Consider the following 51,176-nt stretch of genomic DNA (forward strand, 5'->3'; position numbering starts at 1 on the left):
TTTGTGGGATAGGTAATTGATTTGCCGAATCACAATTAATACACAGATTAAAAAAGCCTGGGCCATCACAAATTGGAAAATGGTCAGTGCTTTACGTATCCATGCACTTCTGGAAAGATTGGTGTTTTTCCCCAGCTGATTTTTGAGGGCCAATACTGGTGCATATCCCGTCAATACCCAAGCAGGATAAAAACCTGCCAGTAGCGTGACCAAAAGAAGCTGCACCAATAGGAACATTATAATCAATTTTTTATCCAATAAATCCAGGTTTAAGTTATTAGGAATAAATCCTTCGAAGACTTGTAGAAAAAGAGGTAACAGTAGAACAGCCAGTACAGTGGCTGCAAGCGTGATCAGAAAAGTTTCCAACAGAAATTGTTTAATTAAAGTCGATTTTGAACTTCCCAGTGTCTTGCGGATGCCCACTTCTTTTGCCCGTTCGATGGATTGCGCGGTAGATAAATTGATAAAGTTAACCGCGCCTAAGGCCAAAAGGAAAAATGCCAGCAGGATCAGGTTTCGTAGTGTTTCAGGCTTAGTAGCTTCATAATTGAAAGTCGTATTAAAATGGACATCCGATAGCGGTTGTAACAGCAGGTGATCAGTAATTTTCTCGCCATTTTTAAATTTATACTTTTTTAATAGGTTTGCAATATTACTTTCTACCACGTTTGGTCGGGTACCGGGTTTGGTTTTGATCAAAACTTGATGGGAGTCAGAGATGCTGTTCCAGGCTTCCCAATTAAACATCTCCTTTAAACTATTGTTCTGGGGAATTGTTTTTTCGGAGATAAAACTGTCAAAATTGAAGTCAGAGTTCTGTTTTGCATTTTCGACCACGCCGACAACCTGGAGCGGAATACTGTCTGCATAAACGATGGTTTTGCCAATGACATTGGCTGGAGACTCATTTCCATAAAATTTTTCCAGTGTTTTTTCTGTCAGCACGATATGGCCTGCTGTATTGAGGCTAAGTGGATTTCCGGATAGCCATTTGCGTGGCAAAATATTGAAATATTGGCTATTGGTCAGTACAATGCGTTGCTCTTTTGGAAAAACTTGAGCTGTGTTGCTAGGAGTCGTGATTTTCAGTTTTTGAACATGACTTCGATAAACGGGAGCTATGGCGTCGATGTTTGGTAGCTCTTCTTCCATAGTTCGTACTAATGGCATGTATACCCCCGCGTTTTTAATTTCACCGTCACTAACAATACGGTAAACCTGTTCCCTGTTTGGAACATGTTTATCGAAACTATAGTCGTATTGAATCATCAAAAAGATGACTAATGTCGCTGTGATGCCAATGGCTAAGCTCATGACATTGATACATGTAATCAACTTGTGCTTTTTCAAAAAACGATAAGCTGTTTTTAGTGAGTTTCCAATCATTGTCGTTTAATTTTATTTGATTCAACCAGATGAAGATCTATTCGTCCCTTAGACTATTTACCGGATTCAATAGCGCGGCTTTAAATGTCTGAAATCCTATAGTGATAAATGCGACCAGTGTTACTATTAATATCGCAATCAGGTATGCCCACCAAGGCATCTCAATATGATATACAAAATCATTTAACCAATTATTAAAGAGATAATAAGCGATTGGTCCAGCAATAAGAAAAGCAAGCAAAATCAGTTTGATATAATTTGATGAAAGTAGATGAATAATACCCGGAACACTGGCTCCCAGAACTTTGCGGATACCGATTTCTTTGCTTCGGGCTTCGGTGGTATAGGCTGCTAATCCCAACAGACCGAGACAGGCTATAAAAAGTGTAAGAAATGAAAACATGCTCATGATATTGGATGAGCGGATTTCATTTTCATATTGGCGTTGGACATGTTGATCTAAAAACGAAAAATCAAAAGCAGCTTCGGGAGCGACAGTCGTATATATCTTCTTTATTTGGTCGATATATCCTTGAACATCTGTGGTTTTATAACGGATCAACAAGTTGCGTGGTGATTCTGAGGGATCATTCATGGTGTAGTAGCTGTAACCTCCGATTTCGGATTTAAGGTTTGTATAATTAAAATCCTGAACGACACCGGTGATGATTGAGTTGGTTGGACTCATCTCAGTGATAATATGCTTTCCAATGGCTTCTTGCGGTGATTTATAGCCTAAATATTTCAGTACTTTCTCGTTGATCAGTACATAACAGGTGGAGTCAGGACGTCCCCATATGTCAGGTAAATCTGTTCCGGCAAGTAGTTTTAATCCAAGTGTATTTACTGTATTTCCATAAGTAACACAGCTCAGGGTCGGTAAACCCTGTTTATCCGTGACGAGCTTATAAGTTGTCTTTCCGCTTTCGTTACTTCCGGGTACGGACTGTGCGAATGTGGTGGACAGCGTATTTGATAAGCTTTGGACCTGTTGATTGAGCGTGTTGAGCTTTTCCAGACTCCGGAAAGAACGGATGGGGACCGAGACCACATGTTCCGGTTGATAGCCCAGGTCTTTATTTCGAATAAAATTCATCTGGGTGAGCATCACGGAGATGCCGATGATCAATATAATCGAAATGGTAAATTGGCATACCACCAATATTTGTCTGATCAGGACTGTTTTCCCTTGTTTGTTGTAGCCTTTATTCATTAATGCGATCGATTTTATTTTCGATAAGAATAAGGCTGGATAGCTGCCTGCGGCAAACGTAATCATAAACCAGGATAAGGCCAATATCCCGAGCATATCCCAGTTCAGGAGTTGTTGAATAGTAATGTTTGTATTGCCGATTGAATTAAATAGCGGGATCAAAAGAATGGCCAAGACCACGCCTAATGTCATTGCAAATAGACTAATCGTTGCGGTCTCCACAAAAAAACGGACAATCAGTTGGCTTCTAGTAGCTCCAAGTACCTTGTTTACACCCACTTCTTTGGCATTTTTCTGTGATTTTGCGGTCGCTAGATTCATGTAATTGATACAGGCAATGGCGATGACAAGAAAAGCAAGGACGGATAGTGTTCGGATGGTGTCAATGTTTCCTATACGTTTGGTGACGCCCTCTCCGAGATTCGATGAGTAGAGATGCACCTTTAACAGGGGTTGCAGGAAAAACTGGGTGTAATACCGGTGGTCTTTTTCAACATACTTGTCAATCAGCTTTGTCGCTTGTTGAGCGACCATAGCCGGATCGCTTCCTTTTTTTAATAATATATACGTTTCATAACTGGCATTACTCCAATAGACATTTTGCCCCATCCAGGAATCCATAATATTCATGACCATATTACAGTCCAGGGTGCTATTGGCGGGAAGATCTTTGAATACGCCGGTTACCTGTACGGTATCTCTTTGGTTGATGGAGATAAGTTTCCCTAATGCTTCGTTGCTTCCAAACATTTTTTCCTTTGTTGATTGGGAGAGGACAATACTTTTCTTGTTTGAAAACGCAGTATGAACATTCCCTTCTATAAATTGGAAATCAAAGATGGAGAACAATGTTGAATCGGCTAGATACAATTGCTTCTCACTAAAATTATCCATTCCGGCACGGATAGAAGCCGTAGCTCCAAAGCCATCTTTTACAAGTCGTACCATATTATCAACTTGCGCAATATCAGATTTGAGGGCAGGCCCAACCGCATTGGGCAGGTTAATCATTTTCTCCCGATTGTATTCTGCCGAAAGCTGCATGTGCAGACGATAGATATTATCAGCTTTTGAATACATGGTATCAAAACTCAGTTCCTGACGGATAAAAGCAAATAGCAGAAGAGATACACAGATGCCAATCGCCAATCCGCTAATATTAAGGATGCTGAAAAATCGGTTGGCCCGAATACTTCGCCAAGCTGTTTTTGTGTAGTTCTTGATCATGATCGTATCTATTTGTTTCGTGCTGATATATTAAGTTTATTCTTGCTTGTATACTATTTATTCGTCCCTTAGACTATCTACCGGATTTGCTTTAGCGGCTTTAAATGTTTGATAGCTAACGGTGATCAGGGCAATGAATACAGCTGACAATCCGGCAAAAGCAAACATCCACCATTTTGGTTCGATATGGTAGGCAAAATTATCCAGCCACTTGTTCATTGCCATCCATGATAATGGTGTAGCGATACAGATCGCGATGACTAATAATCTGATAAAGTCAGAAGAAAGCAGCAGCACTAAATTGTATATGGAAGCACCAAGCACTTTGCGCACCCCGATTTCTTTGGTACGCTGTTGAGCCGTATAGGTCACCAATCCCAGTAAACCTAAGCAAGCAATAAAAAGAGCGAGGCTTGAAAAGGCTGTAAAGAGTCTTCTGAAGTTATAATCGGCTTCGTATTGACGGTTAAAATTATCGTCTAGGAAACTATATAGAAAGGGACGGTGAGGGACGAGTTCAGTCCATAATTTGCCAATTCGGTCGATTGTTTGCTGATTGATATTTTTTAGATTCACGGCCAGATAACGGCTGCTACTTGGTTCAAGTCGTAGTGCCAATGGCTCAATTTTGCGATGCAGGGATAGGTAATTGAAATCTTTTACAACGCCGATGACCGTGCCTTCTTTGCCCCACTGTCTAAATTGTTTTCCGATGATATCCTGTGGATTTGAATAGCCCCATAATTTGGCTGCTGATTCATTAATCACCAGTGAATGGGCGCTATCTGCTGGGAAATCGCGTGAGTAAGCTCTCCCCGCAGCCATCTTGATGCCCATATTGGGGATAAAGTCTATATCTATTTCATAGAGTGAGGGAGCGAAATTGGTCATTTTGCCGTCCGTTGACATAATCTCTGTTCCGGCATTTGGAAAAAATGTTCCCGGAACAGTGCGCGAAGCTGTCACCGACTGTACATCTTTATCTTTTGCGAGCGTATTTTTGATCGCCTCTAGGTTATTGTTGACTTTTTCATCGAAATTATAGTCTATGATTAGACGTTGTGCTTTTTGAAATCCAAGGTCTTGCTGTTGCAGTTGATTCAATTGGGAGAATACAATCACAGTACCTGCAATTAATGCAATAGAAAGACAGAATTGAAAGACGACGAGCCCCCGACGTAACAAAGTTCCGCCCTTACTGTTGCCAAACGTCCCCTTCAGAACTTTAATCGGTTTAAAATTTGCCAGGATCAATGCGGGGTAGCTGGCAGCTAATAGCCCGGTTATAAGTGTTACCAAAAAGAAAATCGTCCAGGTCGTGCCATTAAGGAGGGATGAATAACCAAACTGTTTACCGGAAAAAGCTTCCATAAAAGGGAGAAAGGCAATGACCAAAGCGATAGCCAATATACCGCCGATAAATACGAGTACCAGCGACTCAGACATAAACTGGAGAATCAGATTGCTTTTATTGGCACCAATGGCTTTTCGGACACCGACTTCCTTGGCACGCTCCATGGATCTGGACGTAGCAAGATTCATAAAATTGACACAGGCGATCAGCAGGATAAATCCACCTATGATCGCGAAAATATATAAATTTTGAAAGCTACCCGTTGTTCCCGGTTGGCGATCAGCAGTGGAGTGCATGTAGGCCTGAAGCATGGGCTCGAGGTGAAAACTGTATTTTGAATTGGCGTTTACTTGTACGGGGACATTTCGTTTGAGAAAGCCAGGTATCTTCTGATTGAATTTTGTAGGATCAAATTTTTTCGATGTCAAAAAGTAGGTGTAAAAATCTACATAGTCCCAGCCTTCTTTTTCGAAGACATCAGGTCTTGCTTTCCGGAAGGTACTCATAGATAACAGCGCATCGAAGGTAAAATGTGAGTTGGCAGGAACATCTTCCATTACAGCTGTTACGGTATACAGACCTGCATCAGCCCGACCTGCTGCTAATCCCCCTTCAATGGTTTTGCCAATGGGATTCTGGTCACCGAAATATTTTTTAGCTGTGCTTTCTGTCAATACAACAGAATATGCATTTTTTAATGCTGTATGTGGATCTCCGCCAAGGACTTTCCAGCTGAATACATCGAATGCCGTAGAATCCATGAAAAATACATTCTCTTCCTGGAATCTATTTTCTCCTTGTTTGAGTAGGATGGAGGTTTGGCCGGAGAACTGAACGATCTTCTCTATCTCCGGGAAGTCGGCTTTCAGGGCTTCTCCAACTGGAGCATTCCCCCAGATCTGATGTTGTTCTGTGCTGCCGACTTCTTTATAGTCATGTACGACGCGGAAAATACGGTCTTTGTTGATATGATATTTATCGTAAGAAAGTTCATTCTGTACATAAATAACAATTAATAAACAGCAAGCCAAGCCAATGGCGAGACCTACAATATTTATGGTGGCATAACCTCTATTCTTTAGAATATTGCGCCAGGCTATTTTAATATAATTTTGTATCATGATCGCTGTTTTTTATGAAAGTTTGGGGTTATCCTTTCTATCTTTTTCCGAGATATTATAACCTCCCGACATATCATTATTTTATTTATTCGTCTTTTAAACTATGTATCGGGTTGGCCAATGCTGCTTTGGCTGCTTGCAGGCTAATCGTAAATAAGGCAATGCTCAGTGATAATATACTACCTAGAATAAAGGTGAATACATTGAGATTAATTTTATACGCAAACGTCTGCAACCAGCTTATTGAAAGATAGTAGGCTATGGGTGCGGCAATGAGAATAGCAATAAATACGAGTATAACGAATTCTCGGCTTAATAACTTGACAATACCAAATACAGAGGCTCCCAGGACTTTGCGGATGCCAATTTCTTTGATTCTTATTTGGGCAGAATAGGTACTTAAAGCAAAAAGACCCAAAGCAGAAATGAAGATGGCAACTCCAGCGAAAAGGTTAAAAAGAAATGCTGTCCGATTTTCAGATTTATAGATTTTGTCAAATTGATCATCTATGAAATTATAACTGAATGGTCTTTCAGACGGAGTTGTATTATATATTTTTTCGATTGTCTTGATGGCTTCAGGAATATGATCTGCGTTTGATTTGATATACAATGTCCCTTTAAATTGACGTGTCCACAATACAATCGGTCCTACTTTTTCTTTCACGGATTTAAAGTTGAAATCCTTTAAGACACCGATTACTTTGCCCGGAACTTCATGTAGGCTCATTTGAGCGCCAATATATGGCGGTTTAAGTCCCATTTGTTTTGCTAAGGTTTCATTGATGATATAGCTGGACGAATCCGATGGAAGTCCTGTGAAGTTGGTGCCGGCGACAAATTTCATTCCCATGAGTGGAATAAAGTTTTGGTCGATGGTCGCACGCCCTACTATAGCTTGATTCTCTTTCGTTTTATTGGGCCAGTTAATGTCGCCAGTAGCATTGCCATAATCCATTATGGAATAAAATCCAGACAGTGAGGCCGCAGCTATGGATGTAGACTGTCTGAGTTCGGATATAATAGCGTCTGCATGTTTGATATGTTCATCTGAGAGCGGAACTGTAAATACTTGGTCTTTAGCATAACCTAAATCCATCTTACGCATATAGGAGAGCTGATTTCTGATGACAATCGTACAGATGATCAATATAATGGAAATGCTAAACTGGATAATGACCAATGCTCTCCTAAGTCTGTTTGTTCCGTCTTGCTGTGTTGACTGTCCTTTTAGCGATTGTACCGGTTGGAATGAAGCAAGATAGATCGCAGGATATATGCTCGAAAGGGCGAGTGTACCTAATAAAGTGCAAGTAAGGTAGATACAGATTTCGGGATTGCTAAGTGTAAAGGCCAAAGATTTTCCGGCCAACTCATTGTAACTTGGAATTAACAGTAAGATCAATAAAATAGCAAGGATAAGCGCTACGCTGAAGATGATAACAGATTCTATTACAAACTGAAAAAAAAGCTGCTTTTTGCTTGCTCCAATTACTTTTCGAATGCCGATCGTTTTAATTCTTTCCAATGAACGTGCCGTACTTAGATTAATATAGTTTACAGCTCCGATGATGAGCAGGAGAATTGCGATCACCGAAAAGATCTGTACAGTACGACGTGCGGTTTGGTTTCCTTCTGGACTAATGAGATGGATATCTTTTAAAGCAGCCAATCTATATTGTATGGTAACTTCTGTTTTCTGTGCTTTTTTATAGTAATCACTTATTTTTGCGGCAACCTGTGCTGGGTCTACATTTTTATTTATTTGAATGTAGTTGCTGAAATAAAAATTTCCCAAGTCTTCATCAATTGTTTTCCATTCACCATTCCCTCCGTTTTCAGTAAATCGTTTGGCATAAAAGGTGAGTGGAATAACTGCATCAAACCTGATGCTTGAGTTCTGTGGAATATCTTGTAGTATGGCACGGACGATAAAGGTGGTATTATTTTTTCGGATACTTTTGCCGATCGGACTTTCTTCGCCAAAGAGTTTTTTAGCAAGGTTTTGGGTAATTAGAATTGCCGCGAGATCCTGTTGAAAATTTTCGATGGATCCAGCATGTAAGGGAAAATTAAAAAGAGAGAAAAAGTTTTGATCTACATAGACCAGATCTATATCCGAATAAGTTTGCTTTTTTTTGTCATCCACTAATGTAGCACTCTCTTCTAGATTTACACGACTTGCATTTTTTACTTCAGGCAACTGTTGTGCAAACTTGAATAAGGGCGCCGGGGAGGTCGGCCAAACTTGTTCTTTATCATTGTTTTGTAGTATAGAATTGACCGTATAGATCTGTTCATAATCCTTATGAAAGGTATCAAAACTCTTTTCATCCTGCACCCACAAAATAATAAGCGTAGAGATTGCCAAACAAATTGCCAAGCCTACCATATTGATGATGCTGTAGAATTTCTTTTTGTTCAATTCCCGAACGGCCGTTATAATATAGTTTTTAATCATGCGGATTAGTTTTGAAATTTTAGACCCTATATTTTTGGTTATATCTGTTTGCTCTTTTTACTAAATAGAGATTGCAATGGGCTCATTATTGAGACCCATCACTTTCTCTGATCACTATTGAGCCTCTTTTATTCATCTCTTAAACTGTTGACTGGATTGGCACGTGCGGCCCGTAATGATTGAAAACTTAATGTCAAAAATGCTATCCCTATCGTGAGTATCGCAGGTATAAAAAACAACCACCATTGTATCTCAATTTTAAATGTAATATCCTGCAACCATTTGTGTATGACCCACCATGCAATTGGTGTTGATACCAAAATTGAAATAATAATCAGTTTGAGGTAATCTTTAGACAGTAGGCCAATGATGCCCGTAACGGAACTTCCCAATACTTTGCGGATTCCAATTTCTTTAGTACGTTGTACAGTTGTTATCGTGACTAAGCCGACGAGGCCAAGGCAGCTCAGCAATAAGGTGATTGCTGTTGCCAGATTGATAATCTTGGACAATCGCATATCCGTTTCGTAAAGTGATTTGATCTCTTGGTCATAAAAGCGATAGCTGAATTTTGCATGTGGATAAATGCTTTTCCATTCTTTTTCGAGGTTTGCCAAGGCAGTCGACCATTTTTTAGGATCATGGTCCAGACGGACATTGATGTGTCCCAGCGGACCTCTATTGGTTGAAACCTCCATCACAATAGGGTTAAACTGTTGATGAAGATCTTTGCTGTGGAAATTGGCTATAACACCTACAATTTTTACATTTTTGTCCCTGGAAATAACAGCTTGTCCGATTGCTTCGTCAACATTTTTATATCCCAGTTCGGTCATGGCTTTTTCGTTGATTATGATCCCCGAACTCGTATCAGACATCATTAATTTGCGGCCGGCAAGAAGTTTTATATCGTAGAGGTCAATGTAATCCTGATCAACATACTTGTATTGCATGATTCTATTTTTGATTTCCTCTTCGCCATATTTACGGATTCTATTTCCCCAATAACTATCATCCATAGGAAAATGTCCCAAGGAGACACGGGCGATTTCCGGATATTTGGATAAGGCCTGCTTAAATACAAATGGATCTGTTGTTGCTTTATCAGCAGCCCGATTGGGAATTGATACGGTGACAATAGCATCTTTAGTAAATCCCAGATCGCTCTTGAGCATATGTTTGATCTGAATGGTGATCACGAAAGTGCCAATAAGGAAAACCTGAGCGATAATAAACTGAAAAATAATCAGTCCTTTGCGGAGGTATACGCCTTTGTTTGAGTTATTGGATAAACTCTTTATTTTCATGACTTCGATCAATTTTACTTTGTTGATCAATATCGATGGATATACTCCAGCGAAGCATGTGATTAAGACAAGTAACCCAATGATGAACAACAACAGATTGAACTGATCGTTGTAGTTGTTGATGTCCGAAGGGATAAAATCGCTGAACAGTATTTCCATCATTCTTGTAAAAGGCCAGGAAAGCAAGAGTGCGAATAGTGCGACCAAAAAAGTCTCTGTTAAAAAGCTTCGGGTCAAATAGACTTCCCGCTCCCCCAGTGTTTTCCGTATACCAATGGATCGTGCGCGCATAGGCACCATCGCGGTACTTAGATTGATATAATTGATCGCAGCTAATACAAGTAGAAATGCGGCTATTCCGATAAGTCCATAGAGTACCTTGATGTTGCTGTGATTTTGTATAATTGGGTTAAAATGCAACTCAGTTAATGGTGAAAAACGGGTAGTTTGCTTATAGTTCTCTTTTTTATATTCTTCGCCATTCATCTGCACTAATTTTTGATCGATGGTATTGGCGAGATTTTTAAGATGATCGACAGATTTGACTTTGACAAATAACTGATAATAGTTCATCAGCATCAACCAATTGTTTAAATTCGGGTCCTGATTAGGTATTTTGATAAATTCCTTACCAATAAAAGTACTTGGATAACTTAAGTCTTCTACAATGCCAGATACAGTAAACTGTGTCGTATCATAAGAAATGGTCTTGCCTATAATATCCTGACTTTGCAGTTTTGGGAAATAGGCCTTCGCACGCGATTCGGTAAGAACGACTTCATTTTGGAGCTTGAAAAGCTGATGCGGACTTCCGGCAAGCCATTTATAGGGGACCATTTTAAAATAGTCGGCAGTCGTTGCAAAAATTTTTTCCTGTTCGGTAAACTCTGTGGGTGTTTCACTTTTGGAAGCTGGTGTTACGACTTCAAAATAACGATTATAATAAGGTACAACCAATTCGACATCTTCTGAGTTCTCTTTCAGGTAATAAGGAAGGGGAAATGGTACTGCGTCAAAATCTCCGCTTTCTTTTTCGCTTTGTGTATGCGAGAATACTTTGTATATCTGCTCTTTGTCTGGATGTTGTCGGTCAAAACTAAATTCATAATTGACAATACGAAAGATAAGCCAACAGGCGCTTATACCTATGGCTAGTCCCAATACATTTAGCAAAGTAAAAAGACGATGTCGCCAGAGTTGTCTAAATATCAATTTCATATTACTCATTACAATTCAGTTTTATTGGGTTTATTTTTTATAAAGTGCTTCTTTATTCATCTCTTAAACTATCTACTGGATTTGCACGGGCAGCACTGACGGATTGATAGCTCATGGCTAAAAATGCTACGCCAATAGTTACTATCGCCGGAAGGATAAACATCCACCAGCTGAGCTCTATTTTAAAAGCAAAGTCTGTTAGCCATTTGTCAATCGCCAACCAGGCAATCGGTGTAGCAATTAGGATCGAGATAACAATTAGTTTGATATAATCTTTTGATAACAGTAACACAATTCCGCTGACCGTACTTCCCAAAATTTTTCGGATACCGATCTCTTTTGTCCGTTGATGCGTCGTTAATGTCACTAAACCAATCAATCCCAAGCAGCTTAATAAAATGGTAATTGAGGTTGACAAATTGATTATTTTATAAAAGCGATAATCTTTCTCATAGAGTTCCTTGATCCGCTGATCATAAAATTGGTAGGTAAATGGTGCATTGGGATATACGTTTTTCCATTCGGTCTTGATGGATGCAATCGCCTGGTGCCATTTTTTAGGGTCTCCATTTAATTTGATATTAATATTCTGCAGCGTGCCCTTGTCTGTTGATATTTGCATAGCAAGGGGCTCTAATGGAGCGTGTAGATTAAAGTTGTGGAAATCGGCCAGTATGCCTACAATTGTGGTTGGACGATCGTTTACAGTTACGGTTTTTCCGAGTGCTTCCACCGGAGTTTTAAATCCAAACTTACTAATGGCTTTTTGATTAACCAGTATTCCTGATGTTGTATCCGAAAGTTTGAGAGCCCGGCCGGCCAGTAATTTCATTTTGAATACATCCAGGTAATTTTCTTCGATATATTTAAAAGGCATATTGACCAAGATCTGACCGGTATCGCTCTGCATCATGATATTATTTCCCCATTGATCGTTATTCATTGGGAGGTGGCCTAGCGAAACCTGGTCGATTTCAGGATATTTTTGAAGGAGCTCTTTCAACAGAAATGGACTTTTGCCGGAATCTTCCGCTTTTTTATACGGCAGTTTGAGGGTAATAACAGCATCATCCTGAAAGCCAACATCGCTATTTAAGGCATGTTGTAGCTGCAAACCCATGATCACTGTCAATACGACAAAAGCCTGGGCGATTACAAATTGAAAGACAATGAGGATCTTTCTGAGCGAAATACCACCAAACGAAATTTTGTCTGCTGCATGGATTTTGATGGCTTCTACGACATGTACCTTATTGATGAGGTAAGCTGGATACAGGCTGGAAATCAACGTGAGTAGGATAATAAGCCCCAATAGAAAGATAAAAACGGATAAACCATCAGAATAAGCATTTATATTTTCCGGGAGATATGAACTAAACGTAAGTTCAAATATTTTGACCAATGGCCAGGAAAATAATAGCCCAAATAGACAGGTAAAAAATGTTTCTTTGATAAAGGATAGTGTCAAGTGTCTGGGTTGTTCGCCCAATGTTTTCCGAATACCGATTTCCCGAGCCCGGGCCGGAACACGGGCGGTGGTCAGGTTGATGTAATTGATACTTGCCAGTATAAGGAGAAATACGGCTATACCTATCAATCCGAACAACACCTGCTTGTCACTTCCGTTCAAGATGAATTTATTGAAATGCAAGTCCGTCAGTGGTGCTAACTCATAACCGGCCGTTATATTGTACTGCTTAAATTCTTCGCCAGCCATCTCCTGAAACTTCTTGGTAGCTAGTTTAATTACTTGCGAAGGCATCCCATTTTCAGTTAATTTAATGTAAACATGGAAATTTGAACTTGAATTCTCCCAATTGTCTGCTTCCTGGGGATTGGGTTTTACACGGATAAATTCTTTACTGACAAAACTGCTCGGATAGTCTAAGTCGGCGACAATACCGGTTAATGTAAGAAGCTGATCATCGTATTGTATTGTTTTGCCAAGAAGAGATTTTGGATCTGCATCGGGGAAATATTGTTTTGCACGGGAGGCCGTCAGAATGGTTTCATTGTTGTTTTTGAGCGCCGTATTTGGATTACCAACGATCCATTTATAGGGAACAAGTTTGAAATAGTCCGTAGTAGCTGCGACAATTTTGTCCTGCTCATTGAACTCCAAGGTTTCATTGTCGGAACGCTTAACCTTGATGCTTTCAAATGATCGATTAGTGATCGGTGCAACCAATTCCAAGCCGGTCAGATCTTTCTTTAAATTAGCACCCAGATAAGCACCAAGAGGGTAGGGGGTCCCATCAAAACGGTGCATGTTTTCACCTTCCTTAAATGCCGAGTAAAGCTTGTAAATCCGTTCCTTGTCGGGATGATTCTGGTTAAAACTGAATTCGTAATTGACAATCCGAAATACAATCCAGCTTGCGCTGATCCCGATCGCTAGACCGATGATATTAAGAAAGGTAAACAGACGGTTACGTCCCCATTGTCTCAAAATTAATTTTATGCCTTTCATCGTTTTATACTTTAAACTCGTTTAATAGCTCTCGGCCCTTCATGGGTAAGCGCTTTTAGATTTTTAAGAACATTCCTTACCCTTAAAAGGATCAGCTGGCCCTGGCTAGGATCCTAATGATGTCGTTTCCATAATAACCTGACCATCCAGCATGCGGATGATACGATCCGAAAATTTGGCGTCATGTTCACTGTGGGTAACCATCACGATGGTTGTACCAGCTTCGTTCAGTTCGGTTAAGAGTTGCATCACTTCATTACCATTGTTGGAATCCAGGTTACCGGTAGGCTCATCGGCAAGAATTAATTTGGGATTATTGACGACAGCACGGGCAACGGCCACACGCTGTTGCTGTCCTCCGGAAAGCTGTTGGGGAAAGTGGTTGCGGCGGTGCATGATTTGCACTTTCTCCAGTACTTCTTCAACTCGTTTCTTACGTTCGGCTGCTGGGACATTGGTATAGACAAGAGGAAGTTCCACGTTTTCAAATACCGTCAGTTCATCAATCAGATTAAAACTCTGGAATACGAAACCTATATTGTGCTTACGTAGATCTGAACGGCCGCGTTCTTTAAATTTAGCAACCTCGATATCGTTAAACAGGTAGCTACCTTCATCCAGATCATCCAATAGTCCAATTATATTCAGTAAAGTTGATTTACCACAACCGGAAGGGCCCATCACTGCAACAAATTCGCCCTCTTTCACATGAATATTTAAATTGTTCAATGCGACAGTCTCTACTTCTTCCGTGCGGTAATACTTTTGAAGATTGGTTATTTTAATCATATTTTTTGCGCTCATGGTTTTATGTTTTGGGCCCTTGGCAACAGCTTTGGGCAGTTATTATTCTGTTTAAAAATATTCTTTATCGTGTTTATTTGTCTGTTTATTCGTCTCGGAGTGTTTTGGTCGGATTGGCAACTGCAGCTTTAAAGGCCTGTGAACTTATTGTCAATAAAGCTATTACTATTGCGGTTAGTCCGCTCAACACAAAAACTGTCCAGGAAATTGTGATATGATGCGCATAGTCTGCCAGCCATTTGTGCATAAAAATCCAGGCAATCGGGAATGCAATGATACAGGAGATACCTATCAGGATAATAAATTCGCGATTGAGCATCTGGATAAGCCCAGAGACTGACGCTCCGAGTACTTTGCGGATACTGATTTCCTTAGCGCGTTGTTCTGTGGCAAAGGCGGCTAAACCAAATAGTCCCAAGCACGAAATGATAATGGATATGATGGCAAATACGCTGGATAACTGTTGTATAAACAGTTCAGCCTGAAATTTGCTGTTGAAGGTTTCATCCAAGAATTTGTAATCGAAAGGAAATCCTGGATTATTTTTTACAATAATCTTCTCAATTTGCTGAATAGCTTGTGGAAGGTCAATCCCTGCTTTTGTCCGGATATTCAATAAGCCGCTCTCTCTGACCAAAGGAATAAATAACATCGGATCTGGATCGGCATATACGTTGTTATAAACAAAGTTTTTGACAACTCCGGCTATCGTGTAATTCTCTTCGCCGTAATTAAGGATACTACCTACGACATGACCATCTTTGCGGATTAATTTAGCAAGGGTTTCGTTAATAAGAACCGATGTGCTGTCTCCCAGTAAGTTGGTGTGAAAGTTTCTTCCATCAAACATTTTAAGATCTAATGCTGGTACTAAGCCTTCATCTGCGCGCAGCATGCCGATAAGAATACTCTTGTTGGGATCTTTTCCTTCCCAATTGAAACCAGAGGTATTATTGTAAATGTTGAGGATACTCACATCACTGACACCAACTTGCTCCACCAATCCTGTTGCTATGAGCTGGTTTTTGATTAAAGGAAGGTGTTTGGCCATGTCTCCTTGCAATGCGGTGGTCAAAACCTGACTCTTGTCAAATCCCAGGTCTTTATTTTTATTATGTTGTATCTGCTGATAAATGATAATGGTACAAATAATCAGTACAACTGATGCGGTATATTGTAAAACAACCAGTCCCTTACGGATAAGACTTCCGGTCCCAGCTTTCTGCTTTGCTCCTTTGATCGTAGATAGTGGTTTAAAAGCAGACAGGAAGAATGCAGGATAGCTTCCTGCAAATAGTCCGCAGATTAAAGTAATTATGATGACAAAGGCAAGATGTATCGGTTTGAATAAATCGACCTGAAGGTCTTGACCAATCATGGTATTAAATGGCCGAATACAAATATAGACGAATAAAATAGCGACCAAAGAGGAAATAGAGGCTAGTACCAACGATTCTGCAAGAAATTGTCCGATCAACGATTGACGACTTGCGCCAACAACTTTGCGCATACCGACCTCTTTTGCTCTTTTCTCGGATCTGGCTGTTGCGAGATTCATAAAATTGATACAGGCAATCAGCAAAACGATCCAAGCAATAATGCTGAACAGACGAATATTTTTTAAACTTCCTTCTATTTCATTTCCACTATTATCAAAACGGTTATGTGTAACCCATCTTTCCATTGGATAGAGTAAATTTTGTGAAAAAGTAACCTCACCATTGGTTCTGTTTTTGACATAGTTCATGAGCTGTTTGTTGATTTGATCAACGTTTGCATTGTCTTCAACCTGAATCAACGTCTGGATACCATTATTGTCCCATCTGGTCAGCCAGTCTTGGGTAGACTCAAATTTTTTGAAGGGAATTAACCATTGAAAATTATAACTGCTGTTTTTAGGGAGGTCTTTTGTAATAGCTGATACGATGTAAAGTTCTTTGTTATCAATCTTTACTGTCTTACCTAGGGCGGGTTGATTACCAAATAATTTTTTCGCACCAGATTCCGATAAAATGATGTTATCTACTTTGTCAAACGCAGTTTTACGATCTCCCTCCATAAATTCCAGGGAAAGTACATCTGTAATGGTCGCGTCAGCATATAGTCCATTTTGAAATAAATTGTTGTCACCGACAGAGAATAGCATTGGGCTATTCCATGTCATGCGTACAGCATGTTTAATGCCTGGAATCTCTTTTTCTATATTTTGTGCCAGGGGACCGGGGGTTGATTCGAACACAAAGGTTGCACCATCATAGGTCTGTTTCGACTTGACAATGTAGATATCCTTTTTGTTGGGAAAGTTATCGTTATAACTCAACTGATTTTCTACCCATAAAAAAATCAGTGCTGCCGCAGCAATGCCAATTGCTAACCCAAAAATATTGAGAAAGCTGTACCCTTTGGTTTTCCAAAGGTTGCGAAAGGCTGTTTTTATAAAGTTCTTTATCATTGTGGTATTGCGTAATTGGTGTTGCTTATTCAAATTTACCTCTTGATACTTAATTCCTGTACTTTATCATAGGTCTCGTAACTCGATACAACTACTTTGTCTCCGGGTTGCAATCCTTTGATCACTTCATAATATTCGGGGTTCTGTCTGCCCAGCTGTATGTCTACACGATACGCGGTGCTGCCATTTTTATCCAATTTGAAGATCCAGTTGCCCCCCGTTTGTTGATAAAATCCACCTTTGGCTAATAATAATGCTTTCGTTTCATCACTTAGGGCGAGACGTATCTGTAAAGTCTGTCCACGACGGATTCCTTTGGGCACTTCACTGATAAATTCCATATCGACCTGGAACCGGCCATTGGTTACCTGTGTGTATACCTTTTTAATACGAAGCTTGTAGGTTTTGTCACCGATGGAAAACTCACCCTGGAGGTCTGGGAAAATGCGGTTGATATAATGTTCGTCGATATCAGCACGTACTTTAAATCCGGTCAGTACGTCGATCTGTCCGAGACGCTCACCAGCATTTTTGTTCTGTCCGATTTCAGCATCAAAGGCTGTTAACTGACCGTCAACTGGTGCCCGGACAATCAGGTCACCAATTTTCCGTTTCATTAACTCCAATGCACTCTGTGTACGCTGGTAGGTCTGTCTGTCCTGATTCGTTTTTTGCGCGTTGGATATTTCGTCTTGTTTTAGAATCTGTTTGGTTAGATTGACCCGTTCCTTTTGGTAATTATATTCATTTTTTGATTTTTCAAATTCCTGTGATCCAATAGCCTTTTCCGAAAGTAATTTCTTGTTTAAGTTATAGATACGTTCGGCTTCTCTAAAAGCTTGCTCGACATCTGCCATCTGGTTACGGTTGTTAATAGATGCTTGTTGCGCATTGGTCTGAGCGATCTGCGACTGTGTCAAAAGGTTTAATACTTGAGTTTCCTGTTGAACCAATGTGAGTTCTTGATCTGTATTGGATAAACGCATAATTGGATCACCCTTTTTTAAGACAGTACCATCTTCAACAAATTTCTCCTCCACACGACCACCTACAGAAGCATCTAGATAAATGCTGCTGATTGGAAGCACTGTACCATTGATTGGAATGAATTCCTGAAAGTTACCATTTTTTATTTCGACAATAGAGATACGGTCCGCTTCTACATTTAGCTTGCTTTTGCCCGAGGTAAAGTAAAAACTAGCACCGATTAATCCAACGATGCCAGCAATCCCTACGATGGTCATGATGCGTTTGCTATTCCACTTCTTCTTTTCTAAAGGTCTGTCCATAATTTAATATCAATTTGCTATGTAACTATGAAAGCTGTGCCAATAATTTAACCTGTTGATTTTTAATTGTTTATTTTGTTTGTGCTGCTGATCGGTGTTCGATAGCGGACACTTCATGTACGATGGCGTACAACCTGGGAGTTATCTATGATTTTTACCGTTTATTTTTATTGTTTTTTAATAAGATTGTGTAGGTGTTCAATATCGGACAGTCGATTGTACGAACTTGGACATTGATGGATAGCGGCTTTGTATATGTTGTTGATAATCAGAAATTTTATTGTTTGGCATGGCGATGGTCTGCTTGGAAAACAAAAAAGTGGATATGAAGAGAATCTATATATATAGTACATTGTGTTTTTTACTGACTTATCTGAAAGTTGACGCACAGCAGACTGAACAAGGAACAGGGGAGAGGGATGCTTTAAAAATAGAAGCTGCCACTAACGGAGATAAGCAGGATACAAAACGCAGCTTGGCCGAATGTATCCAATTGGCGATAAAAGCCAATCCAACCTTATTACAAAATGAATTAGCTGTTAAACGTGCAGAGGTAAATCTTTCACAGGCCAAATCGAATCGATTGCCAAGTTTAAATGGTAATCTTGAACAAAAGCTAAATTCAGGTCGCTCGATTGATAATACTACGAATCAATTTATTACTAGAAACAATTCCACAGGTTATTTTGGTTTGGAAACCAATATACCTGTTTTTAATGGATTTCGTATATTGAACGATATCCGTATGAAAGCAGATGCGAAAAACGCGGGAAAACTTGAGTTTGATTCGCAAGTTAACGCGTTGAAACTGGATGTTATTACAGCTTATATTCAAGTGTTGACAGCACAAGATGTGTTGAAGCAATCGGAGATGCAAACAGAGGTAACGCGTGAGCAGGTACGTCGTGCTGAAGCGATGCAAAAAGAAGGTGCAATTAACCCAGGAGATTATTATGATCTGAAAGGGCAACTTGCTAACGATATTAATATGATCGAAAGCAATAAACAGATCCTTTATACGAATCGTGTAAAGCTAGCTGGTTTTTTAAATGTAGATGAGGCGCAATTGGGCGATTTGCAGGCATTGGAATTAAAAGCTGATGCACAAAAGATGGATCCTACAACACTTTATAACTTGGCAACGGAGAATCTTCCCAATATTCCGGCGCTGGATTGGAAAATTAAAGCGGCCGAGAAGAATATCAAGATAGCACAATCCTCCTATTGGCCTTCTTTATCGTTAAATGGTGGATTGAACTCAAATTATTCCAAAAATGGAATGGAAGGGGATTATTGGTATCAGATGCGAAATAATATTGGTAAGTATGTATCATTAAATCTTTCAATCCCCATTTTTAACAGATTTAAGGTTAGGAATGATGTTAAACTGGCTAAATTAGATTTGGAATCAAGCAAATTTCAACGCGAGATTGCGCTGAATAACTTGAGAGCTGAGACTGCAAATGCGGTTTTTAACCTGAAAAATGCGAGCAATACAATCACACAATTGCAGGAGCAGAACACAAACTTTGCCGAATCATTTCGCATTGCCAAAGTTGTATTCGAACTGGGGAACAGCAATTCAGTTATATTTTTAACGGCGAAGACCAAGTATGATAATAGCCAGATCCAATTGGTTGTCAAGCAGTATGAATGGTTGTTACAAAAATATATCAATGATTATTACGCAGGCTCGTTAAATTTATAGTTATCTTAGTGTCTGAAAGAAGCCAGGGAATATGAAAAAAGCATCTATTTTAGTTGTCGACGATGACCAAGATTTACTTACTGCAGCAAGGATTTTGCTAAAACCTAAAGTTAGCCATGTGCAAGTCGAACCTAATCCAGAAAACCTGATTGGGCATTTGGAAAAAATGCCTTATGACCTTGTGCTTCTGGATATGAATTTCAAAAGTACCATCAATACCGGAAATGAAGGATTATATTGGTTGTCCCGGATCAAGGAAAAGTTTCCCCAGATTCATGTGATTATGATTACAGCCTATGGGGCAGTAGACCTTGCTGTGAAATCGCTGAAACAGGGCGCCGCTGATTTTGTGGTCAAGCCCTGGGAAAACGAGCAGTTGCTGGCAACCATTGAAAGCGTGCTGGCCGAATCAAAAAATAGAGAGAAGAAAAATAAAAATTCGCTTTTACGTTCGAGCAATACGCTGGATCTGATCGGTAACTCCCCGGTTATGGACGAACTGCAATATAAGCTGGAGAAAATAGCTCCCACGGATGCCAATATCTTGATTTTGGGTGAAAATGGTACAGGTAAGGATTTGATTGCACAGGCGATTCAACGGCGCTCGTTACGCTCGGATCAGGTCTATGTGAAAGTTGATGTGGGAGCGCTGACAGAAACGTTATTTGAAAGTGAGCTTTTCGGCTATAAAAAAGGGGCGTTTACAGATGCTCGGGAGGATCGTCAGGGGCGTTTCGAAGCGGCAAATGGTGGGACTTTGTTTCTGGACGAAATCGGTAATATCTCCTTGCAGCAGCAGGCCAAACTATTGACTGTACTGCAAAACCGGCAGGTTACGCCGCTGGGTTCTTACCAACCTATCCCTGTGGATATACGACTCATCTCGGCGACAAATGTATCTCTGAAACACCTAGCTGACGAAAGCCGTTTTCGAAAGGATTTGATTTATCGGATCAATACCGTGGAGATTCAGGTACCACCTTTACGTGAAAGAGGAGAAGATATTAGATTATTGGCCATACATTTTCTGGATATCTATGCCAAAAAATATAATAAGCGGATCGAGGGGTTTGAACCTGATGCCATAAAAAAGCTTTTTGCTTACCATTTTCCGGGAAATGTTCGTGAGTTACAATATAGCATTGAACGGGCGGTCATTATGGCTGATCAGGTAAGCATTGCAGGAAATGATCTATTTTTCTCACCCATTGAACAACAGGCGGAGCAGGTCGTTGTTGAATCCGTATCCAGTAGCCAAAATCTGGAAGAATTGGAGCGGAAAGCCATCAAATCAGCCATCGAACGTTATAACGGCAATATCAGTAAAGCTGCAAAGGAATTGGGGCTAACGCGCGCCGCGCTCTATAGACGTCTGGAGAAATACGATATCTAGTCTATGAGACATGGAAAAGTTTTAAATGTAATTAAGATTATTTTGCTTTTGGCAGCTTCGGTTGTCGGTGCCTACCTGTTGATGACGCATGAGTACATGCAAGCTGCATTGATCCTTTGCATAATGCTGTATCTAGGTTTCAATCTCTATGCCCAATATAATTTTTTGGAAAGGCAGCTTGTGGAATTTGCCGAAGCAGTCAAATATCGTGACTTCACACGACGCTTTTTGGTTAAAAATCCAAAATCGGTCGAAGGGCAGCTTTTCCGCGCTTTTAACCAGATTAACGAAACGTATAAGGAAATTAGTATTAAGCAGGAAATACAGCACCAGTACCTCGATCGTGTCATCAATATGCTTAACTCGGCCATTATCTTTTATGAAATGGACACGGGAAAAGTAATGTGGGTGAACGATGCTTTTAAACAGCTGTTTCATCTGCCACACCTCGGAAATATCGCGGGGTTAAAAAAGAAGAATCCTGACCTCTATGAAAAAACGATGCTGCTGGACAATGGCCAACAGCAGATGGAACCCATTCAATCAAGCAAAGGGAAGATCAAACTGTTGATCCAGAGCTCTAGTTTTGAGACCCAGGATGCTGTATTCCGTATTGTTGTTTATCAAAATATCAATGAAGCCATCGACGAGACTGAGACAAAAGCCTGGCATAAATTATTGCGTGTGCTTACGCACGAGATCATGAATTCTATTGCGCCGATCAGTTCGTTGGCCGAAACGCTCAATGGCCGTTTGGATCATTTTAGAGGACATGAGGATATTGAAGACCTAAAAACAGGTATATCCACCATCAAACGCCGTAGTGAAGGACTGCTGCATTTTGCAAAAAGCTACCGCATGATCAACAAAGTGGATCAGCCACAGGTGGCACCTATTCAGGTTTCCCAGCTATTTGAACATATCTATCAGCTACTCGAGCCGACATTGATTCAAAAAAATATCGATGTGGATATTATCTTAAAGAATACGCGTTTGATACTTTATGCTGATGTCAATCTGATTGAACAAGTTATTATCAATTTGATGCTGAATGCCATCGATGCGGTAAAGACCAGGGAAGATGCATACATTAGTTTGTCCGCATTGGAAATAGACGGGAAGGTGCAGGTTCGCATCGAAGATAATGGTTCTGGAATTCCCGCTGATCTCCAGGAACAGATATTCACCCCTTTTTTTACGACAAAGAAAACGGGCACAGGGGTTGGCTTAACGCTGAGCAAGCAAATTATGTTGCTGCATAAGGGCACCATTTTTCTTAACAGTGTGGAGGGAGAAGGTAGTGCTTTTATACTTCAATTTTAACGTATTTCACAAATGCAATATATTTTTACCTGCAGAATTTTCCCGTGCTCCAGGTGGGACTTAAACGGTTTGTTCCTGTCTTTGTGATTTAATGTTCCATGTGAAATAATTCGTAAAAGCGAAATTGCTATGTGCAAACTACGATCAACTATTTCCGGAATTTGAATATGAAAAGTGCTTTTATAAGGCTTTAGATAATGAAAAGTGCAGTACAGCGCACGAATTTAATTGTATATCAATGTAAATTTTTCGATGTTTGCAGCCAATGAACTACCACCTGAAGTACTGGCGCCATTATTTCATATCCCATAGCCGTCATGGGACACATTCTCCGTTTGTTTATAAATTGGTGGATGAAGTAATTTATCAGCAAGATGATCCTGATGAGATCTTAAACTTGCCCCAGGAGGTCAGCATGGGAGGGAAGGCGGAGATAAAAAAATATCTGCTGGTCTGCCGTCTGCTAAAGACTTTTGCCTATGATCAGTTTATGTTTTTGACTGAAGAGCTTCCAGCGAGTTATGAGAAGTTATTTAAACAGAAGGCCGGAAGTTATTCTTTTAGGAAGATCTATTATATCGACCAAACAACTCTCGATCTGGATTTTCTGGCTGTTGTCGGTGAACGTGATATGCTGATTGTAAACGAGCCCCATTTGTCGGTCGAACGGGAAGACTATTGGAACAAGCTCAGGGATGATGATCGCGTAGTTGTCACGATCGATCTGTATCGAATTGGTTTGGTCTTTTTTAGGGCCGGACAACGAAAGGAAAATTTTCTGATCAGGTTTTAGTTTGTTCTCTTTACTTCCTACAAGCTTTGCGTAAAGTTAATGAGATCGCTGAAGCTTTAGCTTCGTTTTATGACCGGAACGTGGGCATCTTGTCAGCATAATGATCTCACTTAACAAAGGCGGACTTGACGTGGACTCAAATCTATTGTGGTCACAGAATGATAATAGCATCAATCAGATGCTATTATTGATATTTATGAAAGGGGAAGCTGGCTAAAGGGAGAGGCCAGAAGCTGAGGCTCCCCCGTTTTTAATTAAAAAGCTTCGCTTAAAGATAGGTAAAAACCAGATTGTCTTTTCTCTCCGGTCCTCTGTTCACCATAGGAATAATCAAATCGGATACTGCTATTGTGTTCTAAGCTAAAGAAGTAGCGCAAGCCACCACCGTAACTCGGTACATATCTGCTGCTGTTTTCTTTTGAAAAGGTTGATCCAATTCCCGAAAAACCAACAATACCAAAACGAGGATGAAAACGGTAACGTAATTCCGCTTGGGAAGCAAGGTAATTTTTGTCACGATAACGACCGAGGTAATATCCGCGCATCATCATGTCACCTCCCAGTTCACGGTAATTATAGAAAGGAACTGTTTTTCCGAATGTCGAGCGAAAGATCCCCTGAAGTGCCAGTGTGACTTTTTTATGCAATGGAATAAACCCGCGAAGGTCCAGATCCAGGTTTGCTCCATTGAAGTCTGTGCTGGTCCATAACTTAGGTGCGTAAGCCAGGCGTAATTTGGCGTAATAACCACGTGTACTATAGGAAACATTGTCTCGGTTGTCAAATAATTGAGATACGCCAAGCAGCAATTGTTGACCACCTTCTTTTCCGATAAGACCCGATTGATTGAATTTATGGTCGCTGCTATCACTACGGATTGAAAAATTGTCGTACTGTACATTGATACCCGAATAAAGATGGTTACCGACTTTTTTCTCAGCCTCCAATTTTAATCGAAATAGCTTTTGATCAACCCTTTCTTCATCTGTCTTCCAGGTATCCATGCCGATGCCATAGTAATTAAACGGCCAGTTGCGGTATCGGATTTCACTGACAAAATGGTAGTCGTTATTTTTTGTCCAAAGATCCGTTTGAAATTTAAAATTGGATTGATGTTTGGATGTAAACGTTCCCATAAGCGTCATTGTGGAGGTACGGATATGGGGATCAGACTTGTCCAGGTAAAAGTTGTATGAACTTGCTAATCCATATTCTACTCCCGTTTCTTGAGCGTAACCAACGGCTGGTAAAACCATAAAACTGCCTGATCGGGTAGAGTCTTTTTCAGCCGAAAGAAATTTTTTACTCAATTTTTGAATAATATTTTGAGCTTTCAAATCGCTTTTACAAGCTATAAACAGCGCAAGTAGTGCTGTATAGCGGGTAAGTTTTGAAAGTGATTGCGGTAAAATTTGCATGCCCAAAGATAGCACATTAGGCAAATAACCAAAATAGGCAAATAGTCAATTAAAAATTATTGTGCTGCATATCAGTATAATTGACAAAAAGTGTTGTTTTTTTTTGGTAAATATTTTTGTAAAGTGAGTTTTGTGTCTATCTTTGCATCAGCAAACAAGGGAACAACGGTTCTTAACAACGAAGTTTGCTTAGTTCTTTAAATGAAAAAAAAGTAAAAAATAAACTTGCAAAAATCAAAAGTAAATTCGATATTTGCACTCGCTGAAAAGATAAAGTTGTCGGATTAGCGTTGATAGAACGTAAGTTATTTTAAAAATATTAGAAGCCTCTTTAGCTCAGCTGGTAGAGCAACTGACTTGTAATCAGTAGGTCATTGGTTCGATCCCGATAAGAGGCTCTAAATGTAACGAAAGTTACAGGTCTGGAGGGGTTCCAGAGCGGTCAAATGGGACGGACTGTAAATCCGTTGCTTCGGCTTCGAAGGTTCGAATCCTTCTCCCTCCACACTTTTTTTAATTGGAGTTTAGATTTACTCTAGTTTCTAGTTATTAAGCGGAAGTAGCTCAGTTGGTAGAGCGATAGCCTTCCAAGCTATAGGTCGCGAGTTCGAACCTCGTCTTCCGCTCAAATTTTTCAAGTATTAAATTTAGTCTCTATCTTCTTTGATAATAATGTATCTAAAGGTGGGGGCATTAATACGTAAATAAGGTTTTTTAGTAAGCCGAAGTAGCTCAGGGGTAGAGCACTTCCTTGGTAAGGAAGAGGTCGTGGGTTCAAATCCCATCTTTGGCTCGTACTTGTGTAAAAGTTAAGCAAGAGTATATAACAAATAGAAATAATTTATAATTACTAATTCGCATAAACATGGCAAAAGAGAAATTTGACCGTAGTAAACCACACTTAAACATTGGTACTATCGGTCACGTTGACCACGGTAAAACTACAACTACAGCTGCTATCACTAAAGTGTTGGCTGATAAAGGTTTGTCAGAAGCTCGTTCATTTGATTCAATTGACTCTGCTCCTGAAGAAAAAGAGCGTGGTATCACAATCAATACTGCACACGTAGAATATTCTACGGCTAACCGTCACTATGCACACGTTGACTGTCCGGGTCACGCTGACTACGTTAAGAACATGGTAACTGGTGCTGCTCAAATGGACGGTGCTATCATCGTAGTTGCTGCGACTGATGGTCCTATGCCTCAAACTCGTGAGCACATCTTGTTGGCTCGCCAGGTAGGTGTTCCTGCGTTAGTAGTATTCATGAACAAAACTGACTTAGTTGATGACCCTGAGTTGTTAGACTTAGTAGAAATGGAAGTTCGTGAGTTATTGTCATTCTACGAATTCCCAGGTGATGATATCCCTGTAATCAAAGGATCTGCTTTAGGTGCATTGAACGGTGAGCCTGAGTGGGTTGAGAAAATCATGGAATTAATGGATGCTGTAGATAACTACATTCCAATTCCTCCACGTTTGACTGACTTACCTTTCTTGATGCCTATCGAGGACGTATTCTCAATCACTGGTCGTGGTACAGTTGCTACAGGTCGTATCGAAAGAGGTGTAATCAACTCTGGTGATCCAGTTGAGATCCTAGGTATGGGTGCTGAGAACTTGAAATCTACAGTAACAGGTGTTGAGATGTTCCGTAAAATCTTAGATTACGGTGAGGCTGGTGATAACGTAGGTTTATTGTTACGTGGTATTGAGAAAACTGATATCAAACGTGGTATGGTTATCTGTAAACCAGGTTCAGTAACTCCTCACGATCATTTCAAAGCTGAGGTTTACGTATTGTCAAAAGCAGAAGGTGGACGTCACACTCCATTCTTCAACAAATACCGTCCTCAATTCTATTTCCGTACAACTGACGTAACTGGAGAAATCTCTTTACCAGAAGGTACTGAAATGGTTATGCCAGGTGATAACGTTACGATCTCTGTTAAATTGATCTCTCCTATCGCTATGGAAAAAGGTCTACGTTTCGCTATCCGTGAGGGTGGTCGTACAGTAGGTGCTGGTCAGGTAACTGAAATCATCTAGTCTTACATAAAGATTTAGAATCACATAGAATAAGCTAATCGACTGCGGTTGATTAGCTTATTTTTTCGATAAGCGATTTATCGGATTAAAATAAAAAAAAGTAAAAAAAGATTTGCAGAAAGTGGTTTAAAACACTATATTTGCATCACAAAATAAGAAATACACGGGCATAGTTTAAAGGTAGAACGAAGGTCTCCAAAACCTTTGGTCTGGGTTCGAGTCCTGGTGCCCGTGCTTATAAAAACAGATAAACTAAAATGGCAAAAGTACTTGATTTTTTTAAAGACTCTTACGTGGAGATCACTGAGAAAGTGACTTGGCCTACGTGGTCTCAGTTACAAAGTTCAGCTGTTATTGTGCTTGTTGCGTCTCTTCTTATTGCATTGGTTGTCTTTGTAATGGATAAAGCTTCAAGTGTAGGGTTAGAATTCTTGTACGGTATTGCTTCTTAATTTTTCAATCGTATTTATTTATGGCAGATCAAGGTTTAAAGTGGTACGTAGTTCGTGCTGTAAGTGGTAAAGAAAAGAAAGTAAAGCAATATATTGATGCCGAGGTTAGTCGTTTAGGTATTGAACACTTGGTTCCTCAAGTGTTAATTCCAATGGAGAAATACTACTTAATGCGCGATGGCAAGAAGGTTGCTAAAGAACGTAACTATTATCCTGGTTATGTTTTATTGGAAGCCGCTCTTGACGGAGAGTTAGAACACGTCATCAAAAATATCAATAGCGTAATTGGTTTCTTGGGAGATAAAGCTGGTAATGCTGTTCCTTTGCGCCAAGCAGAAGTTAACCGTATCTTAGGTAAGGTTGATGAAATGGCAGAACAAGGCGAAACCATTAATGTTCCTTACTATGTGGGCGAAACTGTGAAAGTAAATGATGGTCCTTTTAACGGTTTTACAGGTGAAATTGAAGAGGTTCACGAAGATAAGAAGAAATTGATCGTAATGGTTAAAGTCTTCGGACGCAAGACTCCTCTTGAATTGAACTACATGCAAGTAGAAAAAGAGTAAGATTAGTAATTAACGATAGAGAAAAGCTTTCCATGAAAATTGGAAGGCTTTTTTTTGTTTCTTAAGCTAATCAAAAGGCCAGCAGACGGATGCAGGCCATTTTAGTTGGTGAGGAAACTGGGGGCGCTAATGATACAGTGGCGGATACCTTCCCGTGGTAATCGGCGGAAAATGTTCCATAAAGTGTGCAAATTATTGAAATGCAGAGTTCGAAAGGACTTCGCGGTTTTTATTTACACGTTTAGTGGAACAGTCCCTGAAAGTCTCAATTGGAGCATCAGATTTCACCTTGGGATCTTTTCTTTTGGAATAAAGCGATCACTTTCTTTGCAACATTTTTGATATAATGATAGATTAAGCCAAATATATTTTCTCCTGTTATATCGCTAGCCAGGGCAGGCGGCAATAATTCATAGATCGTAATACCAAAATATTCGGCAATTTTGTAAACCTGTTCTACCTTTAGCTTCGTCTCATTGCGTTCGATTTTTGAATAAGCCGCCTGTGACATATTCAAAATAAATGCGACAGCTTCCTGTGATATCTTGAGACTCTCTCTTTTCTGCCTGATAATTGTTCCGATTTCCTCTTTTGCCATTCTTTAAAACACTCAAATTATCCAACGCCTAATTTAATAAATATAACTTGAAGTTGTAAAGTTTTTCTATGATAAAACCTGAGGTTATAGGGTATAACCTCAGGTTGTGGTACCTGAACTGCTTTTTCGTGAATTTTGAAAAAATAGAAATCAGATATCATGGAAAAAAAATTAAAAGAAATTAACGTAAGGGAATTAGGTGAAAATGAAGTGGTGGAAATTGAGGGGGGATCGCAAAGGAAGGATGCTAAAAGTGCAAGTTGGTTTGAGTCAATATTGAATTATTTTAAACCCTAAAAAGCATCTTTCAATTCGATCGCATAAGGGCTAATTATTAATGCTAATGCGGAGCCAATACCAAATGCGACTAGGTGTAAGGTTCTATTTATTCTAGAAATCTTGATGAATGAAAGTAAGAAAGATATTAATAACATATATATCCAATAGTGAGTTGCATTATGAATCGAAGGTATAAATAGATGATTGATTTTTTGTAAAGGAAAAAATAAAGCTGAATAGCCAAATAATCCAAAGGAAAGACCTGATGCGCCAATGGCAGTAAATGTAAAATCGTTCTTTTTGAAAAATGTCTGAATGAGATTGGGGAGGACAATTAGAAGAAAAAAAATACATATTGTACCTATGTATGCGATAACAGTACTATATTCTTGATTTAATACTGAACACGTATCATATCCCAATCCAAAAATTACAACACAGTTAAATAGCAGATGCAGCCAGTTTCGGTGGATTAAAGCAGAGGTAAGCAAGGTATGAATACGCTTACCTCTTGCTATTTCGTAGGGATGTAGGATCAGTGCATGGAAAAATGATTTATTATAAAAACCAACAATGCTACAGACTAATATAATCGGAATGACAATGTAAGAATAAGGAGCTTCCGTAAAAGTTGGAAATATATCAAAAAATTTCATCAACGGCTATTCATTGTGCTTACGAAGATAATTAATAAATTTTAAAATACAACCTCAGGTTGTGGTGGATACAAAATGCAATTTACATTTTTGGGTATTGATTAAAAACCAAGATGAAAAGAACAAATATCATATACTTACTGCTAATATTGGCTATAGTCATAGGGGTGATATCATTGCCGTTTATCAAAGTGCCGATTTCAATTTCCGCACAGGGAATTGTTAGGCCTGCTATGGAGAACACAAAATTGCTATCCTTGGTCAGTGGTCGTATTGTTGACAATCGTATTGTCGGCAACAATCAGCAGGTAAAACTGGGGGATACTTTACTGATCGTTGTATCTGAAGATCTGGAAAATAAATTGTCTCTAAACAAGGATTTAACAGATGACTATGCAAGGCAAATTGCTGATCTAAAATTAATTCTTGATGGTAAGGCAAAGAGCCTGCAAGGTGGACAATATCAACTGGAATATCTGTCCATGGAACAACGTATGTCCGAAATACAGTCGCAGCTTGCCTTAGCACGCCGCGAACTGGACCGAAATAATCAGCTATTCAGCCAAGGGGTGGTGTCCCAAGCAGAACTCGATAAAACACAATATTCTTTTGAGCAACTTGAAAATCAGTTTTTGACGATACGCAAGCAGCAGATGGCGCAATGGAGCGCTAAGCTAGTCGAACTGCAACAGAAAGCACAGTCGCTGTCGTCCGAGAAAAAGTCCATCTTGATTGATGGTCAAAATTATATTGTTCGGGCACCTATCACGGGAACCGTTGTCAATTTTAAAGGGTATCAAAAAGGGGGACAGCTGGTGCAGGGACAGGATATTCTGGAAATTTCACCAGAGGATCAGCTTATAGCCGAATGTATGGTGCCTGCCAAATCCATTGGCTATATCAAAAAGGATCAATCGGTCAAACTCCAGATGGATACCTATAATTATAACCAATGGGGATTTCTATCGGGGGCAGTAAATGATATTGACTACAATCTGGTAAGCGACCAACAAAAAGGATCTTTTTTTAAAGTCAGGTGCCACATGGATCAAAATTTCCTGAGCCTCCCCAATGGAAATAAGGTCTTTGTAGGAAAAGGAAATACATTCAATGCGCGATTTTACCTTTTGGATCGCACCTTATGGCAACTCCTGTTTGATCGGGCTGACGATCTGTTCAATCCAAATCTTGGCGCTAAAACGAGCGCTTTCTAATCATTTTTATTACCTGTTAAAAATAATTTGTACGAATGAAAAAGTCACCTGTTTGCATTAAACAGCACGATATCCGTGACTGTGGAGCGGCCTGTCTGGCTTCTATTGCGGGCTATTATGGTACCCATATTCCCATTGCCAAGATCAGGCAGTATTGTCATACCGATACACGTGGTACCAATGTATTGGGGATGGTCCAAGGATTGCAGCAGATGGGGTTTAATGCCAAAGGAGTAAAAGGCGGTATGGATGCTATTCCGCAGATACCTTTACCGGCGATTGCCCATGTTGTGCTCAAAGAGCAGCTCCAGCATTATGTAGTGATTTATCAGGTGGAAAAGGATAAAATTACGGTGATGGATCCCGGCTTGGGAAAAGTGGAGAAATATACCTTTGATGCCTTTCAGAAGATCTGGACCGGGGTGCTGATCTTAATGGAACCCAATGAATACTTTGAGCAGAAAAATGAGAAGACCGCTGTTTACAAGCGATTTTGGAATCTGATCCGGCCGCATCGCTCGGTGATCGTTCAGGCACTGGTCGGGGCGGCGGTGTATACGCTGCTGGGGCTTTCAACATCGTTTTACATCGAGAAAATTACCGATTATGTACTGGTCGACGGCAATGTACGCTTGCTGAATCTGCTCTCAATCGGCATGTTGGTCATTCTGGTTTTTCAGCTCCTGATCGGTACTTTGAAAAGTGTGATGATCTTGCATACGGGGCAAAGAATCGATAAATATTTGATTTTAGGATACTATAAGCACTTGTTGAGTCTTCCGCAACGTTTCTTTGATACCATGAAAGTTGGCGAGATTATATCGCGGGTTAACGATGCAGTCAAAATTCGCGCTTTTATCAATGATGTTGCTATACAAGCTGTCGTCAATGTGTTGATCGTGGTATTTTCCTTTGCACTCATGTTTACCTACTTCTGGAAACTGGCTTTGATCATGCTGCTTGTTATCCCCTTTTATCTGGGGGTATATTGGCTTTCCAATAAGCTAAACAAAAAAGTAGAGCGCCGGATGATGGAAGAGGGAGCCGAACTAGAATCGCATCTGGTCGAATCGCTGAATTCGGTCAAGACCATCAAGCAGTTTGGTATTGAAACGTATTTTAATAGTGGTACAGACAACCGGTTTTCACATTTATTGAAAACTATTTATGCCTCGGTGATGAATGGAGTGTTTTCTAACACCTCTGGTGAATTGCTATCGCGGCTCTTTACCATTATCCTCTTATGGGCAGGCTCATATTATGTGATCGAACGCACAATCACGCCGGGCGAACTCTTATCCTTTTATGCGCTGATCGGCTATTTTACTGGGCCTGTGACGCAGCTTATCGGAATGAACAAGACACTGCAAAATGCATTGATTGCAGCAGATCGCCTGTTTGAAATTATGGATCTGGAGCGTGAGGAATCTGAAGAAAAATTACAGCTTACCTCGGATTTGGTTGGGGATATCGTCTTTGATAATGTGCGTTTTTCCTATGGATCGCGGGTGGAGGTGTTCCGCAATTTTAGCTGCCGAATAGAGCAGGGGAGAATGACAGCTGTGATCGGGGAGAGCGGCAGCGGTAAGACCACTCTCGGAGCGCTTATTCAGCAGCTGTATCCGCTACAGGAAGGAAAGATTTCTATTGGGCAATATGACCTAAATTATATCTCAAAGAGTTCGCTTCGGGAACGTATCGCCATCGTGCCCCAGCAGATCGATCTATTTTCAGGTAACATCATTAGCAATATTGCCGTCGGGGAGGATATTCCCAATTTTCAGCGTCTATTGCAGGTGGTCAATGAATTGGACATGATGTCTTTTATCGAAAAGCTTCCTGCCGGTTTTGAAACACAGCTGGGTGAAAACGGATCTATGCTGTCGGGCGGACAGAGGCAAAGGATTGCCATTGCAAGAGCATTATACCGCAATCCGGACATTCTGATTTTAGACGAGGCGACCTCGGCTTTGGACACCTCAACAGAGCAGGTGATTCAGCAGGCTTTCCGTCGTTTTAAAGATTCCGGTAAGACGATGATCGTGATTGCACATCGGTTGAGTACCATTGCCGAGGCCGATACCATTATGATACTTAAAGATGGTGTGCTTATCGAACAGGGGGAGCATAATCAGTTGTTAGCCCAAGAGTCTGCCTATAAGGATATGTGGAGAAAGCAATCGATCGTGTTGAACTAACTGTTGTTTTTTATTCAATGATGAACAATTATCAAAGAAATAGGATAAAGTACTGTTTTGTTTATTTAGCGGTACTGTTATCAACGAATGTACTGGCGCAGCGACCCTGGACTTTACAGGATTGTATCGATTATGCCGTGGCTCATAATCTGCCGGTCAAACAGCAGGACATCAAGGCTGAAATAAAACTGCTCGATCAGGAAATGGCATTGCGGGAACGCTTGCCAAGTGTCAATGGCTACGCAAATGGTTATACCACTTTTGGATCATCACAGGATGTGTTCGGTACGATTCGGCGCAATGATAACCTGAATAGTAACATGGGGATCAATGCGGAACTGACCCTATACCAATATAATTATTTTCGAAACCAAGCCAAAAAAGCTGGTTCCGAAGCGGAACAGGAACGTATCGAGAAAGAGATATTGAAAAGGAATCTTACCGTTCAGCTGATGGAAGCCTATCTGCAGACCTTGCTGGCTCAGGCGCTATTGGTATCACAGGATTCGGCCATGCAGTTTTCACAGCAGTTATTGGATAAAGCCGAGAAAAGTACGGCGGTGGGAGCAACAGCTGTGTCGGTAGTTGCAGAAGCAAAAGCCAATCTGGCACGGGAAAAGCAGCAATATCAGCAGTATCACAAAGATAGGCAACAGTCCTTGCTCAAATTGGCTCAATTGATGAACCATCCAGATTACAGTAGTTTGCGATTGGCCGTCCCGATAACTGCACAAGATCCGCAGCATGACAGTACTTTTTCGGAAATATTGAGCTTGCGGGAAGAAGCCTATTTGCATAATCCGGTATTCGCTAAACTCCAAAATCAAAAGGATGGACTTGACCTCGAATCCAAGCTAATTAAAGCAGCACTATTTCCGAAAGTAAAAGGATCTGCAGGTTTGGGAAGTACTTATTTCAATGCGTTTAAAGCAGATAATACACGCCCTTTTTTTGTGCAGAGCAAAGACAATTTTGCCCAGCAGCTCGCTGTGACGGTTTCGGTGCCGATATTTAATAAAGGGAAAACAAAACGCCAGTTGAAGCAGATCGACTTGAATCGGCAGCATATACAATTAGCGGCTGACAATGAAAAGTTTGCTCAACAGCATATCTTAGACAAGCTATTGCTTGAACTGGAGGAGAATAAAAAACAATATGGTATCGCAGTAGAAGCGAGTAGGGCAACAGCGCAATCTCTTGATTACACCTTGCGCAGTTTTGAAGCGGGCAAGGTATCCATTTATGATGTCAATACAAGTAAAAGTAATTTGATTAAAGCGGAGTCGGAAACTATCCGTAGCAAATATAATGTGGTGTTCAATAAGATGATGCTGCACTACCAGATTTACGGAACAATAAACTAAAATCATATGAAACTTTTTCAATATATAGACCGGATTAATTTGTTGGACAAGTTGATCCGGCAGAGAAGGACGGGGACACAATCGGAACTAGCGGTCCGTCTCGGACTTTCTGTGTCACGATTGGCCCGTATTATTGAATATCTCAAGGATATAGGTGCTCCAATTGCTTTTGATAGATCGCTTAATACGTATTATTATGAAAAAGAATATTCAATACAAATCAAGGTAGAGGTTCAACAGGAAAATATCCATTTGTTAGATTTAAATCAAATGAGGCAAGCAAATGCAGGAGGTAATTTTATTTCGAATTATATGTTGAATGCTTTTTTTGTGCATTGAGTGAAAGTAATTTAGTAGTATTAAATAACAAAGCAGGAATCCGAAAATGCTAAGAATAGAGTAGGAGCTAATTTTTTATAAATCAAACAAATGAATAATCTAAATTTAGAAACATTGACTGAGCAAGAATTAGTATCAGTCGAAGGTGGAGGTAAAATTGGTGACGCTATGAGAGCTGCAGGTGAATTATTAATATTCCTTTCTAATTATTTTTAACAATAAATATATCAATATGAAAAATTTTGATTTAAATTGCACGAATCTTGAGCCTTTGAATGTTAAGGAATTAACGGAAATTGAGGGTGGAGGTAAAATAGGTGTTATTATGCGTACTGTTGGAGAGATTTTAGTTTCCTTGTCAGTATATTTTTAGATTTCAATAAGCCTTAACATAGTTTTTCTAATGTTAGGGCTTATTTTCTCGCTTTTAGGGTGGGGTAAATTGACTTTTTATATTGTATTTATGAAGGATATATTTCCGGTAATAAGCATCCCTAAGAAAAAAAACTTATTTTTTCTATTTATATTTTTTTTGATCGAAGAAATTACAAATTGGGGGGCATATTACCTTTTTGATCTTTTTTCACCGGGGTTTGCTAATATTGAGGAATACCATAAACAAGGATTAGTATTTACCTTTGTTCTATTGGTAGTTGTGGCTCCGATTTTGGAAACCTTTTTTGCCCAATTTTTTATATTGGAAGTCATGCGTAAATTAAAAGTTTCCGCCTCAATTAGTGTTGTTATTGCTGCTGTTATTTTCGGTTTATTTCATTATTATAATATTTGGTATATTCTGGCAACTATTATCTCAGGATTTGTATTTGCCTATTACTACATGGCATTAAGGCAGCAGGGAAGATGGAACAAAATTTTATTGGTGATTGCACTACATGCCATGGCCAATATAGTTGCTTTTTTTAGTACTTATTATTAATGCCGATTATTTAGACAATATGCTCGTCATGCATGAGAAACGAGTAGGGTTGTCACTTTATATTTTATAGGTTTAGCGAGAAATGAGGTTGTAGTTTTGAGGGATAATAGCTTGATGTTAAATTGAAAATTTATGAATGTATTTGAAAACTATCCCGGATATGTAGTAGAATCCCGACTAATTAATCTGTATAAAGCGAATATAGTAGGCTTTTTGTTTTTTGCCGTTTTTATCCTATTGTATGGACTACCTTTTTATTTATTATGGGATATAAAGGAAAGTTTTTCTCTGATGAAAGACAATATATCCAATAAAGCTTCAAATGCGTGGTGGATATATGGTCTTGTGGTTGTTGCTGGAGTTATTATTCATGAATTGATTCATGGTATCGTATTTGCGTTCTTCGCAAAATATGGTTTCAAGTCGATAAAGTTTGGCATTTTATGGAAGATGGTCACACCATATGCTCATTGTAAGGAACCATTGCCGGTTAGAGCTTATATGCTAGCTGTCATTATGCCTTTTATCATAGTTGGCCTGTTACCGGGGATTTATTCAATTATTATAGGGAGTTTACCGCTTTTAATTTTCGCGATTTTGTTCTCAGGTGCTGCAGCTGGTGATTTCATGATTTTGAATTTAATCTATAAGGAGGACAAAGCTAATCTCGTACTTGACCATCCTACAGAGGGTGGATGTTTTGTTTTGAAAAAGATTACGTAATTAACGCATTTATGATAAGTGGATATCCAATCTGAGAGTCTAGCCTAAATACTTGTGTAACTAGTTCTTAACTTCCTTCTCATTCCTTTAGTCTATCTGTCGTAATAAGAGGTCCTTTAATTTTATTCATCACTTACCTGATAAGCTGTTTTACGACTATCTTGTCTATAAGAGAAATTTATTACAAAATAACCACAGGTTGTAGTGCAAATTTATACTATTGTCTATTTTTGCCATAGTAACTAAAATCTAAATCATCATGTTAACAAAGGATAAAATAAAAGCCATTGGATATTCTTATCTTCTATTTATCGGAATTGGACTTGTGCTGACAGTGATTATTAGATCTATAGATGCATTTGTAGTCGTCGATTATTATAAGATCCCGAGCTTATTAAATCATGACGTTTTAAAGGCTATCAGGGTGCTGACACATGATAATAGCTTTTATATTATGTTTTTAGCTGCTTTTTTTGTGCCGACAGTTGAAGAAACAATATTTCGACTTTGGTTGTCTTTTAATCCAAGGCATATAGCAATATCTTTTTCTGCTATTTTGACCTGTCTGACTTTCAGGCTTAAGGACTTATTTCACGTAAATTTGAAGGCTGTAACTATCATCTTATTTTTTATAATTATCAGCCTACTAGTTTATCGAGTTCTGAGAGATAAGCATCCGAAACAGTATCTTGATAGGTTTATTCCTATTAGAGTTGTGGGTTCAATAAGCGCTATTTCATTTGGACTTGTACATATCACAAACTTTGCGCCTATCAACACGACTATTTGGTTTCTCTATCCAATATATGTGCTTCCTCAGGTAGTTTTAGGGTATTTAATAGTTTTTCTAAGATTAAAACATGGTTTTATCTATGGATTGGGCTTACATATATTGGTGAACTTTATAGCCGTTCTCATGAAAATATAATAATAGGAATAATGAGTTGCACTACAAGGCATGGCCAATATAGTAGCTTCTTTGTAGGTTGGCTTAAGGGATATTTAACGTATATGAAACTAAAATTTACATTTATTCTGATCTGTTTGTTTGCCGGGCTATTATGCAAAGCTCAGATACAGTTTATAGATGAGCAGAACAAATTGCCCATCCCGTCGGTAAATGTCTATGATGGAACAGGTGGGTTAATTGGATTTACGAATAAAAATGGTGTTGTTCGATTTCTGGATAATGGAGTAAAGAAACAGAAGCTACCATTAGCAGTTACAGTGCAACATATATCGTATGAGACCAAATCCATTTCATTAGCATCATTGGATGGTAAGCAGATGTACTCGCTTGCACCAAGACCTCTTGTCCTAAATGAGGTTGCTGTTAATACAAAAGCAAAGGAGGTCGTAGTATTGAAAGGGTATTTTCGTTCTTTAGAAACATTCAATCATCAACATAAGTATTTTGCGGACGGAATCGTCGAGTTTTTCATTCCTTTGAAAAAAGGCAAAACTAAATATAGAATGGTTGATTATCGTGTTTTTATAGATTCCACAGTCGTCAAGGATTATAATGCAAAAATGGGGCCTTTCTTTCAAATTCCTAGGTTTACGGAAATAGATAGTAGGAAATTAGCGGATAGATTGAATGATCTCGTTAAGGAAAACGATAGGTCGAACCGTATTCGCTTGTTGAAAAAAGGGAATGAGGTTGGGTACCTGACGACAGATGCTGATCGAAGTAATGTTCAATTGTATTTGGATAAGGTGTTGCCAGATACTGTTGTGAATGAAAAACTTTTTAGTCTCGAGGCGAAGACGTTTCATGAGGTTACAATCGAAAATTATAATGCAACAGAATTAAACAGCATTACACCTTTCAATTTAACAGCTCTTTACCAAAATATTGTTGCGTCTCTGAAACGAAAAAAGGAATATGGCCATATCCCTTGTGAGATGCTTAATGAACTTTATATCATGGAGAGTAGGTATATAACGGAAGAGGAATATAAATCCAATCAAAAGGGTTTGATGAAGAGTATTTACACAACGCCCCAAAAAAGCAATTATAAGACACGATTTTGGGAAAAGTTGGAAGATTATCATATTCCTGTGATCAATGACGGCTTAGCAAAACAACTTGGTGAAGGCCTCCAATTGATTCATTGATATCTAGCAATAATTTGTCGCTATATAACCACAGGTTGTGGTACGACCATATCATAATGTCTATTTTTGGGACAGTAGTTAAATCTAAATAATTATGGAAATTAGGAAACTTTTAAAATTTGTAGCAATAGTGGCGGTGCTCGCTTTTATCGTTTACACGATCATGAATGGTAGTGCCTTAATTGAAGCATTTAATGAGGGGTATAATAGGACCAGAAATAAATAAACGGCAAATTAAAAGGACTGAAATGAAATATGAAATAAGAATAGGATATATTATCTGGATATTAACGATGATTTCTTTTTTGACGAATGCACAAATTAAAGTCATTGATAGTCTAACGCAGGAAGCTCTAAGTGGCGTCAATCTGTATGCGGATAACGGTAGCTTACTTGGTGCAACAAATATAGTTGGAGAAGTTGTGTTGGATTCGTTGAAACAGGAAAAGACCGTTAATCTAACTTTTCAACATGTTGCCTATAGTAGTTTGATGGTACCTTTTTCGGAAGTAAAGACAATGGGCAAGATCAAAATGGTTCCCCGATCAATTAAGATTGATGAAGTGGCTATAGGCGATCGGAGCAAGGCTGACTATGTTGTCTTAAAAGGGTATTTTCGGAACCTTGCTTTACTTAATAATAAGATGGGATATTTTGTCGATGGCGTAATATCGTATTATATTCCACTAAAAAATAAAAAAGAAAAGGTTCGGTTTATTTTGAAGGAGTACCGGATTTTTGAAAATAAAGGTGCTACGCAGGACCTCGCTGATAAGATGGGAACCTTTTTTTTCTATAATCCGAGTCTGATCAATCTTAAAAGCACTTCGATCGCTTATCAGTTGCCGAAAGGATTTCGGTTGGGGGAGGATAAAGGTCGGCGGTTTATAAAACAGGGGAGTACAAACATGGGCTTTGTACAAGTTTCCAACGAGAGGGGAGGACAGGTGTATCTTAATCGGGTAGCGCCGGGTACCTCAATTGACCGAAAGATATTTAAAATACAGGGGCGTCAGCATAGTGGCGTAACGATAGAAACGTATGCAAATGTAACTCCGGATAATTTAGCAATGGATCATCTGGTCAGTGTGGTCAGGTCATCTGTCGGTGGCGTTAAAAAAAAGAGCCAAGCTGAATATATGCCGATAGAAACATATGATGAGTTTTATGTGCTTGAAAAGGAATATATAGCAGCAGCTGAGTTTGCTAAATACAAAAAGCAATTTGCAAAAAGTATATTTCTGAAAGAAAGCAGTAATTATAGGAGCACATATTGGAATGATCTCGATAGGTACGGAATCCCCGCTTTGCCTAAAGGAATTAAAGATCAATTGGGAAATATTTTAAAAATTAAAGAGTAGCCTTATCGGGGGGTACCGTTGAATTAGTAGAAATTTGAAACCGAGCCCGATAAATACATGCTATATGTTTTGGTTACTATCGTTTTTTTATTGTATTGGTAAGTAATTTTGAGGCTTTTATGCTAGGTGTGAATAGAGAGGTCGGTGATATATTTGAAAAATAAACGAATGGATGCCAGCTTTTTAAAAAAAGTATAATTTCCTGAAAAATTAAAAGTTAGATCCTTGCAGGAACCAAATCTTCTTATTAACTTTGCACCTCGGTTGGGGTGTTACGTCCCGATCGATGAATGTTACGTTATTTGCTTCCAACTTACTAACAGACATTTAACAAAATTAAATTCAAAACAAAATGGCAAAAGAAGTCAGTGCGTTAGTAAAATTACAAGTTAAGGGCGGAGCTGCGAATCCTTCACCTCCAGTAGGACCTGCATTAGGTGCTAAAGGTGTGAATATCATGGATTTCTGTAAACAGTTTAACGCTCGTACGCAAGACAAACCAGGTCAAGTATTGCCTGTTGTCATTACAGTTTACGCGGATAAGTCATTTGATTTTATCATCAAGACTCCACCAGTAGCAGTTCAGTTAAAAGATGCTGCTAAATTAAAAAGTGGGTCTGGCGAGCCTAACCGTAAAAAAGTTGCGGCTATCACTTGGGAACAAGTTGAGACAATCGCTAAAGATAAAATGCCTGATTTAAATGCATTTACTGTAGAGGCTGCTATGAGAATGGTAGCTGGTACAGCACGTAGTATGGGTATTACTGTATCAGGTAATGCCCCTTGGAACAATTAATTAAGAAATCAATTTAAGAAAAGTGGCTAGATTAACAAAAAATCAAAAAGCGGCACTATCCAAAATTGAAGCTGGTAAAGCATACTCTTTGAAAGAAGCTTCGGCTTTAGTTAAAGAAATCTCATTGACCAAATTTGATGCTTCTGTGGATATCGACGTTCGTTTGGGCGTAGATCCTCGTAAAGCAAATCAAATGGTGCGTGGTATTGCAACATTACCTCATGGTACTGGTAAAACTGTTCGCGTTTTAGTTTTGTGTACTCCTGATAAGGAAGAAGAAGCGAAAGCGGCAGGTGCAGACTACGTAGGTTTAGATGATTACATCAGCAAAATTGAAGGTGGTTGGACTGACGTTGATATCATTATTACTATGCCTAGTGTTATGGCTAAAGTTGGTAAATTGGGTCGTATTTTGGGTCCGAGAAACTTGATGCCTAACCCTAAAACTGGTACAGTTACAACAGAAGTTGGTAAAGCTGTAACAGATGTAAAAGGTGGTAAGATCGATTTCAAAGTTGACAAAACCGGTATCATCCATACTTCTATTGGTAAAGCGTCGTTCGATGCAGATAAAATATATGATAACGCATTAGAGGTATTACAAACTCTAGCACGTTTGAAACCATCTGCAGCTAAAGGAACTTACTTTAAAAGTATTCACATTTCCTCAACTATGAGTCCTGGTATTCATATTGAGACTAAATCAGTAGCAGGTATTTAATCATGAGAAAAGAAGAAAAACAAGAAATTGTTCAAGCTTTAGCCGAACAGATTAAATCTTACGGTAACTTCTATATTGCCGATACTGCTGAGTTGTCAGTTGAAAAAGTGAATAACATTCGTCGTAAATGTTTCGAGCAAGGTATCGAAATCAAAGCGGTAAAAAACACGTTGATCAAAAAAGCATTGATCGAAGCTGGTGTTGACGAAGAAGATATATTTGGAACACTTAAAGGTGCTTCTACAATGTTATTTTCTGAAGTTGCAAACGCACCTGCGAAATTGATCAAAGAGCTTCGCAAAGCTGGTGACAAACCAGTATTGAAAGCTGCTTATATTGAGCAAACGGCATTCGTTGGAGATAATCAATTAACTGCATTAGTTAATCTTAAATCTAAAAACGAACTTATCGCTGATGTTATCGCTGCATTGCAGTCACCTGCGAAAAATGTTATTTCGGCTCTTCAATCAGGAGGAAATACTGTTGCAGGTTTGGTAAAAGCTTTAGAAGAAAGAGGTTAACGAATCCTCTAGAACAAGAATTATTCGTTACAATTTAATTAACAATTTTTACAAAGTACATTCAAAAATTCAAAATAAAATGGCAGATTTAAAACAACTTGCTGAACAGTTAGTTAACTTAACAGTAAAAGAAGTTAAAGAATTAGCTGATATCTTAAAAGACGAGTATGGCATCGAGCCTGCTGCTGCTGCTGTTGCTGTAGCTGCTGCTCCAGCTGAAGGTGGTGCTGCTGCTGCTGAAGAGAAAACTTCATTTGACGTTATCTTGAAAGAAGCTGGTGGTCAAAAATTAGCTGTAGTTAAATTGGTTAAAGATTTAGCTGGATTAGGCTTGAAAGAAGCTAAAGATTTAGTTGACGGAGCACCTAAAGAATTAAAAGCTGGTGTATCTAAAGACGAAGCAGAAGCTTTGAAAAAACAATTAGAAGAAGCTGGTGCTGTTGTTGAGATTAAATAATCTCAACTAATTAGCCCGAAAAGGTTTAGACTCTGACGATTTTTCGTCAGAGTCTATTCCTATTTATATCAATACGCCACTATGCTGTGTATATGCTGGGCACAGTGGACATGTGGTTTACAGCATGCATGTAAGCGCAGTTTTTTTAAAACTAAAATTCATATTCCCTTGGCAAACAATAATATTCAACAAGAAAGAATAAACTTTGCGACAAGTAAGAAAGTATTGGAATATCCAGATTTCTTAGATGTGCAATTGGAATCTTTCAAGGAGTTTTTTCAATTAGAAACTACTTCTGACAACCGCCATCAGGAAGGGCTGTTCAAGGTATTCTCGGAAAACTTCCCTATTTCTGATTCAAGAAACATTTTTGTGCTAGAGTTTTTGGATTATTTCATTGATCCACCACGTTATGATATCCAAGAGTGTATCGAACGCGGCTTGACTTATAGCGTTCCTTTAAAGGCTAAGTTAAAGTTATCTTGTAATGATGAAGAACACGAAGATTTCGAAACTATTGTTCAGGATGTATATTTAGGGACTATCCCTTATATGACTCCTAAAGGTACTTTCGTGGTAAATGGTGCAGAGCGTGTCATCGTATCGCAATTACACCGTTCACCGGGCGTTTTCTTTGGTCAAAGTAGACACACAAATGGTACTAAACTTTATTCTGCAAGGGTAATTCCTTTCAAAGGATCTTGGATCGAATTCGCAACAGACGTAAACAACGTCATGTATGCTTATATCGACCGTAAAAAGAAATTCCCGGTTACTACCTTATTGCGTGCTATCGGTTACGATTCGGATAAAGATATCCTGGAATTGTTCGATTTAGCGGATGAAGTAAAAGTTAGTAAATCTGGTCTTAAAAAATATGTTGGTCGTCGTCTTGCGGCTAGGGTATTGAAAAAATGGGTAGAAGATTTCGTGGATGAGGATACGGGTGAAGTAGTATCCATCGACCGTAACGAAATTATCCTTGAGCGTGAAACTGTTCTAGAAGAAGATCACATTGATTTGATCATCGAAGCTGGCGTTAAGTCTATTATTTTAGCGAAAGACGATGACTCAAACAATGCGGATTATTCTATTATATATAATACTTTACAAAAAGATACATCCAACTCAGAAAAAGAAGCGGTAGAGCATATCTATCGTCAATTGCGTAATGCTGAACCACCTGATGAGGAAACTGCTCGTGGTATTATCGACCGTTTGTTCTTCTCTGATAAACGTTACGATTTGGGCGATGTAGGTCGTTACCGTATCAACCGTAAATTGAAGTTGGGTACTCCGGATGATACGAAAGTATTAACACGTGAGGACATCATCGCAATTGTGAAGTATTTGATCAATTTGATCAACTCTAAAGCCGAGGTCGATGATATTGACCACTTGTCAAACCGTCGTGTACGTACTGTAGGTGAACAATTATATGCTCAGTTTGGTGTTGGTCTATCTCGTATGGCTCGTACAATCCGCGAGCGTATGAATATCCGTGATAACGAGGTGTTTACACCGACCGATTTGATTAATGCACGTACACTTTCGTCGGTAATCAATTCGTTCTTCGGTACAAACCAGTTGTCTCAGTTCATGGACCAAACTAACCCTCTTGCTGAAATTACGCACAAGCGTCGTTTGTCAGCTTTAGGTCCAGGTGGTCTTTCTCGTGAGCGTGCAGGCTTCGAGGTCCGTGACGTTCACTATACACACTATGGGCGTCTTTGTACAATTGAAACACCGGAGGGTCCAAACATCGGTTTGATCTCTTCGTTGGCTGTACACGCGAAAATTAACCACTTAGGTTTTATCGAAACTCCTTACCGTAAGGTAAAAGATGGAGTTGTTGTGGTTGACGAACCGGTCGTATACTTATCTGCTGAAGATGAAGATGGAAAAACAATCGCACAAGCGAATGCTTTGTATGATGACAAAGGTAATTTCGAAGATGCGAAAGTAAAAGCCAGATATGAGGGTGACTTCCCAATTATCGAGCCTAATATGCTTGATTATATGGACGTTGCTCCAAACCAAATTACATCTATTGCGGCTTCATTGATTCCTTTCTTGGAACATGATGATGCCAACCGTGCATTGATGGGATCGAACATGCAACGTCAGGCTGTGCCTGTATTGCGTCCGCAAGCTCCTATCGTAGGTACTGGTCTTGAAGGTCGTGTTGCAAAAGATTCACGTACATTGATCAATGCCGAAGGTCACGGTGTGGTCGAGTATGTAGATGCTGATGAAATTAAGATCCGTTATGACAGAAACGATGATGATCGTCTTGTATCATTTGATGATGATGTCAGAACATATAGATTGATCAAATTCAAGAAAACCAACCAGAATACTTGTATGAACTTGAAGCCTATCGTAAGAAAAGGTCAACGAGTAGAACCAGGACAGGTACTGTGTGAAGGTTATGCTACTGAAAATGGTGAATTGGCATTGGGTCGTAACTTGAAAGTAGCGTTCATGCCTTGGCAAGGATATAACTTTGAGGATGCGATCGTAATTTCTGAGCGTGTAGCGAAAGAAGATTGGTTTACTTCTCTTCACATTGAAGAATTCGAGCTTGAAGTTCGTGATACGAAACGTGGTGAGGAAGAATTAACCGCTGATATTCCTAACGTATCTGAAGAGGCGACAAAAGACTTGGATGAAAACGGTATTATCCGTATCGGTGCAGAAGTTGGTGGTGGCGATATCCTAATCGGTAAAATCACACCTAAAGGTGAGTCTGATCCTTCTCCAGAAGAGAAATTACTACGTGCAATCTTTGGTGACAAAGCTGGCGACGTGAAAGATGCTTCATTGAAAACTCCACCGTCATTAAAAGGTGTTGTTATCGATACGAAGTTATTCTCGCGTGCGAAGAAAATGTCTAAAGAGGTTGAGCGTAAAACTTTAGAAAAACTAGAGGTTGCTCACGATAGAGCTGTTAAATCATTGAAAGAGCGTTTGGTTGAAAAGTTATTCACTGTCGTGAATGGTAAAACTAGCCAAGGTGTCTACAATGTATATAAAGAGTTGTTGGTTGCTAAAGGTGCTAAGTTTACACAAAAAATCTTAGCTGAATTAGATTACAACAACATCAACCCAATGGGATGGACAACTGACGAAGATAAAAACGAGTTGATCAAAATGGCCCTTCATAATTATAACATCAAAATTAATGAAGAGCTAGGTTCGTTCAAGCGTGATAAATTCGCAGTATCTGTGGGTGATGAACTTCCATCAGGAATTGTGCAGATGGCTAAAGTTTACGTTGCTAAAAAACGTAAGTTGAAAGTAGGGGATAAGATGGCCGGTCGTCACGGTAACAAAGGTATCGTTGCACGTATCGTACGTGACGAGGATATGCCATTCTTAGAAGATGGAACACCAGTTGATATCGTGTTGAACCCACTAGGGGTACCTTCACGGATGAACTTGGGACAGATCTACGAAACCGTATTGGGTTGGGCTGGTCAAAAATTAGGTGTGAAGTTTGCTACACCAATCTTTGACGGTGCTGAAATGGATCAGGTACAGGATTGGGTAGCGAAAGCTGGCTTACCAAAATCTGGACGTACATACTTGTACAACGGATTGACAGGTGACCGTTTCGATCAACCAACGACAGTGGGTGTAATCTACATGTTGAAATTAGGTCACATGGTGGATGATAAAATGCACGCACGTTCAATCGGTCCGTACTCATTGATCACACAACAACCGCTGGGTGGTAAAGCACAATTCGGTGGTCAGCGTTTCGGTGAGATGGAGGTTTGGGCATTGGAAGCATTCGGTGCATCTAACATCCTTCAAGAAATCTTAACCGTGAAATCGGATGACGTGGTTGGTCGTGCCAAAACTTACGAGGCAATCGTAAAAGGTAACAACCTTCCGACACCATCGGTACCAGAATCGTTCAACGTATTGGTACACGAGTTACGTGGATTGGGTCTAGATATCACATTGGATTAATTAAGCAATTAGGGCTTTGAAGGACTGCGGTTCTTCAAAGCTTCTGTATAAAGCTTTAACTTTTGAATAAGTATGTCTTACAAAAAAGATAATAAAATTAAAAGCAACTTCACTTCGATTACGATCAGCTTGGCTTCTCCAGAAACTATTTTGGAACGCTCAAGTGGTGAAGTTACAAAACCGGAAACGATTAACTATCGTACCTACAAACCAGAACGTGACGGTTTATTCTGTGAGCGCATTTTTGGTCCTGTGAAGGACTACGAATGTCACTGTGGTAAATACAAACGTATCCGTTATAAAGGTATCGTATGTGACCGTTGTGGTGTTGAAGTAACTGAGAAAAAAGTACGTCGTGAGCGTATGGGACACATCAACTTGGTGGTTCCTGTTGCACACATCTGGTACTTCCGTTCTCTTCCTAATAAAATTGGTTATTTATTGGGACTTCCTACCAAAAAATTGGATATGATCATTTACTACGAACGTTATGTGGTTATCCAAGCTGGTATTAAGGAAGAAGATGGTATCAACTTTATGGACTTCTTGACCGAAGAAGAATATTTAGATATTTTAGATACTTTACCAAAAGAAAATCAATATTTAGACGATAATGATCCTCAAAAATTTGTCGCTAAGATGGGGGCTGAGGCATTGGAAGATTTGTTGAAACGTATTGATTTGGATCAATTGTCATACGATTTACGTCACCAAGCTGCTAACGAGACTTCGCAACAACGTAAAAATGAGGCGTTAAAACGTCTTCATGTCGTTGAAGCTTTCCGTAGCTCACGTGAAAATATCGAGAATCGCCCAGAGTGGATGATTGTGAAGATCGTTCCGATCATTCCACCTGAATTGCGTCCTTTAGTGCCTTTGGATGGTGGTCGTTTTGCGACTTCGGATTTGAATGACTTATACCGTCGTGTGATTATCCGTAACAACCGTCTAAAACGCTTGATCGAAATCAAGGCTCCTGAAGTAATCTTACGTAACGAAAAACGTATGCTTCAGGAAGCGGTAGACTCTTTGTTTGACAACTCACGTAAAGTGAATGCTGTTAAGACAGAAGGTAACCGTGCATTGAAGTCATTATCTGATATTTTGAAAGGTAAACAAGGTCGTTTCCGTCAAAACTTATTAGGTAAACGTGTGGATTATTCGGCTCGTTCGGTCATTGTGGTAGGTCCTCACTTGAAATTACACGAGTGTGGTCTTCCTAAAGATATGGCGGCTGAGCTTTACAAACCGTTTATCATCCGTAAGATGATCGAGCGTGGTATTGTAAAAACAGTAAAATCCGCGAAAAAAATCGTAGATCGTAAAGATCCTGTGGTATGGGATATCCTCGAAAATGTATTGAAAGGTCACCCTGTATTACTAAACCGTGCACCTACGCTTCACCGTTTGGGTATTCAGGCTTTCCAACCTACATTGGTGGAAGGAAAAGCGATCCAATTGCACCCATTAGTGTGTACAGCGTTCAACGCCGACTTTGACGGTGACCAAATGGCGGTTCACTTACCTCTAGGTAATGCCGCAGTTTTGGAAGCCCAAATCTTGATGTTGGCAGCACACAATATCTTAAACCCTGCGAATGGTTCTCCAATCACAGTACCATCTCAAGACATGGTATTGGGTCTTTACTATATCACCAAAGGCCGTAGAACTGCTGGCGATCATATCGTAAGAGGTCAAGATATGACTTTCTATTCCGCTGAAGAGGTTATCATTGCTTTAAATGAGAAACAGATCGATCTTCACGCTTGGATTAAAGTCAAAACAAAAGTGAGACAAAAAGATGGTAGCATCGTTGATACCTTGTTAGAAACAACTGTAGGTCGCGTGATCTTCAACCAAGTTGTTCCTGATGAAATGGGTTTCGTAAACGAACTGCTTACCAAAAAATCTTTACGTAATATCATTGGCGAGATTGTGAAGACAACGGGTATGGCTCGTGCTGCACAATTCTTGGACGATATGAAAGAATTGGGATATCAAACAGCCTTCAAAGGTGGTCTTTCTTTCAACTTGGAAGATTTGAACATTCCTGCTGCGAAAGCTGAATTGATCCAACAAGCAACGAACGAAGTTGAAGAAGTGATGAACAACTATAACATGGGTTTCATTACTAACAACGAACGTTACAACCAAATCATCGATATCTGGACGCGTATCAACAATAGATTGACTGCACACGTTATGGATATTCTTTCGAACGATAATCAAGGTTTCAACTCAGTTTATATGATGTTGGATTCAGGAGCCCGTGGTTCGAAAGAGCAGATCCGTCAGTTATGTGGTATGCGTGGTCTGATGGCGAAACCTCAAAAATCCGGTACTTCAGGTGGTGAGATTATTGAAAACCCGATCCTTTCAAACTTCAAAGAAGGTTTGTCCGTATTGGAGTACTTTATCTCTACCCACGGTGCACGTAAAGGTCTTGCGGATACGGCGTTGAAAACGGCGGATGCGGGTTACTTGACTCGTCGTTTACATGACGTCGCTCAGGATATGATCGTTGTGGAGCAAGATTGTGGTGGTTTGCGTGGTATCTACACAACAGCATTGAAAGATAATGATGATGTTGTTGAACCATTATTCGACCGTATCTTGGGTCGTACTCCATTACATGATGTATTCCATCCGGAAACAGAAGAGCTGATTGTTTCTGCAAACGAAGATATCACGGAGGAAATCGCTGAAGTTATCGAGAAATCAGGTATTGAGGGTGTCGAAATTCGTACTGTATTAACTTGTGAATCGAAACGTGGTGTGTGTGCTTGTTGTTACGGTCGTAACTTGGCATCTGGTAAACGTGTTCAATTGGGTGAAGCTGTCGGCGTTATCGCAGCACAATCAATCGGTGAACCAGGTACACAGTTGACACTTCGTACGTTCCACGTGGGTGGTACGGCATCAAATATCGCCGCTGACTCAAGCATCATTTCTAAATACGACGGTAAAATCGAATTTGAAAACGTACGTACTGTTTCGCAAACAAACGATAATGGCACACATCAGGTAGTCTTAGGACGTTCTGGTGAGATTAAGATCATTGATGCACATAATAAAATCGTATTCCAACAAAATATCCCTTATGGTTCACAGTTGTTCGTTGAGGATGGCGGTACAGTAGCTAAAGGCGATAAATTGGTCGAATGGGATCCATATAATGCAGTAATTATTTCTGAATTTGCTGGTAAAGTTGAATTTGACGCAATTATCGAAGGTGTTACCTTCCGTGAAGAGTCAGATGAGCAAACTGGTCACAAAGAGAAGGTAATTATTGAAACACGTGATAAAACGAAAAACCCATCCATCAAGATTCTTGATAAATCGGGAGAGGTTATTCGTACCTACAATATCCCAGTAGGTGCCCACGTTGCAGTTGCTAATGGTGTAACAGTGAAAGAAGGTGGTATCCTAGTTAAAATCCCTCGTTCTACAGGTAAAACGCGAGATATCACAGGTGGTCTACCACGTGTAACGGAATTATTCGAAGCACGTAACCCTTCTAACCCTGCTGTAGTAACAGAAATCGACGGTGTGGTAACATTGGGTGGTGTGAAGCGCGGTAACCGTGAGATGTCTATCGAGTCTCGTGATGGTCAAATCAAGAAATACTTGGTACCTCTTTCTAAACATATTCTTGTTCAGGATAATGACTTTGTGAAAGCTGGTATGCCATTATCAGATGGTTCGATTTCTCCTGCGGATATCTTGTCGATCAAAGGTCCATCAGCGGTGCAACATTACATTGTGAATGGTATCCAAGAAGTATACCGTCTGCAAGGTGTGAAGATCAACGATAAACACTTCGAGACCATCGTTCACCAAATGATGCAAAAAGTTAACATCGAAGATCCAGGAGATACGCGTTTCTTAGAAAAAGAAGCCGTTAACAAATGGGATTTCATGGAAGAAAATGATTCCTTGTTCGACAAAAAAGTAGTTGTTGATGCAGGAGACTCCAATAATTTACGTCCAGGACAGATTGTTTCTTTACGTAAGTTGAGAGAAGAGAACTCTAGTCTGAAACGTCGTGACTTAAAACTTGTAGAAGTGCGTGAAGCAATTCCGGCAACTTCAAGTCCATTGTTGCAAGGTATCACTAGAGCATCGTTGGGTACGAAATCGTTTATCTCTGCTGCCTCTTTCCAAGAGACAACAAAAGTATTGAATGAAGCTGCTATCGCAGGTAAACGTGACAACTTGTTAGGTTTGAAAGAAAACGTAATCGTTGGTCACTTAATTCCTTCTGGTACAGGTATCCGTCAATACAGCAATTTAATCGTAGGCTCTCGCGAAGAGTACGATCAATTGTTGGCTTCGAAAGAAGAAGATTAATCGTTAATCGATTATTTCATATAGAAGGTCCAAGTGTATGCTTGGACCTTTTTTTATTGGCTGATTTCATTGGCCGAAAGAACCTTCAGTCCACTTTCATTGTTGCTGGTGTCTGCGAAATCATCAAGATTTTGTTTTTGGACAACACTGGACTAACTAATATATTGTCTGGGAATCTGTGAGGATCAGAAATGGATATTGGTTAAATTTTGGTATCGTTATGAACTCCCGCGTTTCTGTTATGCGCTATATCGGAAGGATAGAGCTTCTTATTCTCTAACGGATAAGAAATGGAAGTATTTATTGATTCTGATTTGTGTTTTAGGTACTCTTTTATAGCTATCTCCAATAGTCTTTCCTTGAAATAATCTCCCAATGTTACAGTAGGTTAACGTGGATATTAAAAAATAATAAACAAAAGGCTTGGAAGTTTGCCCGAAAACTCCCTATCTTTGCACCACTCCGCAAGGGAGGGACGGTTACTTCGAAAGAAGGAACCATGAAAAAAAGAAGGGTTTAAGAGGGTTCGGCAGGATTTAAAATCCCGCTGAGTTTATT

At 39.5% G+C, this 51,176-nt stretch carries 38 protein-coding genes and 5 tRNA genes (1 of these 43 only partly in view); 31 read left to right on the top strand and 12 right to left on the bottom strand.

The genetic code is table 11. The features are described from left to right. From D7322_RS21540 to D7322_RS21580, 9 genes are all read right to left on the bottom strand, one after another. A protein-coding gene (locus D7322_RS21540) for an ABC transporter permease (protein ID WP_121126285.1) crosses the window boundary here: on the bottom strand, positions 1 to 1,389 show its 5' portion. 1,020 nt of this gene lie to the left of the window's left edge; only the first 1,389 of its 2,409 coding nucleotides appear in the window; it begins with the start codon at positions 1,387 to 1,389; the stop codon falls past the left edge of the window. A gap of 37 nt (positions 1,390 to 1,426) precedes the next feature. Beyond that, a complete protein-coding gene (locus tag D7322_RS21545) occupies positions 1,427 to 3,829 on the bottom strand; it encodes an ABC transporter permease (protein WP_121126286.1) in 2,403 nt (800 codons plus the stop codon). 57 nt (positions 3,830 to 3,886) lie between these two features. Further along, positions 3,887 to 6,304, bottom strand: coding sequence for an ABC transporter permease (locus D7322_RS21550; protein WP_121126287.1), 2,418 nt, complete (start codon positions 6,302 to 6,304; stop codon positions 3,887 to 3,889). Positions 6,305 to 6,389: 85 nt separating this feature from the next. Further along, positions 6,390 to 8,765, bottom strand: a complete 2,376-nt coding sequence (locus D7322_RS21555; RefSeq protein WP_121126288.1) for an ABC transporter permease — start codon at positions 8,763 to 8,765, stop codon at positions 6,390 to 6,392. Positions 8,766 to 8,893: 128 nt separating this feature from the next. Beyond that, entirely contained in the window at positions 8,894 to 11,299 is a 2,406-nt protein-coding gene (locus D7322_RS21560) for an ABC transporter permease (RefSeq protein ID WP_121126289.1), read from the bottom strand. A gap of 43 nt (positions 11,300 to 11,342) precedes the next feature. Next, positions 11,343 to 13,760 (bottom strand): ABC transporter permease, encoded by a 2,418-nt coding sequence (locus D7322_RS21565; protein WP_121126290.1) that lies wholly within the window; start codon positions 13,758 to 13,760, stop codon positions 11,343 to 11,345. 105 nt (positions 13,761 to 13,865) lie between these two features. Continuing rightward, positions 13,866 to 14,549, bottom strand: a complete 684-nt coding sequence (locus D7322_RS21570) for an ABC transporter ATP-binding protein (protein ID WP_077438031.1) — start codon at positions 14,547 to 14,549, stop codon at positions 13,866 to 13,868. A 100-nt stretch (positions 14,550 to 14,649) separates the two neighbouring features. Beyond that, positions 14,650 to 17,016: an ABC transporter permease gene (locus D7322_RS21575; RefSeq protein WP_121126291.1), complete on the bottom strand. Its 2,367-nt coding sequence runs from the start codon at positions 17,014 to 17,016 to the stop codon at positions 14,650 to 14,652. A 35-nt stretch (positions 17,017 to 17,051) separates the two neighbouring features. After that, positions 17,052 to 18,305 carry an efflux RND transporter periplasmic adaptor subunit gene (locus D7322_RS21580; RefSeq protein WP_121126292.1) on the bottom strand — a complete coding sequence of 418 codons (1,254 nt, stop codon included), beginning with the start codon at positions 18,303 to 18,305 and terminating at the stop codon, positions 17,052 to 17,054. 325 nt (positions 18,306 to 18,630) lie between these two features. Between D7322_RS21580 and D7322_RS21585 the strand changes: the two genes are divergently transcribed. The 4 genes from D7322_RS21585 (at position 18,631) to D7322_RS28550 (ending at position 23,522) form a co-directional block, all read left to right on the top strand. Next, a complete protein-coding gene (locus tag D7322_RS21585; RefSeq protein WP_183078799.1) occupies positions 18,631 to 20,013 on the top strand; it encodes a TolC family protein in 1,383 nt (460 codons plus the stop codon). A 31-nt stretch (positions 20,014 to 20,044) separates the two neighbouring features. Next, entirely contained in the window at positions 20,045 to 21,406 is a 1,362-nt protein-coding gene (locus D7322_RS21590; RefSeq protein ID WP_121126294.1) for a sigma-54-dependent transcriptional regulator, read from the top strand. 3 nt (positions 21,407 to 21,409) lie between these two features. Continuing rightward, the gene (locus tag D7322_RS21595) at positions 21,410 to 22,729 is read left to right on the top strand and encodes a sensor histidine kinase (RefSeq protein WP_121126295.1); all 1,320 of its coding nucleotides are present in this window, start codon (positions 21,410 to 21,412) and stop codon (positions 22,727 to 22,729) included. Between the two features lie 265 nt (positions 22,730 to 22,994). Beyond that, a complete protein-coding gene (locus D7322_RS28550; protein WP_183078800.1) occupies positions 22,995 to 23,522 on the top strand; it encodes a hypothetical protein in 528 nt (175 codons plus the stop codon). A 254-nt stretch (positions 23,523 to 23,776) separates the two neighbouring features. Here the strand turns inward: D7322_RS28550 and D7322_RS21605 are convergent, their stop codons facing one another. After that, positions 23,777 to 24,832 (bottom strand): BamA/TamA family outer membrane protein, encoded by a 1,056-nt coding sequence (locus D7322_RS21605; RefSeq protein ID WP_147430515.1) that lies wholly within the window; start codon positions 24,830 to 24,832, stop codon positions 23,777 to 23,779. A gap of 433 nt (positions 24,833 to 25,265) precedes the next feature. Between D7322_RS21605 and D7322_RS21610 the strand changes: the two genes are divergently transcribed. The 8 genes from D7322_RS21610 (at position 25,266) to nusG (ending at position 28,008) form a co-directional block, all read left to right on the top strand. After that, a tRNA-Thr gene (locus D7322_RS21610) sits at positions 25,266 to 25,338 on the top strand. A gap of 26 nt (positions 25,339 to 25,364) precedes the next feature. Further along, positions 25,365 to 25,445 (top strand) — tRNA-Tyr (locus D7322_RS21615). A 48-nt stretch (positions 25,446 to 25,493) separates the two neighbouring features. Beyond that, positions 25,494 to 25,566 (top strand) — tRNA-Gly (locus D7322_RS21620). Positions 25,567 to 25,661: 95 nt separating this feature from the next. Next, positions 25,662 to 25,733: transfer RNA gene (locus D7322_RS21625), tRNA-Thr, on the top strand. A gap of 72 nt (positions 25,734 to 25,805) precedes the next feature. Further along, a complete protein-coding gene (gene tuf, locus D7322_RS21630) occupies positions 25,806 to 26,990 on the top strand; it encodes an elongation factor Tu (RefSeq protein WP_077437774.1) in 1,185 nt (394 codons plus the stop codon). Between the two features lie 163 nt (positions 26,991 to 27,153). Next, a tRNA-Trp gene (locus tag D7322_RS21635) sits at positions 27,154 to 27,224 on the top strand. Between the two features lie 23 nt (positions 27,225 to 27,247). Beyond that, positions 27,248 to 27,442: a preprotein translocase subunit SecE gene (gene secE, locus D7322_RS21640; RefSeq protein WP_028072657.1), complete on the top strand. Its 195-nt coding sequence runs from the start codon at positions 27,248 to 27,250 to the stop codon at positions 27,440 to 27,442. A gap of 20 nt (positions 27,443 to 27,462) precedes the next feature. After that, positions 27,463 to 28,008, top strand: a complete 546-nt coding sequence (gene nusG, locus D7322_RS21645) for a transcription termination/antitermination protein NusG (protein WP_104384853.1) — start codon at positions 27,463 to 27,465, stop codon at positions 28,006 to 28,008. 277 nt (positions 28,009 to 28,285) lie between these two features. Here the strand turns inward: nusG and D7322_RS21650 are convergent, their stop codons facing one another. Continuing rightward, a complete protein-coding gene (locus tag D7322_RS21650) occupies positions 28,286 to 28,606 on the bottom strand; it encodes a helix-turn-helix domain-containing protein (RefSeq protein ID WP_121126297.1) in 321 nt (106 codons plus the stop codon). 159 nt (positions 28,607 to 28,765) lie between these two features. Here D7322_RS21650 and D7322_RS28555 point away from each other — a divergent pair, with 159 nt between their 5' ends. Beyond that, positions 28,766 to 28,903 (top strand): hypothetical protein, encoded by a 138-nt coding sequence (locus tag D7322_RS28555; protein ID WP_183078801.1) that lies wholly within the window; start codon positions 28,766 to 28,768, stop codon positions 28,901 to 28,903. Here the strand turns inward: D7322_RS28555 and D7322_RS21655 are convergent. Next, positions 28,900 to 29,541 carry a rhomboid family intramembrane serine protease gene (locus D7322_RS21655; RefSeq protein WP_245971411.1) on the bottom strand — a complete coding sequence of 214 codons (642 nt, stop codon included), beginning with the start codon at positions 29,539 to 29,541 and terminating at the stop codon, positions 28,900 to 28,902. The genes D7322_RS28555 and D7322_RS21655 overlap by 4 nt on opposite strands. 113 nt (positions 29,542 to 29,654) lie before the next feature. Between D7322_RS21655 and D7322_RS21660 the strand changes: the two genes are divergently transcribed. The 18 genes from D7322_RS21660 (at position 29,655) to rpoC (ending at position 50,618) form a co-directional block, all read left to right on the top strand. Then, the gene (locus tag D7322_RS21660; RefSeq protein WP_121126299.1) at positions 29,655 to 30,755 is read left to right on the top strand and encodes an HlyD family secretion protein; all 1,101 of its coding nucleotides are present in this window, start codon (positions 29,655 to 29,657) and stop codon (positions 30,753 to 30,755) included. 35 nt (positions 30,756 to 30,790) lie between these two features. Continuing rightward, on the top strand, positions 30,791 to 32,953 hold the full coding sequence (locus D7322_RS21665) for a peptidase domain-containing ABC transporter (protein WP_121126300.1): 2,163 nt from the start codon (positions 30,791 to 30,793) through the stop codon (positions 32,951 to 32,953). Between the two features lie 17 nt (positions 32,954 to 32,970). Beyond that, positions 32,971 to 34,317, top strand: a complete 1,347-nt coding sequence (locus D7322_RS21670) for a TolC family protein (protein WP_121126301.1) — start codon at positions 32,971 to 32,973, stop codon at positions 34,315 to 34,317. Between the two features lie 6 nt (positions 34,318 to 34,323). After that, a complete protein-coding gene (locus D7322_RS21675) occupies positions 34,324 to 34,656 on the top strand; it encodes a hypothetical protein (protein ID WP_121126302.1) in 333 nt (110 codons plus the stop codon). Between the two features lie 90 nt (positions 34,657 to 34,746). After that, positions 34,747 to 34,872 (top strand): hypothetical protein, encoded by a 126-nt coding sequence (locus D7322_RS29125; protein ID WP_262707659.1) that lies wholly within the window; start codon positions 34,747 to 34,749, stop codon positions 34,870 to 34,872. Between the two features lie 16 nt (positions 34,873 to 34,888). Then, entirely contained in the window at positions 34,889 to 35,029 is a 141-nt protein-coding gene (locus tag D7322_RS28560) for a hypothetical protein (protein WP_183078802.1), read from the top strand. Between the two features lie 90 nt (positions 35,030 to 35,119). After that, positions 35,120 to 35,593, top strand: coding sequence for a CPBP family intramembrane glutamic endopeptidase (locus D7322_RS21680; RefSeq protein WP_183078803.1), 474 nt, complete (start codon positions 35,120 to 35,122; stop codon positions 35,591 to 35,593). Between the two features lie 132 nt (positions 35,594 to 35,725). Next, on the top strand, positions 35,726 to 36,316 hold the full coding sequence (locus D7322_RS21685; RefSeq protein ID WP_121126304.1) for a DUF3267 domain-containing protein: 591 nt from the start codon (positions 35,726 to 35,728) through the stop codon (positions 36,314 to 36,316). Positions 36,317 to 36,575: 259 nt separating this feature from the next. Further along, positions 36,576 to 37,244 carry a CPBP family glutamic-type intramembrane protease gene (locus D7322_RS21690; RefSeq protein WP_121126305.1) on the top strand — a complete coding sequence of 223 codons (669 nt, stop codon included), beginning with the start codon at positions 36,576 to 36,578 and terminating at the stop codon, positions 37,242 to 37,244. Between the two features lie 83 nt (positions 37,245 to 37,327). Then, on the top strand, positions 37,328 to 38,434 hold the full coding sequence (locus D7322_RS21695) for a hypothetical protein (protein WP_121126306.1): 1,107 nt from the start codon (positions 37,328 to 37,330) through the stop codon (positions 38,432 to 38,434). 94 nt (positions 38,435 to 38,528) lie between these two features. Then, complete coding sequence (locus D7322_RS29130) at positions 38,529 to 38,660, top strand: hypothetical protein (protein WP_262707660.1); 132 nt, start codon at positions 38,529 to 38,531, stop codon at positions 38,658 to 38,660. 22 nt (positions 38,661 to 38,682) lie between these two features. Next, the gene (locus D7322_RS21700) at positions 38,683 to 39,795 is read left to right on the top strand and encodes a hypothetical protein (protein WP_121126307.1); all 1,113 of its coding nucleotides are present in this window, start codon (positions 38,683 to 38,685) and stop codon (positions 39,793 to 39,795) included. Positions 39,796 to 40,147: 352 nt separating this feature from the next. Further along, the gene (rplK, locus tag D7322_RS21705; RefSeq protein WP_028072660.1) at positions 40,148 to 40,591 is read left to right on the top strand and encodes a 50S ribosomal protein L11; all 444 of its coding nucleotides are present in this window, start codon (positions 40,148 to 40,150) and stop codon (positions 40,589 to 40,591) included. Between the two features lie 22 nt (positions 40,592 to 40,613). Further along, positions 40,614 to 41,312, top strand: coding sequence for a 50S ribosomal protein L1 (gene rplA / locus D7322_RS21710; protein WP_046672240.1), 699 nt, complete (start codon positions 40,614 to 40,616; stop codon positions 41,310 to 41,312). Positions 41,313 to 41,314: 2 nt separating this feature from the next. Further along, complete coding sequence (gene rplJ / locus D7322_RS21715; protein WP_121126308.1) at positions 41,315 to 41,833, top strand: 50S ribosomal protein L10; 519 nt, start codon at positions 41,315 to 41,317, stop codon at positions 41,831 to 41,833. Between the two features lie 79 nt (positions 41,834 to 41,912). Beyond that, positions 41,913 to 42,290: a 50S ribosomal protein L7/L12 gene (gene rplL, locus D7322_RS21720; RefSeq protein ID WP_002992785.1), complete on the top strand. Its 378-nt coding sequence runs from the start codon at positions 41,913 to 41,915 to the stop codon at positions 42,288 to 42,290. Between the two features lie 168 nt (positions 42,291 to 42,458). After that, on the top strand, positions 42,459 to 46,268 hold the full coding sequence (gene rpoB / locus D7322_RS21725) for a DNA-directed RNA polymerase subunit beta (RefSeq protein ID WP_121126315.1): 3,810 nt from the start codon (positions 42,459 to 42,461) through the stop codon (positions 46,266 to 46,268). Between the two features lie 72 nt (positions 46,269 to 46,340). After that, a complete protein-coding gene (gene rpoC, locus D7322_RS21730; RefSeq protein WP_121126309.1) occupies positions 46,341 to 50,618 on the top strand; it encodes a DNA-directed RNA polymerase subunit beta' in 4,278 nt (1,425 codons plus the stop codon). Positions 50,619 to 51,176 lie beyond the last annotated feature (558 nt).

The organism is Sphingobacterium puteale (assembly GCF_003627955.1).
GTDB lineage: Bacteria > Bacteroidota > Bacteroidia > Sphingobacteriales > Sphingobacteriaceae > Sphingobacterium > Sphingobacterium puteale.

Coding starts and splice junctions, on each gene's coding strand:
- D7322_RS21545 (WP_121126286.1), bottom strand. CDS start 3,829: ATGATCAAGAACTACACAAAAACAGCTTGGCGAAGTATTCGGGCCAAC.
- D7322_RS21550 (WP_121126287.1), bottom strand. CDS start 6,304: ATGATACAAAATTATATTAAAATAGCCTGGCGCAATATTCTAAAGAAT.
- D7322_RS21555 (WP_121126288.1), bottom strand. CDS start 8,765: ATGATTAAAAACTATATTATAACGGCCGTTCGGGAATTGAACAAAAAG.
- D7322_RS21560 (WP_121126289.1), bottom strand. CDS start 11,299: ATGAGTAATATGAAATTGATATTTAGACAACTCTGGCGACATCGTCTT.
- D7322_RS21565 (WP_121126290.1), bottom strand. CDS start 13,760: ATGAAAGGCATAAAATTAATTTTGAGACAATGGGGACGTAACCGTCTG.
- D7322_RS21570 (WP_077438031.1), bottom strand. CDS start 14,549: ATGATTAAAATAACCAATCTTCAAAAGTATTACCGCACGGAAGAAGTA.
- D7322_RS21575 (WP_121126291.1), bottom strand. CDS start 17,016: ATGATAAAGAACTTTATAAAAACAGCCTTTCGCAACCTTTGGAAAACC.
- D7322_RS21580 (WP_121126292.1), bottom strand. CDS start 18,305: ATGGACAGACCTTTAGAAAAGAAGAAGTGGAATAGCAAACGCATCATG.
- D7322_RS21585 (WP_183078799.1), top strand. CDS start 18,631: ATGAAGAGAATCTATATATATAGTACATTGTGTTTTTTACTGACTTAT.
- D7322_RS21590 (WP_121126294.1), top strand. CDS start 20,045: ATGAAAAAAGCATCTATTTTAGTTGTCGACGATGACCAAGATTTACTT.
- D7322_RS21595 (WP_121126295.1), top strand. CDS start 21,410: ATGAGACATGGAAAAGTTTTAAATGTAATTAAGATTATTTTGCTTTTG.
- D7322_RS28550 (WP_183078800.1), top strand. CDS start 22,995: ATGAACTACCACCTGAAGTACTGGCGCCATTATTTCATATCCCATAGC.
- tuf (WP_077437774.1), top strand. CDS start 25,806: ATGGCAAAAGAGAAATTTGACCGTAGTAAACCACACTTAAACATTGGT.
- secE (WP_028072657.1), top strand. CDS start 27,248: ATGGCAAAAGTACTTGATTTTTTTAAAGACTCTTACGTGGAGATCACT.
- nusG (WP_104384853.1), top strand. CDS start 27,463: ATGGCAGATCAAGGTTTAAAGTGGTACGTAGTTCGTGCTGTAAGTGGT.
- D7322_RS21650 (WP_121126297.1), bottom strand. CDS start 28,606: ATGGCAAAAGAGGAAATCGGAACAATTATCAGGCAGAAAAGAGAGAGT.
- D7322_RS28555 (WP_183078801.1), top strand. CDS start 28,766: ATGGAAAAAAAATTAAAAGAAATTAACGTAAGGGAATTAGGTGAAAAT.
- D7322_RS21655 (WP_245971411.1), bottom strand. CDS start 29,541: ATGAAATTTTTTGATATATTTCCAACTTTTACGGAAGCTCCTTATTCT.
- D7322_RS21660 (WP_121126299.1), top strand. CDS start 29,655: ATGAAAAGAACAAATATCATATACTTACTGCTAATATTGGCTATAGTC.
- D7322_RS21665 (WP_121126300.1), top strand. CDS start 30,791: ATGAAAAAGTCACCTGTTTGCATTAAACAGCACGATATCCGTGACTGT.
- D7322_RS21670 (WP_121126301.1), top strand. CDS start 32,971: ATGATGAACAATTATCAAAGAAATAGGATAAAGTACTGTTTTGTTTAT.
- D7322_RS21675 (WP_121126302.1), top strand. CDS start 34,324: ATGAAACTTTTTCAATATATAGACCGGATTAATTTGTTGGACAAGTTG.
- D7322_RS29125 (WP_262707659.1), top strand. CDS start 34,747: ATGAATAATCTAAATTTAGAAACATTGACTGAGCAAGAATTAGTATCA.
- D7322_RS28560 (WP_183078802.1), top strand. CDS start 34,889: ATGAAAAATTTTGATTTAAATTGCACGAATCTTGAGCCTTTGAATGTT.
- D7322_RS21680 (WP_183078803.1), top strand. CDS start 35,120: ATGAAGGATATATTTCCGGTAATAAGCATCCCTAAGAAAAAAAACTTA.
- D7322_RS21685 (WP_121126304.1), top strand. CDS start 35,726: ATGAATGTATTTGAAAACTATCCCGGATATGTAGTAGAATCCCGACTA.
- D7322_RS21690 (WP_121126305.1), top strand. CDS start 36,576: ATGTTAACAAAGGATAAAATAAAAGCCATTGGATATTCTTATCTTCTA.
- D7322_RS21695 (WP_121126306.1), top strand. CDS start 37,328: ATGAAACTAAAATTTACATTTATTCTGATCTGTTTGTTTGCCGGGCTA.
- D7322_RS29130 (WP_262707660.1), top strand. CDS start 38,529: ATGGAAATTAGGAAACTTTTAAAATTTGTAGCAATAGTGGCGGTGCTC.
- D7322_RS21700 (WP_121126307.1), top strand. CDS start 38,683: ATGAAATATGAAATAAGAATAGGATATATTATCTGGATATTAACGATG.
- rplK (WP_028072660.1), top strand. CDS start 40,148: ATGGCAAAAGAAGTCAGTGCGTTAGTAAAATTACAAGTTAAGGGCGGA.
- rplJ (WP_121126308.1), top strand. CDS start 41,315: ATGAGAAAAGAAGAAAAACAAGAAATTGTTCAAGCTTTAGCCGAACAG.
- rplL (WP_002992785.1), top strand. CDS start 41,913: ATGGCAGATTTAAAACAACTTGCTGAACAGTTAGTTAACTTAACAGTA.
- rpoC (WP_121126309.1), top strand. CDS start 46,341: ATGTCTTACAAAAAAGATAATAAAATTAAAAGCAACTTCACTTCGATT.